The organism is Enterobacter sp. BRE11, assembly GCF_031844285.1.
GTDB lineage: Bacteria > Pseudomonadota > Gammaproteobacteria > Enterobacterales > Enterobacteriaceae > Pantoea.
Genome location: NZ_JAUZUX010000005.1, coordinates 57672 through 115342 on the forward strand (window position 1 = coordinate 57672; position 57671 = coordinate 115342).

The window sequence follows — 57671 nt, forward strand, 5'->3', positions numbered from 1 at the left end:
ACGCCGGCTCGTCCGCTCTCTGCGGCCCATGAAAGTCTGAACGATCCGCAGGAGGAAAAATAACATGATCGATTTTTCCATTATCTGGTTTGCGATTATTGTTTTCGCCACCCTGATGTATATCGTCATGGACGGTTTCGATCTCGGTATCGGCCTGCTGTTTCCTTTCAATAAGGACGCGGTTGAGCGCGACATGATGGTGAACACCGTCGCGCCGGTCTGGGACGGCAACGAAACCTGGCTGGTGCTGGGCGGCGCGGGCCTGTATGGCGCCTTTCCGCTGGCCTATTCGGTGATTGCCGATGCGCTCTCTATTCCGCTGACGGCGATGCTGATCGGCCTGATCTTCCGCGGCGTTGCCTTCGAGTTCCGCTTTAAGGCAACCGAGACGCACCGCGCATTCTGGGACAAGTCGTTCGTTGCCGGTTCTGTGCTTGCGACCTTTAGCCAGGGCGTGGCGGTCGGCGCAATGCTCGACGGCATTCAGGTGTCGGGGCGTCATTTCAGCGGCTCGGCGATGGACTGGCTGGCGCCGTTCCCGCTGTTCTGCGGCGTGGGTCTGGTTATCGCCTATGCGCTGCTGGGCTGTACCTGGCTGATTATGAAAACCGAGAACGAGCTGCATCGCAAGATGTCCGCGCTGGCAACGCCGCTGGTGATTGCGCTGCTGGTGGTTGTCGGCATTATCAGTCTCTGGACGCCGTTCAGCCATGATGCCATCGCGCAGCGCTGGTTTACCCGTCCAAATCTTTACTGGTTCCTGCCAGTTCCGGCGCTGGTGCTGCTCTGCTCGTGGGGCATTGTGCGCGCCATCAAGCGCGAGGCGCACTATTCGCCGTTCCTGCTGACGCTGGCGCTGATCTTCCTCGGCTTCTCTGGCCTGGGCATCAGCGTGTGGCCGAATATTATTCCGCCTTCGGTGACTATCTGGCAGGCGGCGTCGCCGGCGATTAGCCAGGCCTTTATGCTGGTGGGCAGCTTGTTAATTATCCCGATGATCCTGGGCTACACCTTCTGGAGCTACTACGTGTTCCGCGGGAAAATCAAAGCAGACGAAGGATACCATTGATATGCGAACCGAGGTCGGCAGCGTGAAAAACCACAAGGAACCCAAAGCCCCGTTGTGGAAACGCATTCTGTGGCTGGTGGTGATCTATGGAGCAAGCGTGCTGGCGCTCGGCGTCGTGGCCATGCTGTTCCGGATGATGATGACAGCGGCAGGAATGCGCAGCCACTAGTGGTTTCTGGTTGATGATGAAGGCTGGCTCTGCCAGCCTTTTTTTATGCCGGTGTGAATGTCGGCGTGGATGCGGATGGCATGGGCCGAAGAGCATCCGGGGTTTTAGCCTTGTAAAAACCGCACAGATATTGAAACGCGGATGGCATGGACCGAAGAGCAAAGCGTCCCGCGACAGGGATGTCGCGGGCCGAGCGAGCAGGGATGCGTAAAGCGACTTTGCGATCGGGCCATGCCATCCGCGTCTGCACCAGCACCGCACCTTCATCCAAATAAGAAGGCCAGCTTCACCAGCCTGTTCTCCTCCGTTATCTGGCTAAGCATTAAATGCCTTTTCTCCGCGCTTTGCTTACGCTCCCTTTACCCTTCCTTACATGCGTAGGTCGTTTTTGTTATGATTATGTGACTAATCTCGCAATACTTTCTACGATCCGCACCGAAATGCTCAGCCTGAACGTTAAAAAACAGTACATCAACGATCTGGTGGACTGGATTGAGGCGAATCTGACCGACGATCTTAATATCGATCTGATTACCCTGAAATCTGGCTACTCCAAATGGCACATGCAGCGCATGTTCAAAGAGATGACCGGCCAGACGCTGGCGGCCTATACGCGCAAGCGTCGTCTCACCATATCCGCTATGGCGCTGCGCCTGACCCGCATGCCGCTGATCGACATCGCGGTGCGTTTTGGCTTTGATAACCAGCAGAACTTCACCCGCGTCTTCAAAAGTCACTTCTCGCTTACGCCGGGCGCCTTCCGCCGCGTGCCTGACCTGCAGCTGCAAAGCTTTCACGGGCCTATCTCGGTATATGGCGAAATGCTACAGGCGCAGCTGGTGGAGCGCGATGAGCTGCAGCTGCGCGGCGAACTGATCGAATGGGAGTGCAAATTCGGCGACTACGTGCGCGACCATGCGCAAACTGTCGCGCAGCAGGCGCGCCACTTCGTGCAGCTGGCCGCGCCCCACGTCGAGCGTGGCTGGCTCGGCTTTCAGTACGGCCCGGGCAGCTCGGCGGCGGAGCAGCAGCATATCAGCCTGTTCCAGGCGCTGGAGAGCCAGCACGCCGACATTCTGGGATCGCAAACAGTCAACTGGACCTCAGCGCGCGGCCTCTACGCCACCTTTCCCTGGCAGGGCGCGCCTGAGCAACTGACGCGCTTTATCGCCGACCTCTACTACGTGCATTTGCCCGCGCTGGGCGTCGCGCGCCGTCAGGGCAAAGATCTGCTGCGGCTCGACATGAAAGCCTCGACGCCGGATGCGCTGGTGGGGCTCTTCTCAATACCGGTCGCGCGCAGCTGAGAACGGCTTTTCGTGCGGTGAAATGTGATAAACCGCACGATTTTATAAAATAGATGCGCTTTCTGGCGTAAAATTCCTGCCTTAACCCGGGAGCCATGCGGATATCGTGCATTTGGCCTGCCGGACTGGATATTCATCTGCCTTTCAGGTTCGTTCCGAACCAGACAGTTAAAACGACGACAATCATGAAACTCTCTACGCTGTTCCTTGTTACGGCGCTTGCTGCGTTGCCGCTCTTCGCCAGCGCCCAGATGGCTGAACCCTTTACGCCGCCTGCTGGCCTGCACCCGCATGCCCAGCCGAGCCAGCACGAAATCCTGGGCGACAATGCGCTGCCGCAGCAGTCGCAAAAGCCGTTCAGCTCCGACGCGTTAAACGACAACGTCTAATCGCCACGCGCGCCCATCTGGCGCGCGCCTTTGTTTTACTCCTTCTTTTACCGCTGTGCAGGCCGTTGCCCGCGCAGGCTTTCGGCTGCGCGAAAACAGCACAATCGAGCCTTGCGCGTAAGATATATCATGAGTAATCTGAGTGTCTTAAATGAGAATCATTTCTAAAATATCTCACCTACTGACCTTTGCAGCCAAAGGCGCTGGCCAGCTGCGTAACAGGAGAACTTATGCATTCCGACAACCGAGCCTCCCGCAGCCGCGCGCCGCAGCGCGTGCGCAACGAGCTACGTTTTCGTCGTATTAGCGTTGTCAGCAAAACGCTCATCGCCGGTGAATTCTGGCGCGTGGAGTTTCACGGCAGCGATCTGGCGGGCTTCGCTTCACCTGGTTTTGACGACCATATCAAACTCTTTTTCCCGCAGGAGAGCGGCGCGGAGTTGCCGCTGCCGCAGATGACCGACGAAGGCGTGGTCTGGGCGGACGGCGCTCGTCCGCCAGCGCGCGACTACACGCCGCTCGCCTTTGACGGCGAATCATCGCTGACCATCGATTTTTATATCCATGAAGGCGGCGTCGCCAGCGGCTGGGCGCAGCAGGCGCAAGTGGGCGATCGATTAATCATCGGCGGTCCGCGCGGCTCGCTGGTGGTGCCGACCGACTACGCGTTTCAGCTCTATGTCTGCGACGAAACCAGCCTGCCTGCCTTTAAGCGCCGCGTGGCGGCTGCCGAGGCGCAGGAGCTGCATCTGTTCGCCTGCGTGGATGAGACCACCGGCCGCGACTACCTGCCGGACCTCGCTGGCGTGAACGTGCGCTGGCTCGGCAGCGGCGCCGCGCAGGCGGGCAAGCTTGAGGCGCTCATCGCCGAGCTGGATACCATTACGCTGCCGCAGGAGGATTACTTTATCTGGCTGACCGGCGAAGGCGCGTTCGCGAAAGCGCTTGGCGACTACTTTGTCGAGCGTCGCGGCCTGGATGCCGCCTTCGTGCGCGCTGTCGCTTACTGGCACGCCAGATAGGCCGCCACCGCCGCCCGTGTTGAATTTTGCCAGGCGGCGGACTACTATCATCCTCCCGTAAAAAACTCCCTTCAGGCAGGCAATGAAACAGGATCTGGCTATCTCGTGTCACCAGGATTCCGCGCCGCGCGCTGAATGCGGCGGCCGTCGCAAACGTCGTGAGAAGATGCTGGATGCCAGCGATATCCGCCTGTTAATGCTGCACTTCCTCGCGCAAAACGACGCGCACGGCTATGAGCTGATCAAATCGATCGAAGAGCTTTCCAGAGGGGAATATTCCCCCAGTCCAGGCATAATCTACCCCAACCTGACGCTGCTGGAAGAGATGGATGCTATCCGCGTGGTGGATGCGCAGGCGTCGCGCAAGGCCTATACGCTGAATGTGGCAGGGCGCGCGCGGCTGGCTGAACAGCAGGCGCATATCGCGCACCTTATCGAGCGTCTCTCATCGCTGGCGGTGCTGGTGAACAACCGCAGCCTTCCTGACGTCGATCGGGCAATTCATCGCATCCGCACCACGCTCAATAGCCGCCTGTCGCAGCAGGACATCTCGGCGGAAACGCTGGAAAAGGTGGTCGAGGCGCTGAATGCGGCGGCGGATAAAATCGCCGCCAGCTAACGCCGCTGCCTCAGGGCTTCTTCTTGTCTACATGACCCAGCGAACGCTCCGGGAAGCAGAGATCGCGCACGCGCTGCTTCAGCGCCGCCGCATCGGGAAAACCGCCGTCGCGCTTACGCTCCCAGAGCGTCTCGTTATCAAGGGTAATAACAAAAATGCCGCCGGTGCCCGGCTTGAGCGTCACCGCCGACAGGTCGTCCGCGAAGGTTTGCAGTAGCTCCTGCGCCATCCAGGCGGAGCGCAGTAGCCAGTTACACTGCGTGCAGTAATGAATGGTGACGGACGGTTTCTCAGTCATAGGGTTTCCGTAGCGAAAAAAGAGAAGAGCGCACGGCGCAGCTTGGCAATTCGTGCGGTGTAAGATACATCTTACTCTAGAGCTAGTTGATAATGATTACCACTTACATTACATTTCTGGCGAAATTATTCCTATAAAAATGACGTTTTTCTTTACGGTTTTATGTGCGAAGCCGGAATTTAGCTACTGACAGCAAGTAAGTGAGCAAATACTAACAATCAAAAGGTATTTGCGCTTATGTCTTTAATGTTTCAGGGATTGACCCAACAGCGGCTGTGTAAAATTGCGCTGCTCGCCTCATCTGTTCACGCCGCCTGCGGCTACGCCGCCAGCGATTCGCCTCTCATTGACACCGCCAGCAGCGATGCGGTGATGACCGTCACCGCGCCGAAACCCAAAGCGGGCAACAAAACCACCCTGACCGCAGCCGATCTGCAAAAGCGCGGCGCGAACGACTTCGGTTCCATCATGCGCTACGAGCCGCTGATCGCCGCTACCGGCTCGGCGGGCGGCTCCTCCTCGGGCAAAAGCGGCTTCGATCGCGCAGGCTACAGCGGCTACAACATTCGCGGACTGGAGAGCAACCGCGTCGGACTTGACGTTGACGGCATTCCGTTGCCGGACGCCACCGGCCGCGCCTATGCCAGCCGTGCTGGCAACAATACCTTTGGTATCGGTCGCGGCGACTACATCGATCCCTATATGTTCGGCAGCATCGAGATTGAGAAGGGCGCGACCGCGGTCGATCAGCCCAACGCCTCGATTGGCGGCAACGTCTCATTTCACAACAAAAGCGCCGACGACTACCTGAGCGGCAGCAAAAACACGTACTTCGGCTATCAGAGCAACTACAACTCCGCTGACCGCAGCTGGCACAACGGCATCACGGCCGCGGCGGGTGACGACGAACTGCGCGGCCTGTTCGTCTACAGCCGCCGCGACGGCCAGGAGACGCAGAACAACAGTGGCGTGAAGCAGGCCTATCCGGCTAACTGGCACTCCGACGCCTTTATGACCTCCGGCATCTGGCAGCCGAACGACCAGCACAAGCTGAGCGCCACCTTCGACTACTACCACAAAACCAATCACACCCACTACGACGGCTGGGATACCTCCGGCAACACCGTCTGGGGCACCTCGCAGCAGCAGAGCGACACGCGCCGCTTCGGCGTCAGCCTGGCGGATGAGTGGACGCCCTATAACGATTTGCTCGATACGCTGACCACGCGCTTCTACTGGCAAAAAACCGAGTCGCACGACAATACGTTTATGCCGGGCAGCGCCAGCGCGTATCAAAGGGTCTATTCGGATTACAACACCCGCAGCCTGGGCTTCGACACGCGCGCCAGCAAAATCGTCGGCCGCCATGAGCTAAGCGCCGGCGTCAACGCCCGCACGGAAAACAGCGAGCGTCCGTTCCGCCAGTCGCCCGCGCCGAGCCAGACCAGCGTGATTATGCAGCCGCAGGCCGACAGCCGCAGCTACACCCTCGCGGGTTACCTGCAGGATAAAATCAATTTCGACGCCGAGGGTCATAATGTCGCGGTTATTCCCGGCGTGCGCGTGATGTATCAGAACACCAAACCGCGCAACCTCGCCGATCTCGCCGCTGGCAGCAGCGTGCTGACCGACGCGCAGCTGGAAACGCTCTACGGATCCGGCAACAGCGACACCGAAGTGCTGCCATCGCTCACCCTGCAGTACGATCTCACCCCTGCGCTTATCACTTATTTGCAGTACAAGCGCGGCGTACAGTTCCCGACCGCCAGCCAGCTTTATGGCTCCTGGAACCTTGGATCCAGTTACGCCGGGCGCGCCCAGTACGCGCTGATCGGTAATGCGGATCTCGACACGGAAACCAGCAACAACTTCGAGTGGGGCCTGAAAGGCCACGCGGTGGAAGGCGTGACGGTAAACGCCTCGCTGTTCTACAACCAGTATAAAAACTTTATCGCCTACACGCGCTACACCCGCGCCGGTAATCCCGATAAGTTCGTCAACGTGCCGGGCAACATCTATACCACCTATCAGGCGGAGAACCGCGACAAGGCCTATATCTACGGCGCTGAGCTGGCGACCCGCATCAACTTCGGCAGCTGGTTCCAGCCGGTCGACGGGCTGAGCGCCACCTTCGCGCTGGGCTATAACGAAGGGAAATCGAAGTCGAGCTACTCAGGCGATAAATATGTCGATCTTGACAGCGTCGCGCCGCTGAAGGCGATTGTCGGACTGGCGTGGGACGACGTGCAGCGCGGCTATGGCGCGGCCGTGACCGCGACCTTCGTGGAAGGCAAGCGCGCCACCGAGACCGGCCGTGAAAGCTACATCAACAGCGGCGCGGCGCTCGCTGACGCCGCCGGCGAGTATATGCGCGTGCCGGGTTATGGCATGGTGGATGCAACGGCCTACTGGCAGGTGGCGAAAAACGTCCGGCTGAGCGGCGGCGTCTATAACCTGACCGACCGCAAATACTGGGATTACACCAGCAGCCGCGAGCTGACCAGCGACACGGCGCAGGATCGCAACGACGTGACGCTGGCGGTGATGCCGGGCCGGACGTACCAGCTGGGCGTCAACGTCGATTTCTAATCACTGGAACGCCCTGCGCAGGCGCAGGGCGCATCTCTTAGAGGAGCAAGGCGCAATGAATTCACTGTGGCAGCACTACCAGACGCTGAAAAGCCGTCATCCGAAAAAATACGCCCGCGAGCTGGCTGCGCTGATGGGCATCAGCGAAGCGGAGCTGTGCGCAGCGCGCGTCGACCAGGAGGCGCAGCCGCTGAAGCCGCAGTTTCGCGAGCTGCTGTCGGCGCTGGAGGCGGTGGGCGAAACGAAAAGCATCACCCGCAATGAATATGCGGTGCATGAGCATCTTGGCCTTTATCAGAACCTGAAGCTGGGCGATCACGCCGGGCTGGTGCTGAACCCGCGCGCGCTCGACCTGCGCATCTTCCTCAGCCAGTGGCGCAGCGCTTTCTTTCTGCGCGAGCAGAGCGCGCGCGGCGAGCGGCAAAGCATTCAGATCTTCGATCGTCACGGTGACGCGGTGCTGAAAATCTACGCCACCGACCACACCGATATGGCGGCCTGGCAGGCGCTGATCGCGCGCTTTGTCGACGACGCGTCCGCCGCGCTGCATGTAGAGCCTGTGGAAACCGCCCGCTTCGCCGAGCATATCGACGCCGCCGCTATCCACAGCGAATGGCGCGCCATGACCGACGTGCATCAGTTTTTCGCTCTGCTGAAGCGTCATAACGTCTCGCGGCCTCAGGCGTTTCGCGCGGCGGGCAGCGATCTGGCGTGGCGGGTGGATAACGACGCGCTGGCGCGGCTGCTGACGCTGGCGCAGCGAGACGGCAACGAAATTATGATCTTCGTCGGCAATCGCGGCTGCACCCAGATCTTTACCGGCGCGGTGGAAAAAGTGGCGCCGATGGAGAACTGGCTCAACCTGTTCAATACGCGCTTCACGCTGCACCTGATGGCGGATCGCATCCACGAAAGCTGGGTGACGCGCAAACCGACCGGCGACGGCTTCGTCACCAGCCTGGAACTGTTCGCGGCCGACGGCACGCAGATCGCCCAGCTCTACGGCCAGCGCAGCGAAGGCACGCCGGAGCAGGCGTGCTGGCGCGAGCAGGTGACCTCGCTGAGCGCGGCGGGAGAAGCCGTATGAAAGGGGTAATCGCCGGCCTAACGCTGCTGCTGGCGCTGCCGTCGCTGGCGGCGGATCGGGTGATCTCCATCGGCGGCGACGTCACGCAGATCGTCTACGCGCTTGGCGCGCAGCAGGCGCTGGTAGCGCGCGACAGCACCAGCCAGCATCCGGCGCTGGCGAAGCGGCTGCCGGACATCGGCTATATGCGTCAGCTCAACGCCGAAGGCATTCTGGCGCTGAAGCCGACGCTGGTGCTGAGCAGCGAGCTGGCGAAACCGTCGCTGGCGCTGCAGCAGGTCGCTCAGGCTGGCGTTAAGGTGGTGGAGATAAGCGGCGAGAACAGCCTGGCGGCGATCCCCAAAAAGATCGCCGCCATCGGCAAGGCGCTGCACCGCGACGAAGAGGCGCAGGCGCTGGCGCAGCAGGTTAACCGGACGCTGGCGGCACTGCCGAAGCGGCCGCTGCCGGTGAAGGTGCTGTTTATTATGTCGCACAGCGGCATGAAGTCGCTGGCGGCGGGCAGCGATACCGCCGCCGACGGCGCCATCCGCAGCGCGGGCCTGATCAACGCCATGGCGGCGGTGCCGCGCTATCAGCCGCTGTCGCAGGAGGGCGTCATCGCCGCCGCGCCAGATCTGGTGGTGATCGGCGATGATGGGCTGAAAACCCTCGGCGACGAAGAGAAGGTGTGGCAGCTGCCGGGCCTGGCGCTGACCCCGGCTGGCCAGCATAAGAACCTGCTGGTGATCGATGAGATGGCGCTGCTCGGTTTCGGCCTGGATACGCCAGGCGCCATCGTTAAGCTGCGCAAAGCGGCGGAAGCGGCGCGGCATGAGTAATGGTGCCGCGCCGCGCTGGCTGGCGCTGATGCTGGCGAGCATGCTGGCGGCGATGGCGCTGGCGGCGAATCTTGGCGCGATGCCGCTGTCGCTGCGCGCGCTGTGGCGGGCGCCGCTCAGCGATATGGTCTGGCAGATCTGGCTGCATATCCGCCTGCCGCGCGTGCTGCTGGCGGTGCTGATCGGCATGGCGCTGGCGGTCTCCGGGGCGGTGATGCAGGGGCTGTTTCGCAATCCGCTCGCCGATCCCGGCCTGCTCGGCATCAGCAGCGGCGCGGGGCTGGCGGTGGCGATCGCCATTCTTCTGCCGCTGACGCTGCCCCCGCTGCTGGCGCTCTGGCTGCCGACCCTGGCGGCCTTTCTCGGCAGCCTGGCGGTGATGGCGCTGATCTTCAGCCTTAGCCAGCGGGCGCAGGGCAGCCTGGCACGGCTGCTGCTGGTGGGCATCGCCATCAACGCGCTGTGCGGCGCGGCGGTGGGCGTGCTCTCCTGGCTCAGCAACGACCAGCAGCTGCGTCAGCTTTCGCTGTGGGGCATGGGCAGCCTGAGCCAGGCGCAGTGGCCGATGCTGGCGGTTTGCGCCGCCTTTATCCTGCCAGCGCTGCTGCTGACGCAGCGACGCGCGCGCCATCTTAACCTGCTGCAGCTGGGCGAAGAGGATGCGCACTATATGGGCCTCGACGTCAGGCGCACCCAGCGGCAGCTGCTGACGCTGAGCGCGCTGCTGGTAGGTGCGGCGGTTTCGGTCAGCGGCATTATCGGCTTCGTGGGCCTGGTCGTGCCGCACGTAATGCGCTTCTGCCTTGGCAGCGATCACCGCTGGATGTTGCCCGGTTCGGCGCTGGCGGGCGCGATCCTGCTGCTGCTGGCGGATACGCTGGCGCGCATCCTGGTGGTGCCCGCCGAGATGCCGGTAGGACTGTTGACCAGCCTGCTGGGCGGTCCCTGGTTTCTCTGGCAGATCCTGCGCCAGCAGCGAGGAGTGGAATAATGGATCAGTTAGAGGCGCGCAGCCTGCGCTATGCACGCGGCGGACGGGTGCTGATCGACGCGCTGGATCTGTCGCTGGCGTCGGGCGAGCTGGTGGCGCTGATTGGCCCGAACGGCGCAGGCAAATCGACGCTGCTGCGGATGCTGACCGGCTTTCTGACGCCCGATGAGGGCGAGTGTCGGCTGGGCGATCGTGCTTTAGCGGCCTGGCCGCGCGCGCGGCTGGCGCAGCGGCGCGCGGTGATGCGCCAGCAGAATCCGGTCGCCTTCACGCTGCCCGCCGCCGACGTGGTGGCGATGGGCCGCGCGCCCTGGCCTGCCGCAGGCGCGGCGGCCATCGTCGAGGAGGTGATGGCGCTGACCGGCTGCAGCGAGCTGGCCGGGCGCGACTATCGGCAGCTTTCCGGCGGCGAACAGCAGCGCGTGCAGCTGGCGCGCGTGCTGGCGCAGCTCTGGCGCGACGGGTCGCCGCGCGGCTGGCTGTTTCTCGACGAGCCGACCTCGGCGCTCGATCTCTACTGGCAGCAGAAGACGCTGCGGCTGCTGCACCAGCTGTCGCGCCAGAGCGATTTCGGCGTTTGCGCCGTGCTGCACGATCTCAACCTGGCCGCGCTCTGGGCGGATCGCATTCTGCTGCTGCATCAGGGCAGTCTGGTGGCGCAGGGCTCGCCGCAGGCGGTGATGACCGAGGCGACGCTGACGCGCTGGTATCGGGCGGACCTGCGCGTCTCTGCTCATCATGAAAGCGGCAGGCCGACGATTCAGCTGCGCGCATAAAGCCGTTTGGCTTATTATTCATGGTGTTAGTGCTTAGCGGCGCGCCAATTTTCGGCCATACTTTCTACTCTGAATCACTGAACAGGGAAGCAAGATATGAATGATGCATTAGATCAGGCCGCCGAACAGCTTGGCGAGCGGCTTCTCTCCTCTGAGTGGCGGTTAGCGACCGCCGAGTCCTGCACCGCCGGCTTGATCAGCATGACGCTGGCGAAAGTGGAAAACAGCGGCAACTTCTATACCAGCGGCTTCGTCACCTACAGCGATAAGGCGAAAAGCCAGCTGCTCGGGGTGCGGCCGGAGACCCTGGAGGCGCATACCGCGGTGAGCGAACAGACGGCGCGCGAGATGGCGATCGGCGCGCGCGAGCGCTCCGGCGAGCCGGTCAGCCTGTCGATTACCGGCTATGCCGGACCGGATGGCGGCGAAGACGGCACGCCCGCTGGAACCATCTGGTTTGGCTGGACCTTGCCCGACGGCAGCGTGGTGGCGGAGATGCGACGCTTCGAGGGCGAGCCGAAAGCGGTGATGGAGCAGGGCGCGCAGTTCGCGCTGGCGCGCCTTGCGGTGCTGCTGCGCGACGTCGCCCTGCATCAAACCGCTTAGCGGCAGTCGACAATCAGGCGGCCGCGCACCTTGCCCTCCAGCAGATCCTGCGCGCCCTGTTTCGCTTCGCTGAGCGGGATCAGCGTCGTAAGCTGGGTCAGCGTGTCGCCGTTCAACAGTTCGCCAAGGCGCTGCCACGCCTGCTGGCGCAGCGGTTTCGGACACATGACGCTGTCGATGCCGGTCAGGGTGACGCCGCGCAGGATAAAGGGCGCGACGCTGGCGGGCAGATCCAGCCCCTGCGCCATGCCGCAGGCGGCGACCACGCCGTCGCGCTGGGTGGCGGCCAGCACGTTGCTCAGCGTATGGCTGCCGACACTGTCGATTGCCGCCGCCCAGCGCTCTTTCGCCAGCGGCTTGCCGGGCTGCGACAGCTCGTTGCGGTCGATAACCGAACGCGCGCCGAGCGTATCGATCAGATAACCTTCGTCGCTGGCGCGTCCGCTGGCGGCGATTACCTCAAAACCCAGGCGCGCCAGCAGGCTGACGCTGAAACTGCCGACGCCGCCGCTCGCGCCGGTGACCAGCACCGGGCCGCGATCCGGCGTCACGCCCTGTTTCTCCAGCGCCATCACGCACAGCATCGCGGTAAAGCCCGCGGTACCGATCGCCATGGTCTGTAGCGGGCTAAGCGTGGCGGGCACTTCAACCAGCCAGTCGCCTGGCACGCTCGCTTTCTGCGCCAGGCCGCCCCACTGTTTCTCGCCAACGCCCCAGCCGGTCAGCAGCGCCACGTCGTCCAGCCGCCACTCTGGATGGCGGCTGGCGGTGACGCGGCCGACGAAATCGATGCCCGGCACCATCGGGAAATGACGCACGATCGGCCCTTTATTGCAGATGGCGAGCGCATCTTTGTAGTTGAGGGTGGAGTAGGCGACGTCGATGGTGACGTCATGGTCGGGCAGCTGAGATTCGTTGAGTTCTTTCAGGTTGGTGCGGTAGCCTTGCTCATCATTTTCAATGACTAATGCTGTAAACATGCAGCCTCCGGCATTCAGGAAATGTGCCGGCCAGTCTACTCCTCCTCGGGGGTAAGGGGTAGAGCGTGCGCAGAGGCGGCAGGAAAGCGCCGGGAAATGCATAAACTTTCATAAAGCAAAGATAATTAAGCATTTATTTAAGGCGTTTGTTTTTTAAATGCTTATTTATCATGACGTTGCATATTTATCGCCTCCCGGGTTATTAAGCCGGGCGGGTTGTTCCCGCGCGAAAAAAATGACATGATTGCGCCTCTTTTTACCTGCCCGTCGAGGATTTGCTATGGCCGGAATATTGCGCAACCGCACCTGCCGCCGCTCGCTTTGCCCTGTGCGCAAGGCGCTCCTCTCTGCTCGCCGCTTTCCGCTGTGCCCGCTCATCATGCGGTGAGGCCAGCTAAACGTTCGCTGTTGGGCATGCGTAAAGACAGACGCCATCTGGCTTTACTGATGTCTATCGGGTGCGGCTTTCGCTTTTGCTCTGACTCCGCTTCCGCCTGACGTTATTCGCCGGGGAATCTTCCCTATTGCCGTGCCTCTGGCACCCACTCATCCTTCACCGTTGGGGATTTGTGTTATGACACCACTGAAAATTGCCGCCAGCGTTGCTGTGGCTCCCAGCCTTACCCTCAATACCGGGCGTGACGTAGTGACGCTGGACAACACCGACTTTACCGATGTGGCGGCAGTGGTCGTCTCGCTGGCCGATACGCGCAGCGGCGTGCTGGCCCTGCTGCGCCATACCGGCTTCAATCTGCCGGTGTTTGTCGCCAACGCCTGGGAGGAGGAGGTGCTGCATCTGCCGGGCGTGACCGGCGAGCTGAACGGCTCCGCGCAGGAGTGGGCGGCGCTGGAAGCGGCCGCGGCGGAGTATGAGGCGAACCTGCTGCCGCCGTTTTTCGATACCCTGACGCGCTATGTTGATATGCAGAACAGCACTTTCGCCTGTCCTGGCCATCAGGGCGGGGCATTTTTCCGTAAGCACCCGGCGGGACGGCAGTTTTACGATTTTTACGGCGAAAACGTGTTTCGCTCCGACATGTGCAACGCCGACGTTAAGCTCGGCGATCTGCTGATTCACGAAGGCTCGGCGAAAGATGCGCAGAAGTTCGCGGCAAAGGTCTTCAACGCGGATAAAACCTACTTTGTGCTGAACGGCACTTCCAGCGCCAACAAAGTGGTGACCAATGCGCTGCTGACGCGCGGCGATCTGGTGCTGTTCGACCGCAATAACCATAAATCGAACCATCACGGCGCGCTGATCCAGGCGGGCGCGACGCCAGTCTATCTGGAGGCGGCGCGCAATCCTTTCGGCTTTATCGGCGGCATCGACGCGCACTGCTTCGACGAGGCCTGGCTGCGCGAGCGGATCAAAGAGGTGGCGCCGCAGCGCGCCGGAGAAGCGCGTCCTTTCCGGCTGGCGATTATTCAGCTCGGCACCTACGACGGCACGGTTTATAACGCGCGTCAGGTGGTGAATCGCATCGGGCATCTCTGCGATTACATCCTGTTCGACTCCGCGTGGCTCGGCTATGAGCAGTTTATTCCGGTAATGGCGGGCACCTCGCCGCTGACGCTGGAACTCACTGAACAAGACCCGGGCATCTTTGTTACCCAGTCGGTGCATAAGCAGCTGGCCGGTTTTTCGCAGACGTCGCAGATCCATAAAAAAGATAACCATATTCGCGGTCAGAAACGCTTTTGCCCGCACAAGCGGCTGAACAACGCTTTTATGCTGCACGCCTCCACCAGCCCCTTTTATCCGCTCTTCGCCGCGCTGGACGTTAATGCAAAGATGCATCAGGGGGAGGCGGGCCGCCAGCTGTGGCAGTCGTGCGTGACGCTCGGCATCGAGGCGCGCAAGGCGATCCTCGATCGCTGCAAGATGATCCTGCCGTTTGTACCGGAGCAGGTAGACGGCATGCGCTGGCAGGATGCATCCACGGAGAGCATCGCCCGCGACAGCCGCTACTTCAGCTTTGAACCCGAGGCGAAGTGGCACGGTTTTGCCGGGTACGCGCAGGATCAGTATCTGGTCGATCCCTGCAAGCTGCTGCTGACCACGCCGGGCATCGACGCGGCGAGCGGCGAGTATGCTGACTTCGGCATTCCCGCCACTATTCTCGCCAACTACCTGCGCGAAAACGGCATTGTGCCGGAGAAGTGCGATCTGAACTCTATCCTGTTTCTGCTGACGCCAGCGGAAAGCCCGGAGAAGATGGCACACCTGGTAGCGATGCTGGCGCAGTTCGAACAGCAGGTCAGAGAGGATGCGCCGCTGGCGGAGGTGCTGCCGACGATTTACCGCAAAAATCAGGCGCGCTACAAGGGCTATACCCTGCGTCAGCTCTGCCAGGAGATGCACGATCTCTACGTCAGCTTCGACGTGAAGGATCTGCAGAGGGCGATGTTCCGGCAGCAGCGTTTTCCGGCGGTGAAGGTGAACCCGCAGGACGCGCATCAGGCCTATATTCGCGGCGACGTCGAGCTGGTGCCGATCGCGCAGGCCGAAGGACGCATCGCTGCCGAAGGCGCGCTGCCTTACCCGCCAGGCGTGCTCTGCGTGGTGCCGGGCGAGGTGTGGGGCGGCGCGGTGCAGCGCTATTTCCTGGCGCTGGAAGAGGGCGTCAATCAGCTGCCGGGCTTCTCGCCGGAGCTGCAGGGGGTTTATACCGAGGATGACGGGCAGGGGCGTCTTCAGCTGGTGGCGAATATGATCGTGGAGGGGCGCTTGACCTGACGGAAGGTTTGCCTGGCGGCGGTGCGGGTTTCGTTCGCCTGACAGCCGAGGAGTTTCATTTCGCCCGCTGCGGGCGACCGAGCAGGGCCGGTGGGCGCCGGCCCTGCACCCGCGCCCCGGGCCAGCTCACCCGCCCGCTGCGCGGGTCCCTTCGCTCCGGCAGGATTTCTGACGGACCGCGCAGGACAGGCCGTCCTGGCCTGGCCCGCGCTTTCGGCGACGTCCTGTCGCCTCATCCTGAAATCCTTCCTTCGCTCAGCGGCTGCGATGGCCCCTAAAACCCCTGCTGCACGTCCAGACTCTTAAAGGCGCATCTTCGTCGCTGAAAGCATGGGTCATGCGTTCAGACGACGGTGTCGTTAATAAAAAATAAGGAAATCACAGACGGGGCAGTGTCAGGGGCATCCGACACGCTGAGGCGCGCACGGCGGCCAGGACGAGCCGACAGGAGGTCGGCGAGAGGGAGGGCCAGGCCAGGACGGCCTGTCCGGACGGGTCCGTGCGGCCGACGTAAGCAACGAAGGCACCGCGCGAAGCGCGGCGTGGAGGCTGCCGGAAGCGGGGATTGTTAAGGGGCTGGCGAGCCCCTTAACACGCACGCCAGCAGCGGAGCGGCTGAAACTCCTTGCCGTCTGGCGGGCGGAACCCGCTCAGCGCCCTGCCTGCGCAGCAGGCTAACCCGCCTGGCGGGCGGAACCCGCTCAGAGCACGTTCGCGCAGCGAACCTGAACCATCTGGCGGGCGGAACCCGCTCAGCGCCTGCCTGCGCAGCAGGCCACCCCGCCTGGCGGGCGGAACCCACTCAGCGCCTGCCTGCGCAGCAGGCCACCCCGCCTGGCGGGCGGAACCCGCTCAGCGCCCGCCTGCGCAGCAGGCCAACCCGGAACCCGCTCAGAGCAAGTTCGCGCAGCGAACCAGAGCCTCTGCGCAGCAGCCACCCTGTCAATAACGCCGATAGCTGCGCTGCGCCGTGCTCACCTTATACAGATAGCGCCGTGACTCCGCCGACGGATGCCGCGTCGTCAGCGTGTTATAAACCTCCCCAGGCGACATATTATTTATGGCGTTAAAAGCGCGATCCTTATCGCTGGAGAAGACGCGCAGCACGCTGCCCGCGCCGCCGTTGTAGGCGGTGATCACCGCATAGCGACGCGATACCGGATCCTGGATCCCGCCCAGATAGCTCTTCTGCAACAGCGAAAGATAGGCGGTGCCCGCATCAATATTGTTCTCGGGATCGAGCAGATAGCTGCGGCTCGGCTTGCCCCACTTGCCCTTCATGCGGAACACATCGACGCCTGCGGTATGCTGCACCACCTGCATCAGCCCCAGCGCGTCGGAATGGCTGACCGCATAGGGGTTGAAGCTCGACTCGGTCTGCATAATCGCCAGAATCAGCGACGCGTCGACGCCGTACTCCTCGGCGGCCTTACGCACCATCGGCAGATATTTGTGCGCACGTTTGTCGAGGTGGTTAGGCACCATTGGAATGGTGACCGAGTAGATAACATGCAGGCCGGAAACGCGGCGCTGCAGTTTATTTTGCAGCAGGTAGTCGGCGAAGTTGCCCGCGCGGCCCTGCCAGCGAATCGGCTGGCCGGTGTTGTCCAGCACCTGGCCGTAGAGCAGCGGCTCTTTGCTGATAACAATATCGTTGGCGTCGGAATAGAGATCGACATTGCCTGGATCGTCGCCGATCAGCAGCGTGGTCACGATCGCCTGGCGCAGGCTGGCCATCGGATCGGTACCGGAAATGGTTTCGATAGTGATGTTGCCGCTTTCGAAGTTGATATGGCTGCGGGTGTAATAGTTGTCGCTGTATTTGACGTAATCTTTTGGTCCGGCGATCAGGACTTCGTTGATACCCCAAATGTTCTCAATGTTATGCGCAAACTGGCCCATTAAAATATCGAAGCCGTTGGTGTCCTTTACCCACTCTTCGTGATACTGCGAAGACTTCTTTCCTGAGCAGGAGACCAAAAGAGGGGCGATCACCAGCAGTGCGAGTAATTTCTTATTCATTGTAAATACGTGCCTGACCCGGAAAAGAGAGGGGCCTCAACGCTGAGGCCCTAAAATTTATGCTTCTGGCGGCGTATAGCCTTCGATATGGACCTCTTTGCCTTCAAACAGGAAATTCACCATCTCCTTTTCCAGCACTTTGCGGTCTTCTGGATTCATCATGTTGAGCTTTTTCTCGTTGATCAACATGGTCTGTTTGGCCATCCACTTCTGCCAGGCTTCTTTGGAAATCTCATTGTAGATGCGCTTGCCCAGTTCGCCTGGATAGAGCTGGAAATCCTGCCCTTCGGCGTCGCGCTGTAGAAACGTACAAAAAATCGTGCGGCTCATTACTTTTCCTCTCTTATCTCATGCCGGTGCAGGGCCAGCTGTTGCGGGTGACGTAGCTCGTGCAGAAGCCGCTCAACCGGCGCCGCCAGCCCCACTGACGGCGGCTGGGCTAAGTTATACCAGAGACCGCCTGGTTCATCCATTGCCGCCCCGACAGATGACCACGATAGCCACATTGGGACAATATCCAGGTGGAAATGGCTAAAGGTGTGGCGAAACGCGGTGAGCTGCTGCGGCTTTGCATCAATGCCGCGCGCCTGCAGCCAGCTGTGCAGCGCATCCTCAGTAGGAAACTGTGGGAAACAGAACAGGCCGCCCCATAACCCCACCGGCGGGCGCTGCTCAAGCCAGACGTCGTCGCCATCCTGCAGCAGCAAAAACCAGCCGCTGCGCTCCGGCAGGATCTGCTTCGGCTTTTTGCCGGGATAGCTCGCCTGGCTATTACTGGCGTAGGCGATACAGCCGCTGTTAAGCGGGCAGATGTCGCATTTGGGCTTCGAGCGGGTGCAGACCAGCGCGCCGAGATCCATCATCGCCTGATTGAACTGGCTGACGCCCTCCGCTGGCGTGACCGTTTCGCTGATCTCCCATAGCCGCTTTTCGACCTCTTTTTTACCTGGCCAGCCTTCAACCGCGTAACAACGAGCCAGCACGCGCTTTACGTTACCGTCAAGGATGGGGAAGTGCTGGCCGAGCGACAGCGACAGCACTGCGCCTGCGGTGGAGCGCCCCACGCCAGGCAACGCCGCAACGTCGTCGAAGTTGCGCGGGAACTCGCCCTGATGCCGATCGGCTATCTGCTCCGCCGCCTTATGCAGGTTGCGCGCGCGGGCGTAGTAGCCGAGTCCGGTCCAGAGGTGCAGCACCTCGTCGAGCGGTGCGGCGGCCAGATCGGTGACGGTGGGAAAGCGCGCCATAAAGCGTTCGAAATAGGGAATAACGGTGGCGACCTGGGTCTGCTGCAGCATCACTTCAGAGAGCCACACCTTATAGGGCGTTTTCTCCTGCTGCCACGGCAGGGTCTTGCGGCCAAAGCGCTGATACCAGTCCAGCACCTGTTGCGCGAACTGCGGCGCTTGCATCATAAGAAGGAAATTTTCCGTGATTACTCTACACTCAGGCAGGCATTCCAGCACAGGCGCGGCCCCGGTGTAAACCTGAAGATCGCAAGGGCTTGCTTCTGCTAATTAACTTTGCATAATGCGCCTTTCCCCAAACAGGCTACTCAGCAGGCTACAACATGATTAATGACGTCATCACTCCGGAATTTGATGAGAACGGGCGGCCGCTGCGCCGTATACGCAGTTTTGTGCGCCGCCAGGGGCGTCTGACCAAAGGGCAGCAGCTGGCGCTCGACCAATACTGGCCGGAGATGGGCGTTGAGTTTCAACCCGAGCCGCTGGATCTGACGCACCTGTTTGGCCGCGACGCGCCGGTGGTGCTGGAGATCGGCTTCGGCATGGGCGCCTCGCTGGTAACCATGGCGCAGAATAATCCGCAGCAGAACTTCCTCGGTATTGAAGTGCACGCACCGGGTGTAGGCGCCTGTCTCGCCTCCGCGAAAGAGGCGAACGTCGAGAACCTGCGCGTAATGTGCCACGATGCGGTGGAAGTGCTGGAGAAGATGATCCCGGATAATTCGCTGCGCATGGTACAGCTTTTCTTCCCCGATCCCTGGCATAAAGCGCGCCATAACAAGCGCCGCATCGTGCAGACGCCTTTCGCCGAACTGGTGATGCGCAAGCTGAAGCTGGGCGGGGTATTCCATATGGCGACCGACTGGGAAGCCTACGCCGAACATATGCTGGAGGTGATGAACAGCATTGATGGCTACAAGAACCAGTCGGAAACGCAGGATTACGTGCCGCGTCCGGAGACGCGTCCACTGACCAAATTCGAGCAGCGCGGGCAGCGACTGGGCCACGGCGTTTGGGACTTAATGTTTGAGAGGATTAAATAATGGCCACACATCGCAGCCGCCGTTTACGTAAAAAACTGCATATCGACGAATTTCAGGAGCTGGGCTTTTCGGTCGCCTGGCGCTTCGCCGAGGGCACCACGGAACAGCAGATTGATAAAACCGTCGATGACTTTATCAACGAAGTGATTGCGCCAAACGGCCTCGCCTATGACGGCAGCGGCTATCTGGTGTGGGAGGGCTTGATCTGCCTGCAGAAGACCGGCAAGTGCACCGACGAGCACCGCGAGCTGGTGCGCAAGTGGCTGGAAGATCGTCAGCTGAGCGATGTGCAGGTTACCGAACTTTTCGACGTCTGGTGGGACTAATATTTTTATCCGGCGTTGAGTCCGCTTCAGGCTGGCTTACTTGCGCTACCGACGCCGGGCAGTGCTCGCCTTCCTCACGTACTTCAGTACGCTCCGGAGGCTGTGCGCTGGCCGTCGCCAGGATCGCTGCGCCGCCGACGCCTGACCCTTCAACAGCGGAAAGGCGATTACACGGAATAAGTTTCGTTGGGAGAGATTATGGTTCGTAAAACGCTTATCGCCGCGCTGCTGCTGGCAGCGACGCAGGCGCAGGCTGCCTGGGAGTGCAGCGTCAAACCGCAGGATGACGTGGTGATTAAGCCGCAAAGCGTGCAGGTGGTTGGCGCGAACGGCAACCTGGAGATCTCTCCGCAGGGCGATGTGCAGTTTAACGGCCGGAAGGTGGCGGTGAACAATGCGCAGCGCCAGCAGGCTATCGACTACCAGAACGCGCTGCGTCGCGATCTGCCCTGGATCGATACCGGCGCCTCGTCGCGTCTGGAAAAAAGCCGCATCGCGCTGGATAAGGTGATTGTCGAGAAGCTCGGCGCCGACAGCAACGTACGTAACCGCCTCACCACGCTCAACGGTCAGCTGAAGCAGCAGATGAACCGTATTATCGAACATCGCGACGACGGCCTGACCTTCCATCATCAGGCGATCGACCAGGTGCGCGCCGACGGCGAGCGTCTGGTACAGAGCACCATGGGCGGCGTACTGCAGGACAGCCTGAACGAGATGGGCAGCAAGCAGGCGAGCGGCAACAATCCGCTGCAGGCGATCATGGGCAACCTGGGCGGGCTACAGCAGTCGATTCAGGCGGAGTGGAGCAATCAGGAGCAGGATTTCAAAAACTTCGGGCAGGAAGTCTGTCATCGCGTGATTAGCCTGGAAGATCAGCGCAAGAAGCTGGTCGGCAGCGTGAAGTCGTAAAAAAGGCGGCGCGCCTGTCAGTGACAGGCGCGTCTCACCAGGTTACTCGTTGCCCCACTGGTTAAGAAACTCAGCGATCTCATCAATACGCTGCGCGTCGATGCCCGCTTCGACAGCCATCTCCTGCTGCGCTTCTTCGCTGATCTCCTCATTATTCATCAGGCGCTCAATCAGCAGCTGGAAATAGCGCGCCAGTGAATCGCGTTCCGATTCCTCTACCGGCTTGTCGCTCTCTGTCGCATACTCATCGGCAACGTCGTAGTATTTGATTGGTATTTCATCGTTCATGAAGGATCTCCAGGTAACGCCTGTTCTGTTTTTGGGACAGTCTGCGGTATCTCAGACCTTGAGCATTTTCGCCGTGGCATCGACGTCGATCTCATCTTCCGAGAAGATCAGCGTCGTTCCCTGGAAAGTCGTGATCGCCAGCTTTCTCACCGTGCGCATTTCGCCAGGCTTAGCATCACTTTTCGGCCGGATGTTATTCAACAGTGAACCGACAGAGAGTACGGTGTTCTCTTTATCGATACGCGTATCTGCAGGAACCTCTTCGCTGAAGACCACGAAAGATTTGATTGCGGTGAGCTTGATGCGCTCGCCAGCGATAAAGATATATTTGCTCTCCGGGAGCACCTTCACCGCATAGGCTGACAGCCCTTTGCTGTTGGTGGTGGGTTCGAAGGTCACCGCCGCACTCTTTTTGATCAGTTCAGGGTTGGCGACCTTGATCACATGAAAATAGCGGTTGTCGCCGTTCTCATCTTTGATAAATCCAAAACCCTTGTCCTGAAACCAGGTTGTGATCGTTCCGTTCATCGCCGTTACCGCCTGTTTAATCGTTAATCTACTCAGTTTTTGCAGCGCGCAGTGTAATGCACAATGGCAGTGCCGACTACGGCTTTGGATAAGTGTGGATGATAAATTTAACGGATGCGAGGAGGGAGCGGGCAGCGTCAGGGAAACAGATATAAAAAAACCCGCACGAGGCGGGCTCATTTTATTATCAGCGGCAGCTTAGCCGCTCAGGCTTGCGCCTTCATCGCTGTTGTAAGCGTCGCTGATAACAGGCGCGTCTTACAGCGCGGTGACGTTGCCGGCAGCAGGGCCTTTAGCACCATTTTCAATGGTGAAAGAGACTTTCTGGCCTTCGTCGAGGGTTTTGTAGCTGTCGCTCTGGATAGCAGAGAAGTGTACGAACACATCTTTGCTGCCGTCGTCCGGAGTGATGAAGCCGAAACCTTTGTCAGCGTTGAACCATTTTACTAAACCAGTCATTTTGTTAGACATCGATATTTCCTTAATTTATGAGCCACTTAACGCGGCGAAGATGGCCTGAGAATTACTTATGGGGCGCTTAGGAGAAGGCTCATGAAGAAGGGTATCTTTGGATAACACTTGAACTGAGGACTGCTTTACTAAAACTGCTTTCATAAGGTCTGTATTCCAAACCGATGGCGCTATTAAGCCACAGGAGATAAGGTCTGGCAACATTTGCATTAATTTATTTTAACCGCTTATACACCTGGATGGCTGTATGAGGAGAGCGGTGAGCGCGTTACCGAGATGGTAGCCAGTTCACAACTCTGGAGGTCGCGGCCCGCTGATTGCGCGCGCGCGTGATAGGCTGGCCTGATGCCGCGCACCCATTCTTCTCTGTCACAGGCTGTATGAAACGCAGACTCTCTTTCCAGGTGAAACTCTTCCTTTCGCTGGTGTTATTCTCCTGCCTGCTGCTGGCGCTGCAGGGCGCCATCCTGTTTCACTTTATTGACCGGCAGCTGCATCACGATCTGGGGCAGCGCGCGCGAGTGCAGGCGAGCGAGATTGCGCTGATGCCAGGCCTGGCGGAGAAGGTGGCGAACCGCGATATCGCGGCCATTGCCCGCCTGATCCAGCCGCTGCGCGAGCAAAGCGACGCCAGCTATATCGTGATCGGCGACGCACGCGAGCAGCATCTTTACCACTCTGAATCGCCGGAACGCCTTAACTTGCCGCTGATTGGCGGCGATAACGCCGAGGTGCTGCAGGGGAAAACCATTATTTCGGTGCGTAAGGGCGGCATTGGCATATCACTGCGCAGCAAAGCCCCCATCTTTGATGCCCGCCATCAGGTGATCGGCATCGTTTCGGTCGGTTACCTCACCTCCTGGATCGCCAATCTCAACATCAGCCTGCTGTGGCAGGCGAGCCTGTACGGGCTGGCGCTGCTGCTGCTGCTGTTTATTTTTTCATGGGCTTTTAGCCGCAACCTGAAGAAGCAGATGTTCTGGCTGGAGCCGAAAGATATCGCGCTGCTGGTGCTGCAGCAAAAAGCGCTGCTTGAGGCGATGTATGAAGGCGTCTTTGCCGTCAACGCCGAACGTCAGCTGATTTTAATTAACCGCGCGGCGAGGGAGCTGCTGGAGATCGAGCGCAGCGAGAGCGAACTGCTGGGCAAGCCGCTGCAGGAGGTCGTGCAGATCCATCCCGCCTTCCTCAGCCAGAGCGGCCGCCAGCACGATCAGATCACCGTCCTGAACCAGCGCCAGGTGATCGCTAACCGCGTGGCGATTGAACTTGAACCCGGCGTGCCGGGCGGCTGGGTGTGCAGTTTTCGTGATAAAAATGATATCAACACCCTGAGCAGCCAGCTGAGCCAGATAAAGCGTTATGCGGATAATTTGCGCATTATGCGCCATGAACAGCTCAACTGGACCGCCACGCTGGTGGGGCTGCTGCAAATGCATCGCTACGATGATGCGATGCGCTATATTCAGGCGCAGTCCGCTGGCGCGCAGCAGGTGCTCGATTTCGTCTCGGCGCGCTTCACTTCGCCGGCGCTGTGCGGGCTGCTGCTGGGAAAATATGTCAGCGCGCGGGAAAAAGGGGTTGAGCTACAGTTCGATCCCGCCTGCCAGCTGACCCGTATTCCGGCGGCAATCAGTGAAACGGCGCTGATGTCGGTGGTGGGAAATTTACTCGATAACGCCGTGGATGCCACGCTGAACGCCGGGCATCCGGTCGCGCCCGTTGAACTTTATATCTCCGATCGCAACCAGGAGCTGTTAATTGAGGTGGCCGATCGGGGTTGTGGCGTGGACGAGCAGCTGAAGCCGCATCTGTTTGAGCAGGGCGTGAGCAGCAAACCCGCCAACGGCGATGCGCTGCTGGGGTCGGAACATGGTATTGGCCTCTACCTCGTGGCAGGGTATGTTCATCAGGCGGGCGGCAGCATCGAAATTGAGCACAACTCACCGCGGGGCACCATCTTCTCTGTTTTTATTCCCTATCAGCCCACAGCAATGACAGGACTTTCCCATGAGCAACGTTAAGCCACTCAATGTCGTGATTGTTGAGGATGAGCCGCATCTCGCCGGTTTGCACCGCGAGTTTATTGAGCAGCATTTCCACCTGCGCGTGGCGGGTATTGCGGCCACGCTGGAACAGGCGCGCCAGCTGATCGAGCAACATCAGCCGCGGCTGGTGCTGCTCGACAACTATCTGCCGGACGGGCAGGGCGTCACGCTGATCGACGACCCGCTGCTGAAGCGTTTTGACTGCTCCGTGATCTTTATTACCGCCGCGAGCGACATGCAGACCTGTAGCCATGCGATGCGCAGCGGCGCGCTGGACTATCTGCTCAAGCCGGTCTTTTTTCACCGCCTGCGCGCCTCGCTGGAGCGCTTTATGCTGCTGGTGCAGACGATGCGCCAGATGACCAATGTGGACCAGCATGCGCTGGACAAGCTGTTCAACCTGCCAGCCAGCGACGTCCCGCCCGCGCCGTCGACTAAAGGCATTGAATCTCTGACCCTGACGCGAGTTAAGCGCTTTTTCAGCGATGCGCCTGACCGCAGCTGGTCGGTAGAGCAGGTGGTAGAGAGCGTCGGCATCAGTAAAACCACCGGCCGCCGTTATCTGGAGTATTGCGTGGAGATCGGCTTTATTGGCGTCGAAATGCAGTATGGCAATATTGGCCATCCGCGCCGGCTTTATCGCAAAACTAGCGGCCTGTAATAGTGTGATCGTGCGCAATAAGGGCACGCGTCATCCACGTGGTTTTAATGGTGTTAATTGCCGAAAAAACGCCAATAATCACACTTCATGAAGATAACGCCTGGGCACCTCTTGCCTGACGGACCCGATCGGCTATGTTGACCTTTAGTTCCCAAAGTGTAACTAAAAGGTTAAATATAATGTCGAAAAAATACCCTCTTACTCTGGTTGCCGCTACTCTGTTTCTCTCCTGTTCCGCCTTCTCCGCGCCGCCGCAGGGCTATCCGGCGGACTACCAGGGCGTTATCGACGCCGCCACCAAAGAAGGCAAAGTGGTGATCTATTCCACCACCGACACCAAAGCCGCAGCGCCGCTGATCAAGGGGTTCGAGGCTACCTATCCCGGCATCAAAGTCGAATATAACGACATGAACAGCACCGAGCTGTATAACCGCTTTATCAGCGAGCAGGCTTCTGGCGGCACCAGCGGCGACGTAGTCTGGAGCTCCTCTATGGATACCGGCCTGAAGCTGGCCACCGACTACGCCCAGGAGTATCAGTCGCCCGAGCTTGCGCAGCTGCCGAAGTGGGCGGTGTGGAAAAATCGCGCGTATGGCACCACCTATGAACCGGTGGTGATCATCTATAACAAGCGGCTGATCCCGGCTGGCGAGGTGCCCGATTCGCACGCCGCGCTGGCGAAGCTGATCGCCAGTCAGACCGATAAATTCAAGAGCAAAGTCACCACCTACGATATTGAGAAATCGGGGCTGGGCTTTATGCTGTCGGTGCAGGATTCCAAAGCCGATCCGCACTATTTCAAAACCTTGTCAGAAGTGGCGAAGGGCGGCTTAGCGGTGCAGTCCTCTACCGGCACCATGATGGAGAGGGTCTCTTCCGGCGAAAACCTGATTGGCTTCAATATTCTTGGCTCCTACGCTGAAGCCCGCGCCAAAACCGATCCTTCGCTGGGCATCTCTTATCCGAGGGATTACACGCTGGTGCTGTCGCGCGTCTCCTTTATCAGCCAGCAGGCGCAGAACAGCCATGCGGCGAAGCTGTGGCTCGATTACGTCCTCTCTGAAAAAGGGCAAACCATTCTGGCTAACCAGGCTGACATTCCCTCGCTGCGTAACGATATCGAAGGCAAAAGCGATATCGACGGCCTGACCAAAATGTTAGGCAATGCGCTGAAACCTATCCCGGTAGACGAAAGCCTGCTGGAGTACCTGCAGCCGAAAAAACGTCTGGATTACATCAAGCAGTGGCGCGCAGCCGCCGGTAAATAACGGCAGTTCGGAAGCGCGACCCGCTGCGTCGCGCTTCTCTTTCCTAAGATTTCGCCATTCAGGATCCCAATATGAATGCATTGCGCAGAAAGTGGCAAAGCCTGCCGCGCGGCGTCGTGGTGCTGTTAACCGCGCTGGTTATCTATGTTCCGCTGTCGTTTATTGTCATCCAGAGTTTCTTGTCCGCCCCCTTTTTTGCGCCGTCAAAAGCGTGGAGCCTGGAGTCGTTTGAATTTATTTTCACCGACCCCGACTTCTACAAGGCACTGAAAAGCGGCTTTATTCTCGCCTTTGGGCTGGTGATTATCGCCATTCCGCTGGGCGGCATTCTGGCGTTCCTGATGGTGCGCACCGACCTGCCGGGCAGGCGCATTATCGAGCCGCTGATCCTTGTGCCGATCTTCGTCTCGCCAATGGTGCTGGGTTTCGGCTATGTGGTGGCCGCCGGGCCGGTCGGCTTCTTCTCGCTGTGGGCGCAGTCCCTGCTCGGCTTTGTGCCGTGGAATATCTACGACATGTCGAGCATTGTGGTGATTGCGGGGCTGACGCACGTTCCTCATGCCTACCTCTATATCTCCTCGGCGCTGCGCAGCGTGGGCTCGGATGTCGAAGAGGCGGCGCGCATCGCTGGCGCCTCGCCGCTGCAGGTAATGACGGCAGTGAGCCTGCCGATGGTACGCCCCTCGATCCTCTATGCCGTGGTGCTGCTGTTCTTCCTCGGACTTGAGGTGTTTGGCCTGATGCTGGTGCTGGGCGATCCCGAAGGCAATATGGTGCTGGCGACCTATCTCTACCAGCTGACCAATAAGCTCGGCACGCCTTCGTATCACCTGATGGCCGCGGTGGCCGTGGTGCTGATCTGCATCACCATCCCGCTGGTGATGCTGCAGCGCCGCCTGATGCGCACAGCCAACCGCTTCGTGACCGTTAAGGGCAAAGCGTCGCAAGCGCGCGCTTTGCCGCTGGGGAAATGGCGCTGGGTGGCGGGCGCGGTGGTAGCGTTCTGGCTGACCGTGACCATTGGCGTGCCGCTGCTGGGCGTGGTGCTGCGCGCCTTTATCTCTAACTGGGGCGTCGGCGTCTCGCTGTGGGACGAGCTGTCGATCAAAACCTTCCAGACGATCTGGGCGCAGCCAAATCTGCTGCGCGCCATCGTCAACTCCATGGCGATCGGCGTGATCGGCGGCGCACTGGCGGTGGGTTGCTACCTGTTCATCGGTATCGCCATGCACCGTAAGCCTGACAACACCACGCGCTTCCTCGACTACAGCGTGCTGGTACCGCGCGCCGTGCCGGGGCTGCTGGCGGGCCTGGCGTTTCTCTGGGTGTTTTTGTTCCTGCCGCTGTGGCTGGACAACGCGCTGAAGTCGGGCTAGCTTTCTGATTTCGCCTGGTCGCAGTGGCTGCGCGATAACCTTATTGTCTGGCTGCGCTCGCTGCGCAGCACCATCTTCAGCGTCTGGCTGGCCTACACCGTGGTGTGGATGGCCTATGGCCTGAGGCTGATCTCGTCGACGCTGCTGCAGGTAGGGCCCGAGCTGGAGGAGGCGGCGCGCAGCACCGGCGCCACACGCGGGCAGATTACGCGCCACGTGACCATTCCGCTCTCACGCTACGGCCTGATCGGCTCCTGGCTGCTGATGTTCCTGATTTTTGAACGCGAATACTCCACCGGCGTTTATCTGCTGTCACCCGGCACGGAAACTATCGGCTCGATGCTGGTTTCCCTGTGGGCCGCGGGTGCGATCGATATCGTTGCTGCACTCTCCTTTATTAACATCCTGCTGGTGGTGGTAGGCCTGGGTATCGCCCTGCGATTTGGAGTTAAATTACATGATTGAATTATCAGTAGAAAATCTGCATTTAACCTATGGCGACAACCCGGTTCTGAAAGGGGTCTCCATGAATTTACAGCGCGGCGAAGTGGTGTCGCTGCTTGGCCCCTCCGGCAGCGGTAAAACCACGCTGCTGCGCGCCGTCGCCGGGCTGGAAAAGCCGACGCAGGGCAAGATTATCATTGGCAAAAATCAGGTCTATGCCGGGACGCCGCGCAGCGAGATCCCGGCGGAAGAGCGCAACCTCGGGCTGGTGTTCCAGTCCTACGCGCTGTGGCCGCATAAGACGGTATTTGAGAACGTGGCCTATCCGTTAAAGCTGCGTAAGGTTGCCTCTGCGGAGATTAATCAGCGGGTGCAGGACGTACTCAACCAGCTGGGGCTGGGCCATCTGGGCAAGCGCCATCCGCACCAGCTTTCTGGCGGGCAGCAGCAGCGCGTCGCCATTGGCCGTGCGCTGGTCTATAACCCACCGGTGATCCTGCTGGATGAGCCGCTGTCGAACCTCGACGCCAAGCTGCGTGAAGAGGCGCGCGTCTTCCTGCGTGAGCTGATTATCAAGCTCGGGCTGTCGGCGCTGATGGTGACGCACGACCAAAACGAGGCGATGGCGATTTCCGATCGCATCCTGCTGCTGAATAACGGCAAGATCGAGCAGCAGGGCACGCCGCAGGAGATGTACGGCTCGCCGAAAACCCTGTTTACCGCTGAGTTTATGGGCAGCAATAATCGCCTGCACGGAAAAATCGCCGAGTTGCGCGACGGTAGAGCGCGTATTGAGGGCAAAGGCTGGAGCCTGTGGGGCAGAGCGGGAGAAGGGGTGCAGCAGGGCCAGGAGGCCACGGCGGTGATCCGCGTGGAGCGTGTGAGGCTGGTAGAGGGGCCAGGCGAGAATCAGCTGGAGCTGCCGCTGGTCACCAGCATGTATCTCGGCGACCGCTGGGAGTACCTGTTCCGCACCGCAGGCGACGATTTTGCTATTCGCGCCTACGGCAATGAGGTGCGCGATCCGCAGCACTGCTATCTGGCGCTGCCGGAAAACCATCTGTGGATTTTCCCGAAGGCGTAACGGTGAGGGCGGCCTGTGCCGCCCTCGGCTTTTCCACTTACTCCTCCACCAAAAACAGCTCCAGCAGCGAGTTCAAAAACAGCTTACCTTTCTCCGTTATCTGCCAGTGCGTCGCGCTCTCCGCGACGTAGCCTGCAGCGATCGCCGCCTCAATCTGCGGCCGAATGGTCTGCTCGCTCAGGCCGGTGTAGCGCGCAAACTCCTCGCGCGGCGCCGCTTCAAGCAGGCGGAAACGGTTCATAAAGTATTCGAACGGCTTCTCTGCGTCGGCGACCTCATACTGCTTCTCCTGATAGCGGCCCTGCATAAAGCCGCGCGGATGGCGCGTCTTCACGGTGCGCACGATGCGTCCGTCAGGCTGGGTCAGCTTGCCGTGCGCGCCACAGCCGATGCCGAGATAGTCGCCGAAGCGCCAGTAGTTGAGATTGTGCTCGCAGCGGTAACCCGGCTTCGCATAGGCAGAGGTCTCATACTGCTGATAGCCCGCGGCGGTCAGCAGGCGATCCCCCTGCTCGAAGATATCCCACAGCGCGTCGTCGTCCGGCAGCGTCGGCGGACGCGAGCCGAACAGCGTATTCGGTTCAATGGTCAGCTGATACCAGGAGAGATGCGGCGGATTGAGCGCAATCGCCTGCTTCAGGTCGCTCAGCGCCTCCTCCAGCGACTGATCGGGCAGGCCGTGCATCAGGTCGAGGTTAAAGCTGCGCAGATGCAGCCCCTCGGCCAGCTGCGCGGCGCGCTTCGCCTCGTCCGGGCCGTGAATACGCCCCAGCCGCTCCAGCTTCTGCGGGTCGAAGCTCTGTACGCCGATAGAGATACGGTTAATGCCCGCCCGCTGATAGGCGCTGAAGCGGTCCGCCTCTACGGTGCCGGGATTGGCCTCCATGGTGATCTCCGCATCCGCCGCCAGCGGCAGCCGCGCGCGCACGCCGTCCATCAGCATCTGCATCGCCTCGCCGCTCAGCAGGCTCGGCGTGCCGCCGCCGATAAAAATGGTGCGCACCGCGCGCCCGTGGGTCAGCGGCAGGTCGTTTTCCAGATCGCACAGCAGATGCTGCACATACTCGACGTGCGGCACCTCGCCTTTTAACGCATGGGAGTTGAAGTCGCAGTAGGGGCACTTCTGCACGCACCACGGAATATGGATATAGAGGCTTAACGGCGGTAAATCAGGCATTGCGCATCGCTTCCAGCAGCAGCGTCAATGCTTTGCCTCGGTGAGAAACCGCGCCTTTTTCCGTTTTGCTTAGCTCGGCGGCGGTTTTGCCCAGTTCGGGCACGTAGAAGATCGGATCGTAGCCGAAACCGCCTTCGCCAGCGGCGGAGCGGGTGATTTCGCCCGCCCAGCTGCCGTGGAACACCAGCGGCGTCGGATCTTCCGCATGGCGCAGATAGACCAGCACGCAGTGGAACTGCGCCTGACGTTCGCCGTCCGGCACCGCTTCCAGCGCGTTCAGCAGCTTCTCGAGATTCTCCCGGTCGCTGGCTGCCTCTCCGGCGTAGCGCGCCGAATAGATGCCGGGCGCGCCGCCCAGCGCATCCACCGCCAGGCCCGAATCGTCGGCGATGGCGGGGAGGCCGGTGATCTGCGCGGCGTGACGCGCTTTCAGAATGGCGTTTTCGATAAAGGTCAGGCCGGTCTCTTCCGCCGACTCCACGCCCAGATCGGTCTGCGCCACGATATCCAGGCCAAAGGCGGAGAGCAGATCCGCCAGTTCACGTACCTTGCCGGGATTGCCGGTGGCGAGCACAACTTTTTGCATAGCAGTTCCAGTCATATTTACAGCAGAAACCAGAGGCCTGGAAACAGGTCCATTCCGAGGAAGTTCAGGGCGTAAAGCACCAGAATCACAATCATCGCCGAGAAGTCGATGCCGCCCATCGCAGGCAGAATGCGGCGAATCGGCGACATCAGCGGTTCAGTCAGCTGCACCAGCACATAGTCCAGCGGGCCGCGTCCCTGGCTGATCCAGCTCATCAGCGAGCGAATGATGATCACCCAGAACACCAGATAACCGGCAGATTTCAGCAGCGAGAGCAGGCCAACCAGCAGATTGGCCGGATCGACCGAAAAGGTGCCCACCTGGATCAGCAGCAAAATCGGATATTTTAGCGTCGTCAGCACAAACGCCAGCAGCAGCGAGGCGGTGTCGATTGGGCCGATAGCAGGAATAATGCGGCGCAGCGGCTTGATGATCGGCTGGGTAATCTTCACCACAAACTGCGACAGCGGATTATAAAAATCGCAGCGCGACCACTGCATCCAGATGCGCAGCAGCAGCACCATCACGTACAGGTCGATCAGCGTTTTGACTAAAAACGTCAGTGTTAACATGAGGTTCCTCAATTATTGTTGTGGATTGCGCGCATAATCCCGCGCGCCGAAAATCGCAGTGCCGATGCGCACCATGGTGCTGCCTGCGGCGATAGCCGCTTCCATGTCGTCGCTCATTCCCAGAGAAAGCGTGTCGACGTCGGGGTAGCGCTGCTTCAGCTGACGGAAGGCGTCGGCCATTCGCTGACAGACCGCCAGCTGGCGCGCGTAATCGCTTTCCGGCGCCGGAATCGCCATCAGGCCGCGCAGCCTCAGCCGCGGCAGCGCGGCAACCTGCTGCGCCAGTTCGGATAAAGCCTCCAGCATGATGCCAGATTTGCTGTTTTCGTCACTGATATTTACCTGAATCAACACATTCAGCGGCGGCAGCGAGTCGGGACGCTGATCGTTCAGGCGCTGGGCAATCTTCAGGCGATCCACCGTATGGCACCAGGCGAAATGCTCCGCGACCAGACGGCTTTTATTCGACTGCAGCGGGCCGATGAAGTGCCACTCCACCTCTGGATGTGCGGCCAGCGCCTCAATCTTTTCAACCCCTTCCTGCACGTAATTTTCGCCGAAGGCGAGCTGGCCAGCTTCGAGGGCTTCCTCGACCGCGCTCGCAGGTTTGGTTTTACTGACGGCAAGCAGCGTAACTTCTTCTGGATCGCGCCCGCATTGCGTTGCGGCAGCGCGGATCCGCTGACGCAGTTGCTGTAGGTTGTGCTGGATTGAGGTCATCGTCAGGAGGCTATCTATGGAGTTGGAAGAAATGGTGGCGCTTAGTGTAAAGCATAATGCCGCCGATCTGCACCTGTGCAGCGGAGATTCGCCGCGCTGGCGGCGCCACGGCAGGCTGGAGCGCATTCCCGATCTCGCGCCGCTGACGGCTGACTGGCTGGAGCAGGCCATCGGGCGCTATCTCAACCCGCGACAGCGCGAAGAGCTGGCGGCGCAGGGGCAAACCGACTTCGCCTTCTCGCTGGCCGACGGTCAGCGGCTGCGCGCCAGCCTGTTTCGCCAGCGGCAGGGGCTGTCGCTGGCGCTGCGGACGCTGGCGACCCGCTGCCCAGCGCTAGAGAGCCTGCGACTGCCAGCGGTAACGTCGCGCTGGCTGCGGCTGGAGGATGGGCTGCTATTAGTGACCGGCGCGACCGGCAGCGGCAAATCGACTACGCTTGCCGCGATGGTCGACGCCATTAACCGCCAGCAGGCGAAGCACATTATTACGCTGGAAGATCCCATCGAGTTCATTCACCAGAGCCGGCAGTCGCTGATCCAGCAGCGCGAAATCGGCACGCACTGCGCCTCGTTCAGCCTCGGGCTGCGCGCCGCGCTGCGTGAAGATCCCGACGTCATTCTGCTGGGCGAGCTGCGCGACGGCGACACTATCCGTCAGGCGCTCACCGCCGCCGAAACTGGCCACCTGGTGCTCGCCACGCTGCATACGCGCGGCGCGGCGCAGGCGATCGATCGTCTGGTGGATGTCTTTCCGGCGGAGGAGAAAAACCTGGTGCGCGCCCAGCTGGCAGGCAGCCTGAAAGCGGTACTGGCGCAGAAGCTGACGGCGGCGCGCGACGGCGGGCGCATCGGGCTGTTTGAGGTGTTGATCGCCACGCCTGCTATCGTCAACCTGATCCGCGACGGCAAGATGCATCAGATTGGCGCACTGCTGCAAACCGGCGCGCAGGCTGGCATGCAAACCTTCGAGCAGAGCCTGCTGGCGCGGCAGCGGGAAGGGCTGCTCGCCCCTGAACCAGGTGCGAGCGAGGCGGACCCTAGTGGGTTTCGAACCAGTCCTGCAGAATAATCGCCGCCGACTGCGAGTCCACCGAGCCTTTATTCAGCGCGCGATAGCCGCCGCGCTCGAACAGGCCAGCACGCGCTTCTACCGTGCTGAGGCGCTCGTCCTGCAGCTCGACACGCACGCCGAAGCGGCCGTGGAGGCGGTTGGCAAACTTGCGCGCGCGCGCGGTCAACGGCTGCTCGGTGCCGTCCATATTCAGCGGCAGGCCGACCACCACAAAATCGGGCTGCCACTCTTTCAGCAGGCGCTCGATCTGCAGCCAGTCCGGCGTGCCGTCCTGCGCTTTCAGCGCGGCGAGCGGGCGGGCACTGCCGGTCAGCTGCTGGCCGACCGCGACGCCGATGCTTTTGGTGCCGAAGTCGAAACCGAGCAGCGTTTGCGTCGTCATCAGGCGTGTCCCGCATCGCTGGCGATGCTGTGAATATCGATGCCAATGCTGCGCGCCGCTTCGCGCCAGCGCTCGGCGATTGGCGTCTGAAACAGAATATTGCTGTTGGCGGGCGTGGTGAGCCAGGCGTTCTCCATCAGCTCATTTTCCAGCTGATCTTTCTCCCAGGCGCAGTAGCCCAGCGCCACCAGCACATGCTCCGGCTGCGAAGCGGTGCCGAGCGACTCCAGCACATCGCGCGAGGTGGTGATCACCGTGGTGTCGGAAATGCGGATGCTGGATGAGAAGATGCGCTGCGCGGAGTGAAGAATAAAGCCGCGATCCTCGGCCAGCGGCCCGCCGCTGAATACCGGTTTGTCCAGGCGAATTGCGGGGTCGCGCTCGCCTGACGTGATTTTCAGCTTCTTTAAAATGCCTTCGACCGTCAGATTTTCCATCGGCTTGTTAATAATCAAACCCATCGCGCCTTCTTCATTGTGCTCGCAGATATAGACCACAGAGCGTTTGAAAAAGGGATCCTGTAGGGAGGGCATGGCAATCAAAAAATGATGCTGTAAATTCATTCTCACTCGATGTACCAAAAATAGCCGGCGCGGGTGTGCGCCGGTTTGGGTTGATCACGGAGCCTGGCTCCAGGGTCATGCTCAGCCCAGACGCTTCTCGATAGCGTCCATCAACATGCCGGTGATGGAGATCGGGAATGCGGCTTCAATTTCACGCACGCAGGTCGGGCTGGTGACGTTCACTTCAGTGAGTTTATCACCAATGATATCCAGGCCGACAAAAATCAATCCTTTTGCTTTCACCGTCGGGCCAACGCGGCGGGCAATTTCCCAGTCGCTTTCGCTCAGCGGACGCGCTTCGCCGCGGCCGCCGGCCGCCAGGTTGCCGCGCGTTTCGCCGCCCTGCGGGATGCGCGCCAGGCAGTAAGGCACCGGCTCGCCGTCCACCACCAGCACGCGCTTGTCGCCTTCTTTAATGGCGGGCAGATAGTTCTGCGCCATGCAGAAGAACTGGCCGTGGTTGGTCAGCGTCTCGGTGATCACGCCGAAGTTTGGATCGTCCTGCTTGACGCGGAAAATCGACGCGCCGCCCATGCCGTCCAGCGGCTTCATGATAATGTCGCCGTGCTCCTGCCAGAAGGCGCGCAGTTTCTCTTTGCTGCGCGTCACCAGCGTATCCGGCGTGAACTCCGAGAACCAGGCGGTGTAGAGCTTCTCGTTACAGTCGCGCAGGCTCTGCGGCTTGTTAACGATCAGCGTGCCTTGCTCTTCGGCGCGCTCCAGAATATAGGTGGCGTAGATAAACTCGGTGTCGAACGGCGGATCCTTACGCATCAGGACCACGTTGAGATCGGCCAGCTTGATCTCCTGCTCGCTGCCGAATTCATACCATTTATCATAGTTCTGATCGACGCTCAGCAGGCGGGTGCGGGCGTAAGAGACGCCGCCGCGCAGCGAGAGGTCGGCCATTTCCATATAGTGAATTTCGTAACCGCGGCGCTGTGCTTCCAGCAACATGGCGAAGCTGGTGTCTTTTTTAATGTTGATGGACGCGATAGGGTCCATAACGATGCCAAGTTTAATCATTATTCTCTCCTCAGAGAGGCGGTCTTTTCCGCCTCGTTCTGTGCGGTCAGCGCAGGCTGACCAGTCAGGACGCCAGTAAGTGCTGCGCGCGTCTTAATATAATCCCTGATTATTCCCTAGCCGAGATCGCCAAACCTCACCTGAAGTGCCGTAATCGCGGTCAGCGCGGTGGTTTCCGTGCGTAACACGCGCGGGCCGAGCAAAATATCGGTAAAACCGCGCTCGCCGGTCATGGCAATCTCCTCGGCGCTTAGCCCGCCTTCCGGGCCGATCAGCAGGCGAACCCGCTCGACCGGCTGCGGCAGCGTGTTGATGCTCTGCTGCGCGCGCGGATGCAAGTTAAGTTTCAGGCCGTCGTCGGCCTCGGCGCACCAGGCCTCCAGCGTCATCGCCGGGCGGATTTCCGGCACGCGATTGCGGCCGCACTGTTCGCAGGCGGCGATAGCGATTTTTTGCCACTGCTGGCGTTTTTTCGCCAGCCGTTCGGCATCCAGCTTTACGCCGCAGCGTTCGGAAAACAGTGGAGTAATCACGCTCACGCCCAGCTCAATCGATTTCTGGATAGTGAACTCCATCTTTTCGCCGCGCGACATCACCTGGCCGAGATGCAGAAACAGGGGAGACTCACGATCGTCGGGCTGGCCTTCAAGGACTCTTACTTTTACACGCTTTTTATCGACAAGAGTGATCTCTGCCGCAAAAGTCAGATTAGTGCCATCAAAGAGTTCCAGACGCTGGCCGCTGGTCATGCGCAGAACGCGTCCAACATGGTTAGAGGCGTCTTCGTCCAGCGCGATCTCGCTGCCGCTGGTTAAAGGTTCGGAATGATAAATGCGAGGTATGCGCATACAGGCCCTGAAAGCTGAGCGCCGCGCACCCGGCGCGGCAATATCGAGAAGACGTTAGTGTAGGGCAGTGATTTTAACGCTGGCAAGCCTGCTGCACATAAGGATTGTGATTGCCCTGCACGCGCGCGATGCGCTGGTCGCGTTCGCACTCCCAGCTGGAGACCGGATAGAGCTTGTTCCAGACGGTGAAAAGCTGAGTCTGCTGGCGCGACAGGCGCAAGTGATACTGGTCGCGCATATAGAAGTAGGTGCGCGCGATAGCGCCGCGGGCGCGGGCGGGCGGCTCGGCCTGCTTGTTCTTGAAGTCCACCTTCATGGCGCACTGGCCATACTGCTGTTCGCCGCCGTTCCACTGGCTGTAGGCGAAGTTGCCGCGGTCGCCGTTGACCTCGCCGACGGCGGGCTGCAGGTTATGCAGATCGCTTTCGATGCGGCGGTAGTCGGCGTCTTTGCTGCAGTTTTTGCGGCCGCCGTTCTGCCAGCACTGACGCTGGTGGCCGAACTCCCAGGCGGGCATCACATGTTCCCACTCGATGCGTCCGGCGCGGTTGGCGTTTTTACGCGCCTGATAGCCGCAGCTATTAAGATCGGGTATGCCTTTTTTACCCTGCCAGCTGATTTTACAGCCGCAGTAGAAGGAGCCGGGCGCGTCGGCGTTAATCGCCACAGCGAAGGTTTTCGCCTGCTGAAAGTTATTTTGATGGTAGTTATTGAGTGCGATCGCCTGGGCGGCGAGAGGAGAGAGCAGCAGCGCGACGGCGCAGATCATTTTGCGAGACATGTTGCGGAATTATTCTCAGTCGGTAAAAAAGTGCGGCAGGGTAGCAGAATGGCGCCGCAAGCGGAATGAGAATTGCGCTCAGGCTGGGGAGTAGTCGCCCGGTTTTAACAGGCTTTTGCAGCGCACGCAGCGGTATTCGCTTTCGCCGCGCAGCACGCGGTTATGGCGGCGTACCGTGAGATGATGCTGCTGGCATCCGCAGCGGTAGGGGAAGGTGGCGGCGCGCACCGAGGCGATTTCGAACTGATGGGTGCGGCGCGCGGGCACGCCAAGCACCTCCTGCATCATCCACTTCCACTCTTTGCCGTGCGGCGGCACGCGGCCAAAGACTTTCCATACCAGCAGATGCGCCAGCTCGTGCGGCACCACCTCATCAATGAACGCCTGCTGGTTTTCCAGCAGCAGCACTGGATTAAGGCGAATTTCCCACTTTTCCAGCCAGGCGGTGCCTGCCGCCGTGCCGCGCTGCTGATAGACCAGCGCCGGTTCGGCAAACGGGCGCTCCAGCTTCTCGCTGGCAAGCTGTAAGAAATGGCGCAGCGAGCGCATAACGGCCTGCTGGAGGGCGATGGGAAGTCGGGGCGTTTTCATGCCGGAAGCATAGGCGGGGCGGGCGAAGAACTCAATCAAATAAAAAAGGCGGGCCATAAGGCCCATCTTCAAACGGCGAACAAACTCAAAACACGGGTGACAAGGACCGAAGAGCAAAGCGTCCCGCGCAAGGGACTGCGCGGGCCGAGCCGCCATGGATGGCGCTTTTGCGTCTTTGCGATCGGGCCTTGTCACCCGTGTCCGCACATTGCTAACCGCTTCAGGCGGGCCTTTTGGCCGCCTGGGTAACTTAGTTGTTTGAACCGATATCGCGCAGTTTCTTGCCGGACATCAGGTTGCGCTCAATGTGCTCCAGCGAGACGTTTTTGGTCTCTGGAATCAGCATCAGCGTCAGCACAATAAAGAAGACGTTCAGCAGCGCATAGACCCAGAAGGTATTGGCGTTGCCCAGCGTATTCAGCATGGTGAGGAAGGTCGCGCCGACAATCATGTTGGCGATCCAGTTGGTCGCGGTCGAAACGGTAATGCCGAAGTCGCGGCCTTTCAGCGGCTGGATCTCTGAACAGAGCACCCAAATCAGCGGACCGGCGCTCATCGCGAAGCCAACGATAAACATCAGCAGCATGGCGATAGCAAAGTACTGCGCGCCCTGCGAATGGATGCCCATATGCAGCATGGTGCCCAGCACGCCCATCCCTGCCGCCATCACCAGGAAGCCCAGGATCAGCGTCGGTTTACGGCCCCAGCGGTCCACCAGACCGATAGCGATAAAGGTCGCCAGCACGTTGACCAGGCCAACGATAACGGTGCCCCACATCTGCTCGGTGGTATTGGTGAAGCCGGCGATTTCAAAAATCTTCGGCGCGTAGTACATGATGACGTTCATACCGGTGAACTGCTGCATCACCTGCAGCAGCACGCCGAGGAATACCGCGCGGCGGAAGTTGCTGTTGCTCTGGAACAGCTGCCAGCCAGACTGCTTGATCTTCAGGCTCTCGCGGATCTCTTCCAGCTCGCGTTTCGCCTGCTCGCTGGTGTCGCGCAGGCGATCCAGCACGCGCTGGGCGTCGCGGAAATCGCCTCTGGCCGCCAGCCAGCGCGGACTGTTGGGCAGGAAGAAGACGCCCACCAGCAGCAGCACCGCCGGAATAGTGATGATGCCCAGCATCCAGCGCCAGTCGCCGGACGCGCTGAAGGCGGTGTCAGAGAGGTAGGCGCCGAGAATACCGATGGTAATCATCAGCTGATAGAGCGAAATCATCGAGCCGCGAATTTTTTCCGGCGCGATTTCAGACAGGTAGAGCGGCGCGGTGTAAGAGGCAACACCGACGGCGAGACCCAGCACTACGCGTGCGACGATCAGCATTTCCGGGTTCGGTGCCATGGCGGACCAGAGCGAACCGATAACGAACAGAATGGCGCCGGCCATCAGGCTCTTTTTACGACCAAGACGCGACGACATCCAGCCGGAGCCGACCGCGCCGACCGCTGCGCCAAACATCATGGAGCTAACGATCCACTCCTGCTGGTGTGCGGTAACGTTAAAGTCTTTGGCGATAAACGGCAGCGCACCTGCGATAACACCGATATCCAGTCCAAATAACAGCCCTGCGAGAGCTGCAAGAAAGCAGACAAACAAGGTCATTGCCTTGTTTGAGGTTCTGCTTTTGTGAGTGTTGCCAGGCATGTTGCCTCCGAGTTTATCCATCATTGTTGTTATCTAATGTTAAAAAACCTTTCTCGGGTAAAAAGTGAGGACGATCACGCTAATGTAATCGCTTACACACGCTGAAACCCTGAAATTCAGCATATTCAGCCCAAAAAGGTTAACTAACCAGTAAGGTATAGCACTTGTTAAGTTTCCGACATGGCGTCAATTATCGGCTATCAGAGGACGCTGAAAATAACGCATTTTCAGCCGAATAACCACGCAGGTTAAATCCTAAATAACAGATTAATAAAGCGTTTCAATTTGTAATCGGTAACACGCCGAGGCTTGACGAGTGTGAAAAGTGTAGTAGAGAAAAGGAAATGTGCTGAATGAGGCGGAAAGCGGAGAAAAAAGAGGCCAAAAAACAAGGCTCTCCCCTGCGACAGGGGAGAGCCTTGAGAGGAAAACCTTACAGACCAGCAGCGTCGCGCAGCTGAGCAGCTTTGTCGGTTTTTTCCCACGGGAAGTGTTCGCGACCGAAGTGACCGTAAGCGGCGGTCTCTTTATAGATCGGCTGCAGCAGGTCCAGCATCTGAATCAGGCCGTAAGGACGCAGGTCAAAGAACTCACGCACCAGCAGCGTCAGCTGTTCGGTTGAGATCTTCTCGGTGCCGAAGGTTTCCACCATGATGGAGGTCGGCTCCGCCACGCCGATAGCGTAGGAGACCTGAATCTCGCAGCGGTCGGCCAGGCCGGCGGCAACGATGTTTTTCGCCACGTAGCGCGCCGCGTAGGCTGCAGAACGGTCAACCTTCGACGGATCCTTGCCGGAGAACGCGCCGCCGCCGTGACGTGCCATACCGCCGTAGGTGTCGACGATGATTTTACGACCGGTCAGGCCGCAGTCGCCCATCGGGCCGCCGATAACGAAGCGGCCGGTCGGGTTAATGTGGTATTTGGTGCTGGCGTTGATCCACTCGCTCGGCAGCACCGGCTTGATGATCTCTTCCATCACCGCTTCGCGCAGGGTTGCCTGGTCGATATCTTCAGAGTGCTGAGTTGACAGCACCACCGCGTCGATACCTACGATTTTGCCGCCGTCGTACTGGAAAGTGATCTGGCTTTTCGCATCCGGACGCAGCCACGGCAGCGCGCCGTTTTTACGTACTTCAGACTGGCGCTGCACCAGACGATGCGCGTAGGTCACCGGTGCTGGCATCAGTACGTCGGTTTCATTGGTGGCGTAGCCAAACATCAGGCCCTGGTCGCCCGCGCCTTGCTCCAGCGGGTCGGTGCGGTCAACGCCCTGGTTAATGTCAGGAGACTGCTTGCCGATGGCGCTCAGAACGGCACAGGAGTTGGCGTCAAAGCCCATATCAGAATGGACATAACCGATTTCACGTACGGTATTGCGGGTGATCTCTTCGATATCGACCCATGCGCTGGTGGTGATCTCACCGCCGACCAGCACCATACCGGTTTTAACGTAGGTTTCGCAGGCCACGCGTGCTTTGGGATCCTGCTCGAGGATAGCGTCCAGCACGGCATCAGAAATCTGGTCGGCGATTTTATCAGGATGTCCTTCTGATACGGACTCGGACGTAAAAAGGTGTTTAGCCATTCTGTTCTTTACCTTACAAATGGTTTGAATTCGACTGCATAGCGTAAGTGAGATGAACTTACTTGACGCCCCTTCAGGCAAAGCCGCGAGCAGTGTTAGAAGTGTCAGTATGTCAGACGTGAAACGCCTGGATGTTAACCAGTTTAGATGGAAAACCATCTGGACGGCTATTTTAGGTTAAGGGGTGAACGAAATGCCAGCCCTTTTTCTGTTTCCGCATTTTTCAGAAAAGCGTCTGCTGGCAAAAAATCGTGACGCGGAACGGCGGCGAGCCAGCAAAACGCTTTGCAATTTAGGCCGTCAGACGGTATAAAACGCCGCTGCTGCCTGCAGCTATAAGGATGACGCCGCTGCGCGTAAGCCACTGTCAGAGCTTCTCTGACGTTCGCCCAGATTGTTTCCACATGCGAAAACATGTGTGGAGGTGACAGAAGTAATGAACCACGCTCTCTTCTCTTGCGGTTCTCTGCGCTTATCGGGCGCGCTGGCGTACTCCTTTCCTGCCTTTTCTCCTCTTTTCCGACGTATCGCCTGTTGCGGTCATTCTCCCGACACGCGCGCCGGTTAACCTGTTTTTCCTTATTTACGCTACTGGCGCTCGCACGTCGGTGAACGTCGTGATGCATTCGGGGTCCATTTACACGTAACGGGCCAGGGTGTTTTACACTTAGTTTTGTGCTTTTTTCACATTCCAACAGAAATTCGAGGTTCGTGATGTCTGGCGACATGAAGACTATCAAGGGTTCGTCAGCTGGCGAACAGGGTGTGCTCCGCTCAATGCAGGAGGTTGCAATGAACGACCAGGATGCCAGCAAAATGCTGCGTACTTATAACGTTGCCTGGTGGGGCAATAACTACTACGACGTTAACGAACTCGGTCACGTCAGCGTCTGTCCGAACCCGGACGAGCCGACGCTGCGCGTCGATCTGGCAAATCTGGTGAAAGAGCGCGAGGCCCAGGGCCAGCGTCTGCCTGCGCTGTTCTGCTTTCCACAAATCCTGCAGCATCGTCTGCGCTCGATTAACGCGGCGTTTAAGCGCGCGCGCGAATCCTACGGCTACCGCGGCGACTACTTCCTGGTCTACCCAATCAAGGTCAACCAGCATAAGCGCGTTATTGAATCGCTGGTCAACTCCGGCGAACCGCTGGGGCTGGAAGCGGGCTCCAAAGCGGAGCTGATGGCGGTGCTGGCTCACGCCGGCAAAACCCGCACGGTGATCGTCTGTAACGGCTATAAAGATCGCGAATATATCCGTCTGGCGCTGATTGGCGAAAAGCTCGGTCACAAAGTCTATCTGGTCATCGAAAAGATGACGGAAGTGCGTCTGGTGCTGGAAGAGGCCGAGCGTCTGAATGTGGTGCCGCGTCTCGGCATCCGCGCGCGTCTGGCGTCGCAGGGCTCAGGCAAATGGCAGTCGAGCGGCGGCGAAAAATCGAAGTTCGGCCTCTCGGCGTCGCAGGTGCTGCAGCTGGTGGAGATAATGCGTAACGCGGGCCGTCTCGACAGCCTGCAGCTGCTGCACTTCCATCTCGGTTCGCAGATGGCCAATATTCGCGACATCGCCACCGGCGTGCGCGAGTCGGCGCGCTTCTATGTTGAACTGGCGAAGCTGGGCGTCAACATCAAATGCTTCGACGTCGGCGGCGGTCTCGGCGTCGACTATGAAGGCACCCGCTCGCAGTCCGACTGCTCGGTCAACTATGGCCTGAACGAATACGCTAATAACGTTATCTGGGCGATCGGCGATGCCTGTGAAGAGCATGGGCTGGATCACCCGACGGTCATCACCGAGTCGGGCCGCGCCGTCACCGCGCACCATACCGTGCTGGTCTCCAACATTATTGGCGTGGAGCGTAACGAGTTCATTACGCCGCAGGCGCCGCAAGAAGATGCGCCGCGCCCGATCCTCAGCATGTGGGAAACCTGGCAGGAGATGCACGAGCCTGACGTACGTCGATCGCTGCGCGAATGGCTGCACGACAGCCAGATGGACCTGCACGATATCCACACCGGCTATGCCTCTGGCACCTACGATCTGACGCAGCGCGCCTGGGCGGAGCAGCTTTACCTGAGTATCTGCCACTATATTCAGCAGCATCTCGACCCGAGCAACCGCGCGCACCGTCCGATTATCGACGAGCTGCAGGAGCGCATGGCGGACAAGATGTACGTTAACTTCTCGCTGTTCCAGTCGATGCCGGATGCCTGGGGCATCGATCAGCTGTTCCCGGTACTGCCGCTGGAAGGGCTGCATAAAAAGCCGGAGCGTCGCGCGGTGCTGCTGGACATCACCTGCGATTCCGACGGCACCATCGATCACTACGTCGACGGCGACGGCATCGCTGCCACCATGCCGATGCCGGAATACGATCCAGAGAACCCGCCAATGCTCGGCTTCTTTATGGTCGGCGCCTATCAGGAGATCCTCGGCAACATGCACAACCTGTTCGGCGATACCGAGGCGGTCAACGTCTACGCGCGCGCGGGCGGCGAAGTCGAGGTCGAGCTGTCGGACGAGGGCGATACCGTTGCGGATATGCTGGAGTACGTCCAGCTGAATCCCGACGAGCTGATGACGCTGTTCCGGAACCAGGTCAAAGAGACCGATCTTGACGACGAACTGCGCGCGCAGTTCCTGGAAGAGTTTGAAAGCGGCCTGTACGGCTACACCTACCTTGAAGATGAGTAAATAATGCTTTATGCCGGGCTTTGTCAGAGGCCCGGCACGCTCTACTCCCGCCTGAAATTCCCCTTTTTATCTGTTTTGTGAGCGCAATCACCGTTTTACGCCTGATTAAGTTTCGTAAAGCATGTGTTCCCACTCAGCTTCTTTACCGCCCCGAAATTTTTCAAAAAAAAACGAGACGTTAGCGTCAGCCTCTTTTTGCGCTTCCAGAATGGTTAAATCTGAAGCCTGGATAGCTTATGATTTCCCGGTTTATATATTATTAAACTTAAACATTATGGCTAAAGTCGAATTGGCGGATGTGATTTTTATCTGACGCTTTCTGGAGCGATGTTCATTTAATTTTCCAGAAAAAAATTATCACTATTTGTGATGTTTTGCAGGGGTGGTATGGTGTTTTTTTGCAGTTAAAACAAAAGAGTAAAAAATTAGCGTTTCGTCAAGTCTGTCATAACAATTAATTTAAAGCATGTTTTAAGAATTTTATTAACCCTGCGCAGCTTTAAATGGTCTCTTTTGATTGCTTTTGTCTATTGAAAATTAGAGCGTATTTGGCTTAAATCTATTTTTCAAAATGTAAGTTGTACGTTAGCATCAGGTTAAGGTGTTAAGAATCCTCTGGGTTTTCTTAACGTTCATATGAGTTTTCCTGACATTTCCGTTGCGGTTTTCAGGCAGCTGACTTATCGGATCAAGCGGGTAGCAGCAGAATGGGTCGTCAACTACATCTTCGTCAGCACTACGTCTTTTTGCTCGACCCGATTCATGCTCCCTCAGGGAAAGTGATAGCGCGGGAGCTGTTAACGCGCTTCGCGCCGGATGGCGAGATCGCCAGGCTGGCGGATGACAGCAGCGAACACCGGCTGCTTGAGTGTCTGCTCGAAGCGGAAAAATGGCAGCTGTTTCAGCGACAGCTAAACCGGCTTGAGACGCTTTATAACCGCGGTTTCAACCAGCTAATTAGCCTTAACGTCGATGGCGATATTATTCGCCATATTCTTGAGGATGCTGCGACGCAGCAAAGGCTGGATGAGCTGCCGTTATTGCGTCTCGAAATTTCCGCTTTTTTCACCCAGCGCTATTGCGCTGCCGATCGTCTGCTGCTGCAAAAGCTGGCGGGTATTACGCCTGCGTTATTATGGCTTGATGATTTTGCCGCGGGCGGTTCAACCCTTTCGATGCTCACCAGCGGTCTGTTTGAATATGTTAAAACCAGCCGCGACTTCTTCTGGAAATATGGCGAAGGCTACGCGTTTGATACGTTGCTTAATCATGTAAACGATTTCTGCAGCGGTATTATCGTTCAGGGCATAGAAACAGAGCGCCACCTGGAACGGGTTATGCGGAAACCGGTTATTGGTCTTCAGGGCCACCATTGGTCAGCGCGCCCACTGGCTGATGTTATTGATAAGACAGTAAAAGTAATGCCTTCTCAGGCGATAAAACAACAACAGACCTCCATCGCCAGCTACCCTAATTTTTTATGATATACCGCCTGCCTCCGCTATTGCGGGAGCGGGCCAGCCCGTTGCGGTTATTAAAACAATAAAAGTCACTCTCTCACCAGGATAAAGATTCAAAACGGCTCAGCGCGATTTCGTCATGCAGATGGGATCGACAAAGAGGGAAGTGAATAGCGCGCAGCGTTATTCACGGATAAACCGGGATCTTCAGGTGCCGGGCACTTTTATGAATATCAATAACCTCAGTGGGATATACATAACATGAATAATATCTCAGTAACGCCTAAAGGCGGTACTATCGCCTCTCAGCTGAGTGGCAGCGACGTCAATTTGTCCACCCCAAGTGTGGTTAAACTCAACCTCAATCGAACTGACATTAAGTCTTTCGCACGCAACGGCAACGATCTCGTTGTGACGACGAAATCTGGCGAAAAGGTGGTTATTCATAATTTTTATGGCCCGGCAGGTGAAAGCGATCTGGTGCTGCAGGATGACAAGGGCGCGCTCTGGTGGGTAGAAAATCCCGGTGAGCAGGGTTTCCAGTATGTCTCTATCGACAGCACCGAAGGGCTGCTGGCGGATAACCTGACCAGCGACAACACGATTGCCGCCTTTGGTATCGGCGGTGCGGCGCTGGCGGGTATCGGCGCGCTGTTTGCTACTAACGGCGGCGGTGGCGGCGGCGGTGGCGATGCAGGCGGCGGTGACGCCGGCGGCGGCGAGAACCCCGGCGGTGGCACAGGCGGTGGCGATACCGGTGGTGGCACAGGCGGCGGTACAGGTGGCGGCACTGGCGGCGGCGATACTACCGCGCCCGGCGCGGCGGCCAATCTGGTCATTAGCGATAGCGTCGGCAGCATTCAGGGCGCCATCGGCGCAGGCGGCATTACCGATGACAATACGCCGGTCTTAAGCGGAACCGCTGAAGCGGGCGCCACCGTCAGCGTTTATGACAACGGCACGCTGCTGGGCACGGCAACTGTCAACGCCGACGGCAGCTGGAGCTTTACCACGCCGACGCTGGCGGAGGGGCCGCACAGCCTGACGGTAACGGTGACCGATGCCGCAGGCAACACCAGCAGCGCCACCGATCCGCTGACCTTTACCGTTGATACCCTGGCGCCGGTACTCACCGACGTGAGCGCCGCCAGCGATAACGGGTCGATCCTCACCCCCATCGCGGCAAATGGCGCGACCAGTGACACGACGCCGACGCTGCAGGGGACGGCCGAGGCGGGCAGCACCGTCACCATTACCGATAACGGCAGCGTGCTGGGCACGGTTATCGTCGGCAGCGACGGGCGCTGGTCTTTCACGACGCCTGCGCTGAGCGAAGGCAGCCATACGCTGAGCCTGACCGCCACCGACGCGGCAGGCAATGTTAGCCCGGCAACAACGCTGACTTTCACCGTTGATACCGCTGCGCCGGATGCAGCCAGCAACCTGCAGCTGACCGATAACGTTGGCGACAGCCAGGGCCCACTCGCTTCCGGCAGCTCGACCGACGACAATACCCCAACGTTGAGCGGACAGGCAGAAGCGGGTGCCACCGTTAGCGTCTATGATGGCGATACTTTACTCGGCACGGTCACGGCTGGCGCTGATGGCCTCTGGAGCTTTACCCCACCCGCCCTGAGCAACGGCAGCCATAGCCTGACGGCGACCGTGACCGATGCCGCAGGCAACGTCAGCGCGCCGACGGCGGCGATTGTGATCAACGTCGCGGCGGATCTGCCGCCAGCGACCAGCTCGCTGGAGATTACCGACGACAGCGGCACCACGCTGGTGCCGCTGACCAACGGCGCCTCAACCGCTGACAGCACGCCGACCCTGAGCGGCCTGACGACGGCGGGCGCGCTGGTGACGCTCTATAACGGCGATACGGTCATCGGCAGCGTCACCGCCGATGCCAGCGGCCAGTGGAATTTCACCCCCGCTGCGCTGGCGGACGGTACCTACGCCTTCCGCGCCGATACCACCAACGCCGACGGCAGCATCACCCCCTCGCCGGTGCTGACCATCACTATCGACACGCTGGTACCAGCCACGCCAGCCGATCTGCAACTGGTTAACGACGACGGCGCGGCGGTAGCCGCTGGCAGCGCAACAAACAACAACGCCCTGACGCTGAGCGGCAGCGCGGAACCGGGCAGCACCGTCACCGTGCGCGACGGCGATACGCCGCTGGGCAGCGTGACAGCAGGCGAAGACGGCAGCTGGAGCTTCACCACGCCGGTGCTGACCGACGGCAGCCACAGCCTGTCGGCAACGGTCACGGATGCGGCGGGTAACGTCAGCGCGGCTTCCGCGCCGCTGAACTTTACCGTCGATACGCAGGCACCGGAAGCGGTCAGCGGTTTGGTGGTCACTGACGACGTCGGCGACAGCACCGGCCCGCTGGCGTCAGGCGCGACCACTGATGACGCGACGCCTGTTCTGAGCGGACAGGCGGAGCCCGATTCGCTGCTGACGATTTACGATAACGGCGTCGCCATTGGCAGCCTGACGGTCGGCACCGACGGCAACTGGAGCTTTACCACGCCGACGCTGAGCAACGGCGCGCACAGCCTGACGCTGACCCTGACCGATGCGGCAGGCAACGTCAGCGCGCCGACCGCACCCTTCGATCTCACCGTCGCCGCAGGCGAACCGCCGGCGGCCAGCACGCTGGTCATCACCGACGACAGCGGCAGCGCGCCGGTGGATCTGGCCGACGGCGCCAGCACGCGCGACACCACGCCGACCCTGAGCGGACAGACCCTCGCCAACGCGCTGGTGACGCTCTACAACGGCGATAGCGTCATCGGCAGCGTCACCGCTGATATCAACGGCCAGTGGAACTTTACGCCCGCCGCGCTGGCGGACGGCACCTACGATTTCCGCGCCGCCGTTACCGATGCCGCCGGCAATACTACCGATTCCGCCACTCTGGCGATCACCATCGATACCGTCGCCCCGACAGCGGCGGCGGACGTTACGCTGGCGGACGCCAGCGGCGATCCGATCGGCGGCCTCACCAACAATAACGCGCCGGTGCTGAGCGGCACGGCGGAGCCGGGCAGCAGCGTCACCGTCTCTGACGGCGATACGGTGCTGGGCAGCGTCACGGTTGGTCAGGACGGCAGCTGGAGCTTCACCGCGCCAGCGCTTGCCGACGGCAGCCACAGCCTGACGGCGGTGGTTACCGATGCGGCGGGCAACGCCAGCGCGCCGAGCACGCCAGCGAACTTCGTTCTGGACACACAGCCGCCGGTCGCCGCGGCCGATCTGGCGCTCAATAGCGACAGCAGCGGCGTCTCCGTGCCGGTCGCCGCAGGGGCTGCCACGCGCGACGCCTCGCCGGTATTGAGCGGCAGCGCCGAACCAGGCAGCACCGTGACCATTTCTGACGGTGACACCGTCCTGGGCACGGCGACCGTCGGCGGAGACGGGCGCTGGAGCTTTACCGCAGCAGGCCTTGACGACGGCGGCCATAGCCTGACCACTACCGTGACCGATGCGGCGGGCAATACCGGCCCGGCTTCGGCTCCGATCTCCTTTACCGTTGATACCCTCGCCCCAGAGGCGGCTACCGGCCTCGTCGTCACCGACGACGTGGGTGTCGACCAGGGCGATCTCGCCTCCGGCGACACCACCGACGACAGCACGCCGACCCTGAGCGGCGCGGCGGAGGCCAACGGCGTCGTCAGCGTCTACGACGGCGATACGCTGCTCGGCACCGTGACGGCAGATGCCAGCGGCAGCTGGAGCTTCACCACGCCGGTGCTGAGCAACGGTCTGCACAGCCTGACCGTCACCGTGACCGATGCGGCAGGCAACGTTAGCGCCCCGACAGCCGCGTTTGATCTCACCGTTGACGCTGGCGTGCCGCCAGCCACCGCCTCGCTGGAGGTGGCCGACGACAGCGGCAGCACCCTTGTGGCGCTGGCCGACGGCGACAGCACGCGCGACACCACGCCGGTGCTGAGCGGCCTGACGACGGCGGGCGCGCTGGTGACGCTCTATAACGGCGACGCGGTCATCGGCAGCGTCACCGCCGATGCGGCGGGCCAGTGGAGCTTCACGCCCGCGGCGCTGGAGGATGGCAGCTACGCCTTCCGCGCCGACACCGCCAATGCAGACGGCACGATCACGCCATCGCCGGTGCTGACGATTACGGTTGATACCGTGGCGCCGACGGAGGCGGCGGACATCGCGCTGACCGATGCCAGCGGCGACCCGATCGCCAGCGGCGGCGCAACCAACAGCACCGCGCCGGTGCTGAGCGGCACGGCGGAGCCGGGCAGCGTGATTACCGTAGCCGATGGGGATAACGTGCTGGGCACCGTCACCGTTGGGCCGGAGGGCAGCTGGAGCTTCACCGCGCCAGCCCTTGCCGACGGCGATCACAGCCTCACCGCCACCGTGACCGACGCGGCGGGCAACGTCAGTGCGCCATCCGCGCCGCTGACCTTCACCATTGATACCGCTGCGCCACCGGTTGCCGCCGACCTGACCGTGACCGATAACGTCGGCGACCGCCAGGGTGAACTCGCTTCCGGCGATACCACCGACGACAGCACGCCAACCCTGAACGGCACGGCGGAAGCCAACAGCGTCGTCAGCGTCTATGATGGCGGCACGCTGCTGGGCACGGCCAATACCGACGCCGACGGCAACTGGAGCTTCACCACGCCGCCGCTTGACGACGGCCCGCACAGCCTGACCCTGACCGTGACCGATGCGGCAGGCAACGTCAGCGCAGCGACGCAACCGTTCGATCTCACCGTCGCTGCCACCCAGGCGCCTGCGACCGTCACCCTGGCTGTCACTGACGACAGCGGCAGCGCACCGGTTGAGCTGGCCAATGGCGCCAGCACCCGAGACGCGACGCCGCTGCTGAGCGGTGTCACCACCGCTGGCCTGCTGGTGACCATCTTTAACGGCGATGCGGCTATCGGCAGCGTCACCGCCGACGCTGACGGCAACTGGAGCTTTACGCCGCAGGCGCTGACAGATGGCAGCTACGATTTCCTCGCCACCGTGACCGATGCGGCTGGCAACAGCGCCTCATCTGCGACCCTGACCATCGCCATCGACACCGCCGCGCCGCAAGCCCCTGCCGACGTCGCGCTGGTGGATGCCAGCGGTGATGCGATCGCCAGCGGCGCTCTTACCAACAGCAACGCCCCTGTATTGAGCGGTACGGCGGAGCCGGGCAGCACCGTCACCGTTTCTGACGGCGACGTCGTACTGGGCACCGCGACGGTGGACGAAGACGGCAGCTGGAGCTTCACCGCGCCCGCGCTGGATGACGGCAGCCACAGCCTGACGGCCGTGGTGACTGATGCGGCGGGCAACGCCTCCGCGCCGTCCACGCCGTTCACCTTTACGCTGGATACCGTGCCGCCAGCCGCCGTCGCAGAGCTGGCGCTGGTTGCAGACAATAACGGCGTCTCGGTACCGGTTACCGGCGGCGGCCTGACCGGCGACGCCTCGCCGGTGCTGAGCGGCAGCGCCGAGCCAGGCAGCACGGTGACGGTCTCTGACGGCGACGCGGTGCTAGGCACCGCGACGGTCGGTCAGGATGGCCGCTGGAGCTTTACCGCAGCCGATCTGACCGACGGCGGCCACAGCCTGACCGCCACGGTGACCGATGCGGCGGGCAACACTGGACCGGCCTCTCCCGCACTCGACTTCACGGTCGACACGACTGCGCCTGACGCCATTGTCGACCTGACGGTAAGCGACGACGTGGGCGCCTCGCAGGGCGATCTCGCCTCCGGCGACACCACCGACGACAGCACGCCGACCCTGAGCGGCACGGCGGAGGCCAACGGCGTCGTCAGCGTCTATGACGGCGACACGCTGCTGGGTACCACCACGGCAGATGCCAGCGGCAGCTGGAGCTTCACCACGCCGGTGCTGAGTAACGGCCTGCATAGCCTGGCCGTCACCGTCACCGACGCGGTGGGCAACGTCAGCGCGCCGACGGCAGCGTTCGATCTGACTATTGACGCCGACGTGCCGCCAGTCACCGCCTCGCTGGTGGCGACCGACGACAGCGGCAGCACCCTTGTAGATCTGCCCGACGGCGCCACCACGCGCGACACCACGCCGGTGCTGAGCGGCCTGACGACGGCGGGCGCGCTGGTGACGCTCTATAACGGCGACGCGGTCATCGGCAGCGTTACCGCCGACGCGGCGGGCCAGTGGAGCTTCACGCCCGCGGTGCTGGACGATGGCAGCTACGCCTTCCGCGCCGACACCGCTAATGCGGACGGCAGCGTCACGCCTTCCCCGGTGCTGAATATCACCATCGACAGCGTCGTGCCGGATGCGGTCAGCGGACTGCAGCTGAGCAGCGACGCCAGCGGCGCGCTGGTGCCCGTCACCACGGGCGCGACCAATGACACGACGCCGGTGCTGAGCGGCACGGCGGAGCCGGGCGGCATTGTCACCGTTTCCGACGGCGATAACGTGCTGGGCAGCGTAACGGCCGATCCAGACGGCAGCTGGCGCTTCACCACGCCTGCGCTGAGCGAGGGCGCGCACAGCCTCAGCGCCACCGTGACCGATGCGGCGGGCAACGTCAGCAACGCCTCCGCGCCGGTAACCTTTAGCGTCGATACCACCCCACCAGCGGCGGCGGGCGATCTGCTGCTGAGCGATAGCCGCGGCGGTACGCTACAGCCGATCGCGGCAGGTGGATCGACCAACAGCACGACGCCAACCCTGAGCGGCAGCGCCGAACCGGGCAGCACGGTTACTCTCTCGGACGGTGATCAGGTGCTCGGCACCGCCACGGTCAACGGCGACGGCAGCTGGAGTTTTGTCACCCCCGCGCTGGGCGAGGGGGGCCACAGCCTGACCGCCACGGTCACCGATTTAGCGGGCAACAGCGGCCCGGCCTCTGCGCCGCTGGCCTTTAACGTCGATACCGTCGCGCCTGCCGGGGTGAGCAACCTGGTGGTCAGCGACGATTACGGTGACGCCACAGGTCAGCTCGCCTCGGGCGATACCACGGACGATCGCACCCCGACCCTCAGCGGTCAGGGCGAGCCAGGCGCGCTGGTGACCATTTATGACGGCCAGACCCTGCTGGGCTACACCACCGTCGACACCGACGGCAGCTGGAACTTCACTACGCCGACCCTGAGCAGCGGCGCGCACAGCCTGACCACGACCGTGACGGACGCGGCAGGCAACGTCAGCCCGACGTCAGATGCCTTTGACCTCACTATCGACGGCGGTCTGCCGCCGGCCACCACGCCGCTGGAAGCGGCCAGCGAAAACGGCAGCACCGTCGCGCCGCTGTCTGATGGCGCGGTAACCAATAACGACAGCCCGGTACTGACTGGCCTCGCCGATCCAAACAGCGTGGTGACGCTCTACGACGGCCAGACGCCAGTAGGCAGCACCACGGCAGACGGCAGCGGCCAGTGGTCTTTCCGGCTCTTCTCGCTGTCGAACGGCCTGCATGCGTTTTATGCCACTATCGTCAGGCCTGACGGCACCACCAGCAACGCTGGTCCGCTCAACATTACCGTTGATACCCTGGTGCCCGCGGCGGCTGATAACCTGCAGCTTACCGGCGACAACGGCAGCACCAGCGCACCGATCGGTGACGGCAGCGCCACCCGCGATACGTCGCCGGTGCTGAGCGGCACGGGCGAGCCGGGCAGCACCGTCTCTGTTTCCGACAATGGCAACCTGCTGGGCACTGCCACGGTCGATAATGACGGCAGCTGGCGCTTTGCCACGCCAGCGCTGGCGGAAGGGCCGCACAGCCTGACCACCACCGTTACCGATCTCGCTGGCAACGTCGGCCCGGCTTCGGCGCCGCTGAGCTTTACCGTCGATACCACACCGCCAGCCGCCGCCAGCAACCTGGTGGTGACTGACGACGTCGGCGGCAGTCAGGGCCCGCTGGCTTCCGGCGACACCACCGATGACAATACCCCGACGCTGAGCGGCCAGGCGGAAGCGGGGGCGCTGGTCAACGTTTACGAAGGCAGCGTGCTGCTGGGCAGCGCCGTCGCTGACGGCAGCGGCAACTGGAGCGTCACCACCATTGCGCTGAGCAACGGCAACCACAGCATGACGGTGACCGTTACCGACGCGGCGGGCAACGTCAGTCTGGCGACGCCAGCCTTTAACCTGAATATTCAGGCGGGGCTGCCGCCGGCCACCCTCTCGCTGGAGGCGATCGACGACAGCGGCAGTCCGCTGCTGCCGCTGGCCAACGGCGCCAGCACGCAAGACACCACGCCGATCCTTAGCGGCCTGGCGACGGCGGGCGCGCTGGTGACCCTCTTCAGCAACGGTGACGCACTGGGCAGCGCCACCGCCGACGCGAACGGGCAGTGGAACGTCACGCCTGCGGCGCTGGCGGATGGCACCTACACCTTCCTCGCCAGCTATACCGACGCGACCGGCAACCTGGTTGAATCCGCGCCGCTGACGCTGACCATCGACACTGTTGCGCCGACCGCGGCGGCAGACCTCGCGCTGACCGACGCCAGCGGCGATCCGGTGGGCACCGATACGCCGACCAGCAACAATACGCCGACGCTGAGCGGCAGCGCGGAGCCGGGCAGCATCGTGACCGTTTCCGACGGCGGCCAGGTGCTGGGCTCGGCCACGGCAGGCACTGACGGCAGCTGGAGCTTTACTACGCCGACCCTCTCCGATGGCGATCACAGCCTCACCGCTGTGGTCACCGATGCGGCTGGCAACACCAGTCCCGCCACCGCGCCTGTCGCCATCACCGTCGACACATTACCGCCATCCTTGCCGACGGATGTAGTGCTGAGCAATGACGGCGCGCCGATCGCGTCCGGTAGCCTGATTAACAACGCCACGCCGGTGATGAGCGGCAGCGCCGAGCCGGGCAGCGTCGTGACCGTTTCCGACGGCGACACGCCGCTGGGCAGCGTAACGGTGGGCAATGACGGCAACTGGAGCTTCACTACGCCAACGCTGGGCGAGGGCGACCACAGCCTGAGCGCGGTGGTGACCGACGCGGCGGGCAACAGCAGCAGCGCCACAACGCCCGTGCGGGTGAGCGTCGATACGATCGCGCCGACCGCAGCAGAGGATCTGCTGCTCAGCAGCGATGAGAGCGGCACCCCTGTACCGATCGCCGGCACCGTCACCAACGATCCGACGCCGGTCTTGAGCGGCACTGCCGAAGCGGGCGGCTTTGTCACCGTTTACGACGGCGATACGGCGCTTGGTTCCGCAGTGGTGGGCAGCGACGGCAGCTGGAGCTTTACCGCACCTGCCCTGAGCGAAGGGGATCACAGCCTGACGGCCGTGGTGACCGACGCGGCAGGCAACGCCGGTCCGGCGTCGGAAGCGGTCGCCATCACCGTCGATACCACGCCGCCAGCCGTGGCGGTCGACCTGCTGCTCGCTAACGAAGACGGCACGGCGATCGCCGCAGACGGCCTGACCAACAGCGCCGCGCCGGTGCTGAGCGCCACTGCCGAAGCGGGCAGCCTGATCGTCGTCTCTGACGGTGACCAGGTGCTCGGCTCGGTCACCGCCGCGGATGACGGCAGCTGGAGCTTTACGTCGCCGCCGCTTGACGACGGCCCGCACAGCCTGAGCGCCACCGTTTCGGACGCCGTGGGCAACGCCAGCGCGCCAACCACGCCGCTGAACTTCACGGTAGACACGCTGCCGCCAGTGGCCGCGCTCGGCCTGACGCTGGTTGACGATCGGAGCGGGGCGACGATCCCGGCAGACGGCGCGACCAACGACACGACGCCGGTGCTGAGCGGCACGGCGGAGGCTGGCGGGGTCGTCACCATCTTCGATGGCGCAACTGAGCTGGGTTCCGTGGCGGTAGACGCGGAGGGCAACTGGCGCTTTACCACCCCGGCGCTGGCGGCGGGCGATCACAGCCTGACCGCCACCGTGACCGATGCGGCGGGCAATACCGGCGAGGCGTCGGCGGCCTATCTCTTCAGCGTCGATTTAACGGCGCCAGCGGCGCCGGCGGATCTGCTGCTGACCAATGATGGCAGCAACACGGCCATCGCGGCGGGCAGCCAGACCAACGACACCACGCCGGTGCTGAGCGGCACCGCAGAGCCAGGCGGCACGGTGACGGTGCTCGACGGCGCCACGGTGCTCGGCACCGCGACGGTCGATGCAGACGGCAACTGGAGCTTTACCGCACCAACCCTGAGCGAAGGGGCGCACAGCCTGAGCGCAACCGTCACTAACGCCACCGGCAACAGCAGCGCGCCATCCGAGTCGATCGGCTTTAGCATCGACACCGGCGCACCTGCGGCGGCGGCAGACCTGCTGCTCACCAACGATGCCAGCGACACGGCTATCGCGGCGGGCGGTGTCACCAACGACAGCACGCCGGTGCTGAGCGGCACCGCAGAGCCAGGCGGCACGGTCAGCATCTCTAACGGTGCCGCGCTGCTGGCGACGGTGCCGGTTGCCGCCGACGGCAGCTGGAGCTACACGCTGCCGACGCTGGCTGAGGGCAACTACAGCCTTACCACCGTGGTGACCGACGCGGCAGGCAACGTCGGCCCGACCTCCGACGCCTTTAACTTCAGCGTCGATACCACCGCGCCGACGCTCCCGAATGATGTCGTGGTCAACAACAACGCTGGCCAGACGCTGGTGCCGATAGCAGAAGGCAGCACCGTCAACGACGCCACGCCGGAGCTGACCGGTACCGCGGAAGCGGGCAGCATCGTTACCCTGTTTGACGGCGATACCGTGCTGGGCTCCGTCACCGCCGGAGCGGACGGCAGCTGGATCTTTATTACCCCAGAGCTGACAGACGGGCCGCACAGCCTGAGCGTGAGCGCCACCGACGCGGCGGGCAACAGCAGCGGCAATACGCCTGCTATCAGCTTTACCGTTGACACCGCCGCACCAGAGGCAGCGACGGAACTGGCGCTGACCAACGACGCTACCGGTGCGGCAATTCAGCCTGGCGGCCTGACCAACGACAATACGCCGGTGCTGAGCGGCACGGCGACGGGAGGCAGCATCGTCACCGTGCTGGACGGCACGGCGGTGCTCGGCAGCGCCACCGTGGCGGACGACGGCAGCTGGAGCTTCACCACGCCGACGCTTAACGACGGCCCGCACAGCCTGAGCGCCATCGTGACCGACGCGGCGGGCAACGCCAGCGCGGCCAGCGAAGCGATTGCGCTTAACGTCGATACTCAGCCGCCAGCGGCGGTAACCAGCCTGGCGCTGACCAACGACAGCGGCGCCGGGGAGGTGGCCATCCCGAACGGCGGCCTGACCGACGACAGCACGCCAGTGCTGAGCGGCCTGGCAGAGGCGGGCGGCACGGTCGCCATCTACGAAGGCACGACGCTGCTGGGCAGCGTGGCGGTTAACGATGACGGCAGCTGGCGCTTTACTCCGTCTGCGCTGGACGACGGCACCCATACCTTCACCGTGACGCCGACCGATGCGGCGGGCAACGCCGGCACCTCCGCCGCTATCAGCGTGGTGATTGACGCCACCGCGCCGGAGGCGGCGCTGGATATCACCCTCAACAGCGATAACGGCACGACGCCGGTCGCCATCGCCGACGGCGACACCACCAGCGACAGCACGCCGCTGCTGAGCGGCAGCGGCGAGGCGGGCAGCATCGTCACCGTCTATGACGGCGCTACCGCCCTCGGCACCACGACGGTCGGCGCCAGCGGCCTGTGGAGCTTCTCCGTGCCGACCCTGAGCGACGCGTTGCATAGCCTGACGGTGACCCTCACCGACGCGGCGGGCAACGTTAGCGCACCTTCGGCGGCCATCGGCTTTACCGTCGATACCGTCGCGCCGGACGTGACTGCGCTGACGGTCAGCAGCGACAACGGCCCTGAGCCGGTGGTGCTGACGCCGAACGCCGCCACCAGCGACAACACGCCGGTGCTGACGGGAACGGCAGAGGCCAATAGCCTGGTCACCCTTTATGACGGCGACGTAGTGATTGGCTCGACAACAGCAGACGGTCAGGGGGCATGGAGCTTTACCTCGCCGACGCTGGCGGACGGCACCCATGTGCTGAGCGCCACGGTCACCGACGCGATCGGCAACGTCAGTCCGCGCTCTGACACCTTCACTATTCAGGTGGATGTCACGCCGCCAGAACCGGTAGCTGCGCTGACGCTGAGCAATAACGCTGGCGCTGCCATCCCCGACGGCACCACCACTAACGACAGCACGCCAGCCATCAGCGGCACGGCGGAGGCGGGCAGCATTGTCACCGTCTATGACGGCACGACGCCGATCGGCTCGGTGACGGCGGATAACAGCGGCGCCTGGAGCCTGACGCCGACCACCGCGCTTTCCGATGCCCTTCATACGCTGAACGTGACGGTCACCGACGCGGCGGGCAATGTCAGCGCCACGACCTCCACCACGTTGACGGTAGATACGCTTGCGCCGGAGCCGGTAGCGACCTTTGAGATCTACGATACCAACGGCGCTACGCCGGTATTGATCGCCAGCGATGGCTATACCAACGACGATACGCCGGTGCTGCGCGGCACCGCCGAGGCGGGCACCTCGGTCAATATTTATGAGGGGGACACGCTGCTCGGCACCGCGACGGTGAACCAGAGCGGCGTCTGGCGCTTTGAAACCGGCACGCTAGCCGAAGGGCAGTATACCTACACCGTGTCGGTTACCGACGCGGCGGGTAATACCAGCATCGAGGCGCAGCCCTACACCATCAACGTCGACCTCACCCCACCGGCGGTTATCGCCGATCTGACGGTGAGCGACGATGCGGGCGCCACCAGCGGCCCGCTGGCTAACGGCGC

The 57671-nt window shown here is 61.2% G+C and carries 45 protein-coding genes and 1 pseudogene (2 of these 46 cut by a window edge); 26 read left to right on the plus strand and 20 right to left on the minus strand.

What is annotated here, in order from left to right; all coding sequences use genetic code 11:
* The 7 genes from Q9R34_RS06800 to Q9R34_RS06830 all read left to right on the plus strand — a co-directional run.
* Nucleotides 1-63 carry the 3' end of a cytochrome ubiquinol oxidase subunit I gene (locus Q9R34_RS06800; RefSeq protein WP_434125280.1) on the plus strand. 1362 nt of this gene lie to the left of the window's left edge, so only the last 63 of its 1425 coding nucleotides appear in the window; its start codon lies off the left edge, out of view; it ends in the stop codon at nt 61-63.
* 1 nt (nt 64) lies between these two features.
* Entirely contained in the window at nt 65-1069 is a 1005-nt protein-coding gene (cydB, locus tag Q9R34_RS06805; protein ID WP_434125281.1) for a cytochrome d ubiquinol oxidase subunit II, read from the plus strand.
* A 1-nt stretch (nt 1070) separates the two neighbouring features.
* On the plus strand, nt 1071-1238 hold the full coding sequence (locus Q9R34_RS06810) for a DUF2474 domain-containing protein (protein WP_434125282.1): 168 nt from the start codon (nt 1071-1073) through the stop codon (nt 1236-1238).
* A gap of 440 nt (nt 1239-1678) precedes the next feature.
* On the plus strand, nt 1679-2545 hold the full coding sequence (locus Q9R34_RS06815) for a helix-turn-helix domain-containing protein (RefSeq protein ID WP_485892996.1): 867 nt from the start codon (nt 1679-1681) through the stop codon (nt 2543-2545).
* A 185-nt stretch (nt 2546-2730) separates the two neighbouring features.
* The gene (locus tag Q9R34_RS06820) at nt 2731-2934 is read left to right on the plus strand and encodes a hypothetical protein (protein ID WP_485892905.1); all 204 of its coding nucleotides are present in this window, start codon (nt 2731-2733) and stop codon (nt 2932-2934) included.
* A gap of 230 nt (nt 2935-3164) precedes the next feature.
* On the plus strand, nt 3165-3956 hold the full coding sequence (locus tag Q9R34_RS06825) for a siderophore-interacting protein (RefSeq protein WP_485892906.1): 792 nt from the start codon (nt 3165-3167) through the stop codon (nt 3954-3956).
* Between the two features lie 82 nt (nt 3957-4038).
* Nucleotides 4039-4575: a PadR family transcriptional regulator gene (locus Q9R34_RS06830; protein ID WP_434125286.1), complete on the plus strand. Its 537-nt coding sequence runs from the start codon at nt 4039-4041 to the stop codon at nt 4573-4575.
* Nucleotides 4576-4585: 10 nt separating this feature from the next.
* Here Q9R34_RS06830 and Q9R34_RS06835 read toward each other — a convergent pair whose 3' ends face one another.
* A complete protein-coding gene (locus Q9R34_RS06835; protein ID WP_033752326.1) occupies nt 4586-4873 on the minus strand; it encodes an Rdx family protein in 288 nt (95 codons plus the stop codon).
* A gap of 237 nt (nt 4874-5110) precedes the next feature.
* Between Q9R34_RS06835 and Q9R34_RS06840 the strand changes: the two genes are divergently transcribed.
* From Q9R34_RS06840 to Q9R34_RS06865, 6 genes are all read left to right on the plus strand, one after another.
* Nucleotides 5111-7462, plus strand: coding sequence for a TonB-dependent receptor domain-containing protein (locus Q9R34_RS06840; RefSeq protein ID WP_485892907.1), 2352 nt, complete (start codon nt 5111-5113; stop codon nt 7460-7462).
* A 55-nt stretch (nt 7463-7517) separates the two neighbouring features.
* Nucleotides 7518-8549 carry a hemin-degrading factor gene (locus Q9R34_RS06845; protein ID WP_485892908.1) on the plus strand — a complete coding sequence of 344 codons (1032 nt, stop codon included), beginning with the start codon at nt 7518-7520 and terminating at the stop codon, nt 8547-8549.
* Nucleotides 8546-9370, plus strand: a complete 825-nt coding sequence (locus Q9R34_RS06850; protein ID WP_485892909.1) for a heme/hemin ABC transporter substrate-binding protein — start codon at nt 8546-8548, stop codon at nt 9368-9370. Before Q9R34_RS06845 ends, Q9R34_RS06850 begins: the two co-directional genes overlap by 4 nt.
* On the plus strand, nt 9363-10361 hold the full coding sequence (locus Q9R34_RS06855) for a FecCD family ABC transporter permease (RefSeq protein ID WP_485892910.1): 999 nt from the start codon (nt 9363-9365) through the stop codon (nt 10359-10361). The genes Q9R34_RS06850 and Q9R34_RS06855 overlap by 8 nt, the downstream gene beginning before the upstream one ends.
* Nucleotides 10358-11137 (plus strand): heme ABC transporter ATP-binding protein, encoded by a 780-nt coding sequence (locus tag Q9R34_RS06860; protein WP_485892997.1) that lies wholly within the window; start codon nt 10358-10360, stop codon nt 11135-11137. The genes Q9R34_RS06855 and Q9R34_RS06860 overlap by 4 nt, the downstream gene beginning before the upstream one ends.
* A gap of 96 nt (nt 11138-11233) precedes the next feature.
* Nucleotides 11234-11743 (plus strand): CinA family protein, encoded by a 510-nt coding sequence (locus tag Q9R34_RS06865; protein WP_485892911.1) that lies wholly within the window; start codon nt 11234-11236, stop codon nt 11741-11743.
* On the opposite strand, the gene acuI is transcribed toward Q9R34_RS06865, so the two are convergent.
* Nucleotides 11740-12723 carry an acrylyl-CoA reductase (NADPH) gene (gene acuI, locus Q9R34_RS06870; protein ID WP_485892912.1) on the minus strand — a complete coding sequence of 328 codons (984 nt, stop codon included), beginning with the start codon at nt 12721-12723 and terminating at the stop codon, nt 11740-11742. The genes Q9R34_RS06865 and acuI overlap by 4 nt on opposite strands.
* A gap of 574 nt (nt 12724-13297) precedes the next feature.
* Here acuI and Q9R34_RS06875 point away from each other — a divergent pair.
* Complete coding sequence (locus Q9R34_RS06875; protein ID WP_485892913.1) at nt 13298-15460, plus strand: ornithine decarboxylase; 2163 nt, start codon at nt 13298-13300, stop codon at nt 15458-15460.
* A gap of 942 nt (nt 15461-16402) precedes the next feature.
* Here the strand turns inward: Q9R34_RS06875 and mltC are convergent.
* From mltC to mutY, 3 genes are read right to left on the minus strand one after another with little or no spacing between them, the layout of a single operon-like run.
* A complete protein-coding gene (gene mltC, locus Q9R34_RS06880; protein WP_434125734.1) occupies nt 16403-17482 on the minus strand; it encodes a membrane-bound lytic murein transglycosylase MltC in 1080 nt (359 codons plus the stop codon).
* A 57-nt stretch (nt 17483-17539) separates the two neighbouring features.
* Entirely contained in the window at nt 17540-17812 is a 273-nt protein-coding gene (locus Q9R34_RS06885) for an oxidative damage protection protein (RefSeq protein WP_033792153.1), read from the minus strand.
* Nucleotides 17812-18897, minus strand: a complete 1086-nt coding sequence (gene mutY, locus Q9R34_RS06890; protein WP_485892914.1) for an A/G-specific adenine glycosylase — start codon at nt 18895-18897, stop codon at nt 17812-17814. The genes Q9R34_RS06885 and mutY overlap by 1 nt, the downstream gene beginning before the upstream one ends.
* A 155-nt stretch (nt 18898-19052) precedes the next feature.
* Here mutY and trmB point away from each other — a divergent pair, with 155 nt between their 5' ends.
* The 3 genes from trmB (at nt 19053) to Q9R34_RS06905 (ending at nt 21010) form a co-directional block, all read left to right on the plus strand.
* The gene (gene trmB, locus Q9R34_RS06895) at nt 19053-19772 is read left to right on the plus strand and encodes a tRNA (guanosine(46)-N7)-methyltransferase TrmB (protein ID WP_434125737.1); all 720 of its coding nucleotides are present in this window, start codon (nt 19053-19055) and stop codon (nt 19770-19772) included.
* Nucleotides 19772-20098, plus strand: a complete 327-nt coding sequence (locus tag Q9R34_RS06900) for a YggL family protein (RefSeq protein ID WP_434125738.1) — start codon at nt 19772-19774, stop codon at nt 20096-20098. The genes trmB and Q9R34_RS06900 overlap by 1 nt, the downstream gene beginning before the upstream one ends.
* 198 nt (nt 20099-20296) lie before the next feature.
* Nucleotides 20297-21010: a YggN family protein gene (locus Q9R34_RS06905; protein WP_434125739.1), complete on the plus strand. Its 714-nt coding sequence runs from the start codon at nt 20297-20299 to the stop codon at nt 21008-21010.
* A gap of 42 nt (nt 21011-21052) precedes the next feature.
* Here Q9R34_RS06905 and Q9R34_RS06910 read toward each other — a convergent pair whose 3' ends face one another.
* From Q9R34_RS06910 to cspE, 3 genes are all read right to left on the minus strand, one after another.
* Nucleotides 21053-21298, minus strand: a complete 246-nt coding sequence (locus tag Q9R34_RS06910; RefSeq protein ID WP_434125741.1) for a DUF2543 family protein — start codon at nt 21296-21298, stop codon at nt 21053-21055.
* A gap of 51 nt (nt 21299-21349) precedes the next feature.
* Complete coding sequence (locus tag Q9R34_RS06915; protein ID WP_434125743.1) at nt 21350-21826, minus strand: cold-shock protein; 477 nt, start codon at nt 21824-21826, stop codon at nt 21350-21352.
* Between the two features lie 258 nt (nt 21827-22084).
* Nucleotides 22085-22297, minus strand: coding sequence for a transcription antiterminator/RNA stability regulator CspE (gene cspE, locus Q9R34_RS06920; protein WP_434125745.1), 213 nt, complete (start codon nt 22295-22297; stop codon nt 22085-22087).
* Nucleotides 22298-22677: 380 nt separating this feature from the next.
* Here cspE and Q9R34_RS06925 point away from each other — a divergent pair, with 380 nt between their 5' ends.
* The 5 genes and pseudogenes from Q9R34_RS06925 to Q9R34_RS06945 all read left to right on the plus strand — a co-directional run bounded on the left by Q9R34_RS06925 (nt 22678) and on the right by Q9R34_RS06945 (nt 29178).
* Nucleotides 22678-24321 (plus strand): ATP-binding protein, encoded by a 1644-nt coding sequence (locus tag Q9R34_RS06925; protein WP_485892915.1) that lies wholly within the window; start codon nt 22678-22680, stop codon nt 24319-24321.
* On the plus strand, nt 24308-25006 hold the full coding sequence (locus tag Q9R34_RS06930; protein WP_434125748.1) for a response regulator: 699 nt from the start codon (nt 24308-24310) through the stop codon (nt 25004-25006). Before Q9R34_RS06925 ends, Q9R34_RS06930 begins: the two co-directional genes overlap by 14 nt.
* A gap of 179 nt (nt 25007-25185) precedes the next feature.
* On the plus strand, nt 25186-26274 hold the full coding sequence (locus Q9R34_RS06935) for an ABC transporter substrate-binding protein (RefSeq protein WP_485892916.1): 1089 nt from the start codon (nt 25186-25188) through the stop codon (nt 26272-26274).
* 71 nt (nt 26275-26345) lie between these two features.
* Nucleotides 26346-28115: pseudogene (locus Q9R34_RS06940) on the plus strand (ABC transporter permease).
* Nucleotides 28108-29178 (plus strand): ABC transporter ATP-binding protein, encoded by a 1071-nt coding sequence (locus Q9R34_RS06945; protein ID WP_485892917.1) that lies wholly within the window; start codon nt 28108-28110, stop codon nt 29176-29178. The pseudogene Q9R34_RS06940 and the gene Q9R34_RS06945 overlap by 8 nt, the downstream one beginning before the upstream one ends.
* A 37-nt stretch (nt 29179-29215) precedes the next feature.
* Here the strand turns inward: Q9R34_RS06945 and hemW are convergent, their stop codons facing one another.
* From hemW to Q9R34_RS06965, 4 genes are read right to left on the minus strand one after another with little or no spacing between them, the layout of a single operon-like run.
* Nucleotides 29216-30355 (minus strand): radical SAM family heme chaperone HemW, encoded by a 1140-nt coding sequence (hemW, locus tag Q9R34_RS06950; RefSeq protein WP_485892918.1) that lies wholly within the window; start codon nt 30353-30355, stop codon nt 29216-29218.
* A complete protein-coding gene (locus tag Q9R34_RS06955; RefSeq protein ID WP_485892919.1) occupies nt 30348-30941 on the minus strand; it encodes an XTP/dITP diphosphatase in 594 nt (197 codons plus the stop codon). Before Q9R34_RS06955 ends, hemW begins: the two co-directional genes overlap by 8 nt.
* A 17-nt stretch (nt 30942-30958) precedes the next feature.
* Nucleotides 30959-31513, minus strand: a complete 555-nt coding sequence (locus Q9R34_RS06960; protein ID WP_485892920.1) for a YggT family protein — start codon at nt 31511-31513, stop codon at nt 30959-30961.
* 12 nt (nt 31514-31525) lie between these two features.
* Nucleotides 31526-32233: a YggS family pyridoxal phosphate-dependent enzyme gene (locus tag Q9R34_RS06965; RefSeq protein ID WP_485892921.1), complete on the minus strand. Its 708-nt coding sequence runs from the start codon at nt 32231-32233 to the stop codon at nt 31526-31528.
* Between the two features lie 16 nt (nt 32234-32249).
* Here Q9R34_RS06965 and Q9R34_RS06970 point away from each other — a divergent pair, with 16 nt between their 5' ends.
* Nucleotides 32250-33302, plus strand: coding sequence for a type IV pilus twitching motility protein PilT (locus Q9R34_RS06970; protein ID WP_485892922.1), 1053 nt, complete (start codon nt 32250-32252; stop codon nt 33300-33302).
* Here Q9R34_RS06970 and ruvX read toward each other — a convergent pair.
* The 8 genes from ruvX to metK all read right to left on the minus strand — a co-directional run bounded on the left by ruvX (nt 33271) and on the right by metK (nt 40729).
* Complete coding sequence (ruvX, locus tag Q9R34_RS06975) at nt 33271-33687, minus strand: Holliday junction resolvase RuvX (RefSeq protein ID WP_033752261.1); 417 nt, start codon at nt 33685-33687, stop codon at nt 33271-33273. The genes Q9R34_RS06970 and ruvX overlap by 32 nt on opposite strands.
* On the minus strand, nt 33687-34250 hold the full coding sequence (locus Q9R34_RS06980) for a YqgE/AlgH family protein (RefSeq protein ID WP_434125763.1): 564 nt from the start codon (nt 34248-34250) through the stop codon (nt 33687-33689). The genes ruvX and Q9R34_RS06980 overlap by 1 nt, the downstream gene beginning before the upstream one ends.
* A gap of 81 nt (nt 34251-34331) precedes the next feature.
* Entirely contained in the window at nt 34332-35276 is a 945-nt protein-coding gene (gene gshB / locus Q9R34_RS06985) for a glutathione synthase (protein WP_485892923.1), read from the minus strand.
* 116 nt (nt 35277-35392) lie between these two features.
* Nucleotides 35393-36124, minus strand: a complete 732-nt coding sequence (gene rsmE / locus Q9R34_RS06990; protein WP_033752252.1) for a 16S rRNA (uracil(1498)-N(3))-methyltransferase — start codon at nt 36122-36124, stop codon at nt 35393-35395.
* A gap of 73 nt (nt 36125-36197) precedes the next feature.
* Nucleotides 36198-36905: a deoxyribonuclease I gene (gene endA / locus Q9R34_RS06995; RefSeq protein ID WP_485892924.1), complete on the minus strand. Its 708-nt coding sequence runs from the start codon at nt 36903-36905 to the stop codon at nt 36198-36200.
* Between the two features lie 78 nt (nt 36906-36983).
* The gene (locus Q9R34_RS07000) at nt 36984-37496 is read right to left on the minus strand and encodes a SprT family zinc-dependent metalloprotease (RefSeq protein ID WP_434125903.1); all 513 of its coding nucleotides are present in this window, start codon (nt 37494-37496) and stop codon (nt 36984-36986) included.
* Between the two features lie 250 nt (nt 37497-37746).
* Nucleotides 37747-39144, minus strand: a complete 1398-nt coding sequence (locus tag Q9R34_RS07005) for a sugar porter family MFS transporter (protein ID WP_033752553.1) — start codon at nt 39142-39144, stop codon at nt 37747-37749.
* Nucleotides 39145-39577: 433 nt separating this feature from the next.
* Complete coding sequence (metK, locus tag Q9R34_RS07010) at nt 39578-40729, minus strand: methionine adenosyltransferase (RefSeq protein ID WP_434125769.1); 1152 nt, start codon at nt 40727-40729, stop codon at nt 39578-39580.
* A 714-nt stretch (nt 40730-41443) separates the two neighbouring features.
* Between metK and speA the strand changes: the two genes are divergently transcribed.
* The 3 genes from speA to Q9R34_RS07025 all read left to right on the plus strand — a co-directional run.
* The gene (speA, locus tag Q9R34_RS07015) at nt 41444-43420 is read left to right on the plus strand and encodes a biosynthetic arginine decarboxylase (RefSeq protein WP_485892925.1); all 1977 of its coding nucleotides are present in this window, start codon (nt 41444-41446) and stop codon (nt 43418-43420) included.
* Nucleotides 43421-44127: 707 nt separating this feature from the next.
* On the plus strand, nt 44128-44904 hold the full coding sequence (locus Q9R34_RS07020; RefSeq protein ID WP_485892926.1) for an EAL domain-containing protein: 777 nt from the start codon (nt 44128-44130) through the stop codon (nt 44902-44904).
* A gap of 237 nt (nt 44905-45141) precedes the next feature.
* Nucleotides 45142-57671, plus strand: the 5' portion of a protein-coding gene (locus tag Q9R34_RS07025; protein ID WP_485892927.1) for an Ig-like domain-containing protein. It continues 4441 nt past the right edge of the window; 12530 of the gene's 16971 nt are visible here — the first part of the coding sequence; its start codon is at nt 45142-45144; the stop codon falls past the right edge of the window.

Coding starts and splice junctions, on each gene's coding strand:
- cydB (WP_434125281.1), top strand. CDS start 65: ATGATCGATTTTTCCATTATCTGGTTTGCGATTATTGTTTTCGCCACC.
- Q9R34_RS06810 (WP_434125282.1), top strand. CDS start 1,071: ATGCGAACCGAGGTCGGCAGCGTGAAAAACCACAAGGAACCCAAAGCC.
- Q9R34_RS06815 (WP_485892996.1), top strand. CDS start 1,679: ATGCTCAGCCTGAACGTTAAAAAACAGTACATCAACGATCTGGTGGAC.
- Q9R34_RS06820 (WP_485892905.1), top strand. CDS start 2,731: ATGAAACTCTCTACGCTGTTCCTTGTTACGGCGCTTGCTGCGTTGCCG.
- Q9R34_RS06825 (WP_485892906.1), top strand. CDS start 3,165: ATGCATTCCGACAACCGAGCCTCCCGCAGCCGCGCGCCGCAGCGCGTG.
- Q9R34_RS06830 (WP_434125286.1), top strand. CDS start 4,039: ATGAAACAGGATCTGGCTATCTCGTGTCACCAGGATTCCGCGCCGCGC.
- Q9R34_RS06835 (WP_033752326.1), bottom strand. CDS start 4,873: ATGACTGAGAAACCGTCCGTCACCATTCATTACTGCACGCAGTGTAAC.
- Q9R34_RS06840 (WP_485892907.1), top strand. CDS start 5,111: ATGTCTTTAATGTTTCAGGGATTGACCCAACAGCGGCTGTGTAAAATT.
- Q9R34_RS06845 (WP_485892908.1), top strand. CDS start 7,518: ATGAATTCACTGTGGCAGCACTACCAGACGCTGAAAAGCCGTCATCCG.
- Q9R34_RS06850 (WP_485892909.1), top strand. CDS start 8,546: ATGAAAGGGGTAATCGCCGGCCTAACGCTGCTGCTGGCGCTGCCGTCG.
- Q9R34_RS06855 (WP_485892910.1), top strand. CDS start 9,363: ATGAGTAATGGTGCCGCGCCGCGCTGGCTGGCGCTGATGCTGGCGAGC.
- Q9R34_RS06865 (WP_485892911.1), top strand. CDS start 11,234: ATGAATGATGCATTAGATCAGGCCGCCGAACAGCTTGGCGAGCGGCTT.
- acuI (WP_485892912.1), bottom strand. CDS start 12,723: ATGTTTACAGCATTAGTCATTGAAAATGATGAGCAAGGCTACCGCACC.
- Q9R34_RS06875 (WP_485892913.1), top strand. CDS start 13,298: ATGACACCACTGAAAATTGCCGCCAGCGTTGCTGTGGCTCCCAGCCTT.
- mltC (WP_434125734.1), bottom strand. CDS start 17,482: ATGAATAAGAAATTACTCGCACTGCTGGTGATCGCCCCTCTTTTGGTC.
- Q9R34_RS06885 (WP_033792153.1), bottom strand. CDS start 17,812: ATGAGCCGCACGATTTTTTGTACGTTTCTACAGCGCGACGCCGAAGGG.
- mutY (WP_485892914.1), bottom strand. CDS start 18,897: ATGATGCAAGCGCCGCAGTTCGCGCAACAGGTGCTGGACTGGTATCAG.
- trmB (WP_434125737.1), top strand. CDS start 19,053: ATGATTAATGACGTCATCACTCCGGAATTTGATGAGAACGGGCGGCCG.
- Q9R34_RS06900 (WP_434125738.1), top strand. CDS start 19,772: ATGGCCACACATCGCAGCCGCCGTTTACGTAAAAAACTGCATATCGAC.
- Q9R34_RS06905 (WP_434125739.1), top strand. CDS start 20,297: ATGGTTCGTAAAACGCTTATCGCCGCGCTGCTGCTGGCAGCGACGCAG.
- Q9R34_RS06910 (WP_434125741.1), bottom strand. CDS start 21,298: ATGAACGATGAAATACCAATCAAATACTACGACGTTGCCGATGAGTAT.
- Q9R34_RS06915 (WP_434125743.1), bottom strand. CDS start 21,826: ATGAACGGAACGATCACAACCTGGTTTCAGGACAAGGGTTTTGGATTT.
- cspE (WP_434125745.1), bottom strand. CDS start 22,297: ATGTCTAACAAAATGACTGGTTTAGTAAAATGGTTCAACGCTGACAAA.
- Q9R34_RS06925 (WP_485892915.1), top strand. CDS start 22,678: ATGAAACGCAGACTCTCTTTCCAGGTGAAACTCTTCCTTTCGCTGGTG.
- Q9R34_RS06930 (WP_434125748.1), top strand. CDS start 24,308: ATGAGCAACGTTAAGCCACTCAATGTCGTGATTGTTGAGGATGAGCCG.
- Q9R34_RS06935 (WP_485892916.1), top strand. CDS start 25,186: ATGTCGAAAAAATACCCTCTTACTCTGGTTGCCGCTACTCTGTTTCTC.
- Q9R34_RS06945 (WP_485892917.1), top strand. CDS start 28,108: ATGATTGAATTATCAGTAGAAAATCTGCATTTAACCTATGGCGACAAC.
- hemW (WP_485892918.1), bottom strand. CDS start 30,355: ATGCCTGATTTACCGCCGTTAAGCCTCTATATCCATATTCCGTGGTGC.
- Q9R34_RS06955 (WP_485892919.1), bottom strand. CDS start 30,941: ATGCAAAAAGTTGTGCTCGCCACCGGCAATCCCGGCAAGGTACGTGAA.
- Q9R34_RS06960 (WP_485892920.1), bottom strand. CDS start 31,513: ATGTTAACACTGACGTTTTTAGTCAAAACGCTGATCGACCTGTACGTG.
- Q9R34_RS06965 (WP_485892921.1), bottom strand. CDS start 32,233: ATGACCTCAATCCAGCACAACCTACAGCAACTGCGTCAGCGGATCCGC.
- Q9R34_RS06970 (WP_485892922.1), top strand. CDS start 32,250: ATGGAGTTGGAAGAAATGGTGGCGCTTAGTGTAAAGCATAATGCCGCC.
- ruvX (WP_033752261.1), bottom strand. CDS start 33,687: ATGACGACGCAAACGCTGCTCGGTTTCGACTTCGGCACCAAAAGCATC.
- Q9R34_RS06980 (WP_434125763.1), bottom strand. CDS start 34,250: ATGAATTTACAGCATCATTTTTTGATTGCCATGCCCTCCCTACAGGAT.
- gshB (WP_485892923.1), bottom strand. CDS start 35,276: ATGATTAAACTTGGCATCGTTATGGACCCTATCGCGTCCATCAACATT.
- rsmE (WP_033752252.1), bottom strand. CDS start 36,124: ATGCGCATACCTCGCATTTATCATTCCGAACCTTTAACCAGCGGCAGC.
- endA (WP_485892924.1), bottom strand. CDS start 36,905: ATGTCTCGCAAAATGATCTGCGCCGTCGCGCTGCTGCTCTCTCCTCTC.
- Q9R34_RS07000 (WP_434125903.1), bottom strand. CDS start 37,496: ATGAAAACGCCCCGACTTCCCATCGCCCTCCAGCAGGCCGTTATGCGC.
- Q9R34_RS07005 (WP_033752553.1), bottom strand. CDS start 39,144: ATGCCTGGCAACACTCACAAAAGCAGAACCTCAAACAAGGCAATGACC.
- metK (WP_434125769.1), bottom strand. CDS start 40,729: ATGGCTAAACACCTTTTTACGTCCGAGTCCGTATCAGAAGGACATCCT.
- speA (WP_485892925.1), top strand. CDS start 41,444: ATGTCTGGCGACATGAAGACTATCAAGGGTTCGTCAGCTGGCGAACAG.
- Q9R34_RS07020 (WP_485892926.1), top strand. CDS start 44,128: ATGGGTCGTCAACTACATCTTCGTCAGCACTACGTCTTTTTGCTCGAC.